The following is a 53453-nucleotide window of genomic DNA, read 5'->3' as shown; positions in this document are numbered from 1 at the left end:
GGCAGCCGACGTGGCCAAGCTCAAGCAGGAAGATGGCCCCAACCTCGTCACGCAAGGCTCCGGCGACCTCATCCAAACCCTGCTCGCCCACGATCTGATCGACGAGATTCATGCGATCACGTTCCCGATCGTGCTCGGCCGCGGCAAGAGACTCTTCGGCGGAGGCGCAAAGCCCCTTGGCTTCAGACTGCTCAGCCATGGCGTGACGCCGAAGGGCGTGACAATCGCGCGGTATGCGCGCACCGGCGCGGTCGAGACTGGCGATTACGCGCTCCCTGAACCCAGCGTCGCCGAACGCGCGCGCCAGGAGCGGATGAAGCGTGAAGGTTAGAGTGTGAAGCTCGCGAGCTTACGCGAGAAGTCGGTGGCGGCGGTGGACCAGCCCTCCGAGAAGCGGTTGACCTCCGGCGCAATCACTTCGTCGTACTGGATCGCGAACATCGCTAGCGCCATGAACACGAGGCCCGCGCACATGCGCCATTGCCTGTCGAAAGCGCTGCGGACGTTGTGCTTCAGCTCGGCGGTGTCGAACAGATGAGCAATCATGGTCGGCGCTCGTTGTGTTTAACGTGCGTCAATCATGACGCGCGAACAGTAAACAAGCGCTTGCCAAAAGGTTTACGCGAGCCCGAACTACACATGAACTACAGTCAATCGTAGCGTATGATGAAACGCTTCTTCATCGGCACGATGACACGCCACACGCCGACGAAGCCCGGCTCGATCACAAAGGAGTCGCCTGAGCTAAAGCGCTTCGTCTCACCGTCCTCATCGGAAACGATTTCGCATACGCCTTCCAGCATATGGCAGAACTCCCACTCGTCATAGCGCACCCGCCACGCTCCGACCGTGGCGCTCCACACGCCGACGAACACCTTGCCGTCGCGTTCGTATTCAAGCGCCGTCGTTTCGATCGGCGCACCTTCGACGAGCCGATCGGGCGAGATCGGACCAGATTCCGCTGGTGCGGTCTCATCGAGATGATAGAGCTTAGGCATCGAGGACTTAGCGTTGCACAGGCGCGACACTCGTCCAAGTCATCGGAGTCATTATGGGAGTGCGACAGGCAATCTTGGCGCTCATGGCGTCATGCGCGATGCTTGGTGTTTCACACGCCACGGAGACCGTAGACAGCACTGAGGCGGACCTATCCTGCCTCGTCGCCTCGCTGCACCTCATGAATTCGAGCGTGCCCGAGCAGTCGCAAGCGGGCATTGCCTCTTTCCTGTATTGGCTTGGCCGGGTGGATGGCGGGGCGCCGGACCTCGACCTTGAAACGCGGATCGCAAACCTTTCGCCCGCCTTCACAAACGAGCACCTCAACGCCGAGTTGGTGCGGTGCGGCACGGAGATGCAAACACGCGGCGCCGAAGTCCAAGCCATTGGCGACCGTCTTCAGGCGCGCGGCCTCTAGCTTCCAGCTGCGTCGTCCGGCTTGGGCTTTGCCTCGAAGCCCGCCCAACGGCCGAACATTTCCTCGGCGCGGCGAAGGTTCTTGTCGAGCGAGGCCATCGTCTTGGCGAAATCGCCGGCGCTGTCGCCGCGCCAAGCCGCCCGCGCCTGGCCGATAATCACACCGAGGCCCTGCGCGCGCGCTTGGCCGGTCATGCCGTCCGCCTCCATGCCTGCGATCGCCAGCACCCAGCGCGCGCAGCGGACGTGCCGCTGGTGCGCGGCGGCCATCAAAGTTGGATCGCGGTCGACACCGTGTTCCATCGCCAGCACCGCCGCACGATGTGGCTCCATGGCTTCGAAGCGGCGCATGATCAGTTCGAAGAGCCGGTCCCGCACACTTTGGTTGGGGTCAAGTTGGTTGAGATCGTCGGCAATCGCGCGGTCGAACGCCTCCTCCACACAATCCACCGCTTCCCAAAGCGTCGCCCCGTAAAAATCCGAGACCGGTCGCGCCGCCGCGTCGGCCAGACGGATGAGCGTCACCTCGCGCCACGGCACGCTGCCGGCCAGCGACAATGCGGCCCGCGCCAAGTCGCGGCGAATTGAGGAGTCGAGGTGCGCCATGAGGTCCTACGTGCGATGAAAACTCGCGCGATCAAGGCCAGCAGCGGAGCCTGCGTCAAGGGATTAAGGGACCGGGCGCGGCAAAGAGGTCTATCACGAGGCCAGGACGAATTAGCGCTTGCCCAAATCGCGCGACCGTTGTGCCGCCGCGCTCACGGCCCGGCGCAAAAGCGGCCCAAGTCCGTCTCCGGCGCCCAGCACGTCGAGCGCCGCTTCCGTGGTCCCGCCAGGCGAGGTCACTTGCTTGCGCAACGCTCCCGGCGGTTCGCCCGTCTCCAGCATTAGCGCACCGGCGCCCGCCACAGTCGCGCTCGCCAGCCGCATCGCCGTCTCACGATCCAGCCCCTCCTGCTCGGCCGCCGCCGCCAGCACTTCAGCGAGCAAGAATACATAGGCGGGCCCGGACCCTGACACTGCCGTGACCACGTCCATCAATCGTTCGGCCGCGATCGGCTCCACCGTCCCCAACGGCTCCAGCAATTGCTCGATGAGTTGACGATCTTCGGGCGCACAAGCGGGCGACGCGACATAGGCTGTCACCCCGCGTCCGATCTTGGCAGGCATGTTGGGCATGGCCCGGATCACCCGTTGCCCGCCCAATTCCCGCGCCAGCGCTTCCATCGGCACGCCCGCCATGACCGAGAGAATTCGAGTCTGCTCGCCGACAAAGCGCTTCGCTTCGGCGGCGACCGTGACGAAGGCCTGCGGCTTGACGGCCAGCACCAAGACGTCGACCGGCCCGCCCGCACTCGGATTTACGACCGCGCCGACCGCTTCAAGTTCGCGCTCAAGCGCAGGATCGAAGTTCGGCTCCACGACGGTGAGCGAAAGCCCTCCGCCTTTGCGCACAGCTTCGATCCAGCCCCGCACCAAAGCGCCCCCCATGGCGCCAGCGCCAACGAGGGCAATGGACGGGGCTTCGAGTGCGCTCACGCTTCTCCTAGCGTCTCAAACAATGACGCGGCGGACGCGTCTTCGGCGGACATACCGCCCATGATCAGAAAATGGAATGCCGGCTGAAACCGCTCGGCCGCATCCATCGCCGCGGCCAGCATGGCCTGCACTTCGCCGACCGAAATCTCTTCCCGACCGATCATCGGCATCGCGTGCCGGAAAATGATCGTGCCATCGTCCGACCAGACGTCGAAATGGCCGAGCCAGAGATTTTCGTTGATCAGGCCGGCGAGCCGCACCGCTTCCGCGCGGCGCGACACAGGCGCCTGAATGTCGAAACCCAGCGTGAACAGTAGCGCCGGAAGCTCATGGCGCATGCTGAAGTAGCCGACCGTTTCACCAGACGAACATTTAAAGGAGAAGTGGACGTCCCCGTCCTCCGCGCGCTCGCAAGAGAAGCGATCGTCGCAGCCAATGACGGCTTCCACCGTTTCCAACGGATCGCCGGTGCTTACGACTTCGTCGTCGAGATAGAGATCCATGAGCGTCCCCTTCGCGAGCTCAGAGCCGCCCCCGGCGGCACAAATGGTCTCTTCGCCTTGGCCGCGCGCCTTAAGCCGACGCGTCGAATCGAGCCCCGTACAACAAGGTAAGCGCTTGGGAAGTTACCTGGATATTACCGGGGCAGTTTTCTCACCGTCTGAGACAGTGAAGTGTTTATGAAGCCCGGTCTTTGAGCAGCGCTTCCAGGGCCGCAAGTCGGGTGCGGAGTTCGTCGGCTTCGGCGCGGGCGTCGGCGGCCATTTGCTTTACCGCCTCGAATTCGTCGCGGCTCACGAGGTCCATTTCGGCGACGAAGCGATCCGCCTGGGCGCGCATGAAGCTTTTGGCTTCCAGGCTGGCGCCTTGGGCTACGCCCATGGCCCCCGTCATCAAACGGGCCAGATCATCGAACACCGAGCTTGTCGTTTGCATGTGGACCGATCCTTTCGGCCTAATTAGAAGCCCGGCTTGAGCCGGGCAATGCGGCCAATCAGCTAAAACGAAGGGCGCCAGCCGGTGATCTTAGAGGCAATCCAATTCCCCAATATCGACCCCGCGGCGCTCACTCTGCCCGGCTTCGAGCTATTTGGGACGCAACTCGGCCCCTTCCCGCTGCGCTGGTACGCGCTGGCCTACATTGTCGGCCTGGTGCTGGGTTGGCGCTGGATGGTCTGGTTGATCCGGCGCGACAAGCTCTGGGCGCCGGGCAGACCCGCCCTCTCCGTACCGCAAGCCGATGACTTCTTATTCTGGGCGACGCTCGGCGTGATCCTTGGCGGCCGTATCGGCTACGTGCTCTTCTACAAGCCCGACATGATCTGGAAGGCGCCCGCCGAAATCCTGCAAATCTGGCAGGGCGGCATGAGCTTCCACGGCGGCCTGATCGGCGTGGCGCTGGCGGCCGTCTGGTTCACGCGCCAGCTGCATGTGAACGAAGAGCATTTCGCGTCGCTCGCAAAGAAGCATGCCGTTGCCGAGCCGCCCGCCGCAGAGCGCAAGAATTATGTGCGTCTCGGCGAACTGGGCTGGGTGAAGAAAAACGAAGTCGAAAGCGCGCGCGAGAAGTCGAAGACCGACAAGATCGATCTATTGCGCCTGGGCGATATCGCCGCCGCCGCCGCCCCGATCGGTCTCTTCTTTGGCCGCATCGCCAATTTCATAAACGGGGAACTCTGGGGCCGCGTGACCGACAGCCCGTTTGGTGTGATCTTCTGCAACGAACGCCTGATGGCGCAGAATGGCGGCTATTGCCCGGCCGGTCTCGATCCGCGCCACCCGAGTCAACTCTATGAGGCGGGCCTCGAAGGCTTGGCGCTGTTTGCGATCATCAATATCGCCACGCTCAAATTTGACAGCCTACGCCGCCCGGGTCTCAACGTAGGCATTTTCCTCGTCTGCTACGGCCTCTTCCGCGCGCTCCTCGAAACCGTGCGCGAACCGGACGCGCACATGCCAGAATCGCTGCGCGGCATCGTCACCATGGGCATGCTGCTCTCGATCCCGATGATCCTTGCCGGCATGTGGCTGATCAATCGCGCCTTCAAGCAACCCAAATTGGCGGCAGCGTGAGCCTGAAAGAAAAACTGATCGATTATATCCGCGACAACGGCCCGATGACGGTCGCGGACTATATGGGCGCTTGTCTATACGATCCGGAGGACGGCTATTACGCAACCCGTCCCGCCATCGGCGGCGCCAGCGCTGATTTCCTCACCGCGCCGGAAGCGAGCCAAATGTTTGGCGAGCTGATCGGCTTGTGGTGCGCGCATGAATGGGATGTGCTCGGTAAGCCTGCCTTCAATCTGATTGAACTCGGCCCCGGCCGCGGCGTGTTGATGCAAGATGCGTTGCGCGCCACGCAGCGCCTGCCCGGCTTCCGCGAGGCCTGCAACATCGTGCTGATCGAAACCAGCGCGCCACTGCGTGATGAGCAAGCACAACGCATCGATGAACCCGAATGGGCATTGCGCCTGGAAGACGCGCCACCCGGCCCGTCGCTCATCATCGGCAACGAGTTCTTGGATTGCATGCCGATCCGCCAATTCGTGCGCGGTGAAGATGGCTGGCACGAGAAGCTCGTCGGGCTAAACGAAGCTGAGCAACTCGTGTTTGGCCTGAGCGCCGCCATCCCCGGCCCCGAAACGGACGACGAACCTGGCATGGTGCGTGAAATCGCGCCCAGCCTGGAAAGCTTCATGTACGAAATCGAGCGCCGCCTGCATGATGCGCCGGCGCGCATGCTGCTGATCGATTACGGGTACGCGCGGCCCGAAGGCGCCGACACGCTGCAAGCGTTGAAGAACCACAAGAAGATCGATCCGATCGAGACGCCTGGTGAGGCTGATCTCACGGCGCACGTCGATTTCGCACGTGTGGCGCAACTCGCCTTGAACGCGGATCTGCAAGTTCACGGCCCCATCACGCAGGGCCAATTCTTACGCAACCTCGGCATCGAAGTGCGCGCCGAGACCCTAGCGAACGCCAACCCACAACACGCGCCGCGCGTGATGCGGGAGTTGAAGCGCCTCACGGACGCCGATCAAATGGGCGCGTTGTTCAAAGTCATATGTCTGTCGAGCCCCAACCTCCCGCCGCCGGCCGGATTCTGAGCGAACCGCCAGCAGTCCAAGCCGACGCGCTGGCGCACGTGCGCCACGGCTTCTTCGGCCGCGGGGGCGGCGTATCAGCAGGCATTTATGCCAGCCTTAATGCCGGCACGGGCTCAAGGGATGAACCAGAGTGCGTTCGCGAGAATCGCCGTCGCATCGCCGCGAGCTTTGGCGCCGCGCCGGACATGCTCGTGGGCGTTCACCAGGTGCATTCGCCGGACGCGGTGTTCATTGATGCGGCTTGGAGCGGCGAGCGCCCGCATGCGGACGCACTTGTCACCACCAATCCCGCCCTCGTGCTTTCCGTACTGACCGCCGATTGCGGCCCAGTGTTGCTGGCCGACAAAGAAGCTGGCGTTATAGCGGCGGCCCACGCCGGCTGGCGCGGCGCCTTCGGCGGCGTGCTGGCCTCAACGGTGAAGCTGATGATCGAACACGGTGCGCGCGCAGACCGCATCTGCGCTGCGGTCGGCCCCTGCATTCAGCAACAATCATACGAAGTCGGCGCCGATTTCCGCGACACCTTCAGCGCGGCTGATCCCGCCAACACCCGTTTCTTCAGCGATGAATTCGGCCCCAAGCCGCATTTCGATCTGCCCGCTTTTTGCGCGCATCAGCTCGCGCTGCTCGGCGTCGGCGACGTCGAGATCGTCGATATCGATACGTTCCGCGATGAGAGATATTTCAGCCATCGCCGCTCCCTCCGCGAGGCCGCACCCGATTATGGGCGCAATTGCGCTGCTATATCTCTCGGCTGAACCAGCACCGCCGCAGCGCGTTGAAGGAGAAGCATGCCATTTGCCTCGCTTACGCCGTATCGCGAAACGCCCATCCCGCCCCCCAAAACTGCGCGCGGCTATCGCGCGTTGCCGATCAAATTCGATGGCGCTGAGAATGGAGAGCCCCTCGTGCGGGCTGCCGATTACGGCGTCGCCGGGCGCAACTACTACGCCGCCTCACGCAACCCGCCCTATTACGCCGCTGTGCCAGGGGCGATCGATGACATCGTCGTCCGCGAGGGCGTGGCCCACAAGCTCGCGGGCGTCAACGCAAAACTGGCCCAAGCCGATCTCGAGCTCTTTCTGTTTGACGGCTGGCGACCGCAGGCTGTGCAGGCTTATTTCCACGATGTTTGGCTGCCCGCCGAGATCAGGCGCCGCAAGCCCGGTATCAGCGAGTCCGAACTGATCGCCGAAGTCGAGACCTATTGGTCCGCGCCGACGATCGACAAGAATGGCCCCTCGCCGCACGCCACGGGCGGCGCAGTCGACCTGACCATCCGCTGGCGCGACGGCGAGCAACTCTGGATGGGCTCGCTCTTCGACGACGCCTCGCCGCTGGCCCACACGCCGCGCTTTGAGTCGCAGGTGGCAGAGTTCAGCTTTTCCGACGACGAAGCCCGCGCCAATCGCCGCTTGCTCTATTGGCTCATGGTCGAGGCCGGCTTTGCCTCAAATCCCACCGAATGGTGGCATTTCTCCTATGGCGACCAGATGTGGGCCAAGCTGCTCGGCAAGCCGGAAGCGGTTTACGGCGGTGTCGACTATGCCGAAAGGCAGACCCCAAAGTCGTGACGTAGATGCAACGGCGCTCGCCCATGTCACGAAAATGCATCAAACCCTTTCCTCACCGCCGAGTCGGAGAGTAAGCAGCCCGCAATCGCGTGAGGGCTCGCATCCGATGAAACTGATCTCCGGCAACGCCAACCAAACACTGGCGAAGGCCATCGCCGAGCATCTCGACCTACCGCTTGCGGAAGCGGAGTTTCGGCGTTTCAAGGACAATGAGATTTTCGTCGAGATCAAGGAGAACGTTCGCGGCGAGGACGTCTTCATCATCCAGTCGACGTCGTATCCCGCTAACGACCATCTGATGGAATTGCTGATCGGCATCGATGCGCTGAAGCGCGCCTCGGCACGCCGCATCACGGCGGTGATCCCCTATTACGGCTATGGCCGCCAGGACCGCAAAGTCGGCGGCCGCACGCCGATCTCGGCCAAGCTCGTCGCCAACCTCGTGGTCACAGCCGGCGCCGATCGCGTGCTCACACTCGAACTGCACGCCGGCCAAATTCAGGGCTTCTTCGACATCCCTACCGACAACCTCTTCTCCACGCCGGTGCTTGAAAAGGACATCCGTGAGCACTGCAAGGACACCACCAAGCTGATGATCGTCTCGCCGGACGTCGGCGGCGTCGTCCGCGCACGCGCGCTTGCCAACAAGCTGGGCGCCGATCTCGCCATCGTCGACAAGCGCCGAGAGAAGGCTGGCGTATCCGAAGTGATGCACATCATCGGCGATGTCGAGGGACGCGACTGCATCCTGATCGACGACATCGTCGATAGCGGCGGCACCCTCTGCAACGCAGCCGACGCGCTGATTGCCAAAGGGGCGACCTCGGTTTCGGCCTACATCACGCACGGCGTACTCTCCAACGGCGCGGCCAAGCGAGTCGATGAATCCAAGCTCAAGGAAATGGTCGTCACCAATTCCATTGATGCGGCCACGCGTACGGAAAAATGCAAGAAGCTCCGCGTGGTTTCAGTGGCGGAGCTGATGGGCAACGCCATCTCGCGCATCGCCAACGAACAGAGCGTCAGCTCGCTGTTCGAGTGATTACGCTGCGCAAAGCCAGCGCCTCGGACATTCCCGCGCTGCACGCGCTGGTCGAGAGCGGTTATCGCGGCGAGAGCGCCAAGCGCGGCTGGACGCACGAGGCCGACCTGTTAGGCGGACAACGCACCGACCCGCAAGCGCTTGCCGACATCATCGCCGATCCAGCGCAGACGATCCTGCTTGCTGAGGACAATGGTGCGCTCGCCGGCTGCGTCCTCATCGCCGACGAGGGCGACCGAAACGGCAAGCCCATCGCCTATCTCGGCATGCTCACTGTGAGCCCGGAACGCCAGAGCGCCGGTCTCGGCCGTCAACTGATCGCCGCAGCCGAAACGCACGCGCGCAAGCTCGGCGCGGCCAGCATGGAAATGACGGTGATCAAGCAACGCCGCGAATTGATCGCGTGGTACCTCCGTCGCGGCTATGTCGATACCGGGCGCGAGGAGCCCTTCCCATTGGACGACGAACGCTTCGGCCTGCCAAAATCCCGCGACCTCGTCTTCATTGTGCTCGCCAAAACGCTGCAATAGCAACGCTTCATTCACTGTAACGCGCGCAAGCGCGTGAACGCTTTTGCAAACGCCATCAAGTAAATTGCCCCACAAAACATTCGGGTGGGCTCCGCGCGTTGACAGAGCGTAAACAAAAATGGGACCCCGCAGAGCGGCGGGCATGGATCAGCGCAGGCGCGCCGATCCTCGTGCTTCTGCTCGTCGTCGCGATGCTCTTCTTGGCGCTTACCGTGAACTTCACGCAGCGCCAGGACCGAAGTTTCGCCGAAGAATCCGCGCACGTGCTCGGAAGCGTCATGGACGCGCGCGCCCAAGCGCTCGCGAAGTTAACGCTCGATTACGCAATGTGGGACGAGGCCTACGAGAACGTTACACTGCGTTTCGATCCAGATTGGCTGGACAACAATTATTATTCCGCCGTCGCGGACGCGCTGATCGTGTTCGATGTCGACGGCGCTGTGCGGCACGAATGGGTCGCCGACGGCGTCGACGATGGCTCGCTCCTGATCGGCGCGGCGCTCGCCGCCGCTCGCGGCGATTTCGCCCTGCCGCAACCGGATGCTGTCGACAGCGCCAATCTCGCCGTTCACTCGGTGATCACCCAGAATGGTCGCTTAGCGCTTCTCTCCGTCGCCGCAATCACGCCGGAGACCGCCTATGATCGCCGGGCCCGCACTGACGCGCCGCCCGACTATCTCGCGATCATCGACGTTCTGACGCCGGAAGACATCGCCACTCTGGGCGCCACGCTCAACCTGGAGCAACTCGCCTTCGCCACCGCCGCGTCGCGCGACCGAGACCGGCTCGCCCTACCTCTCGTGACGCCCTCAGGCCGGCAGATCGGCGCGCTCACGTGGCGCCACGAACGCCCCGGCAGCGCGGCTTTCGCGCTGCAGTTCTGGCCAATCATGTTCTGCCTCGTGCTGATCGGCGTGCTAGCGATCCTGATCACGCGCACGCTCGTGGCCTCGCATGTGCGCATCGCTTCGAAAGCCGAGACCGCGCTTGAGGTCAGCCGCTTGCGTGCCGACTTTATCGCCACGATGAGTCATGAATTGCGCACGCCGCTTAACGCCATCATCGGCTACACTGAACTCATACAAGAGCAGTTGGGCAGTGCGCCCGATCATCAGGTTCTGCGCACGGACACCACCCGTATCCTCGCCGCCGCGAAGCATTTGCGCCAATTGGTCACCGATGTCCTCGACCACGCCCGCATTGACGCCGGGCGCCTCCAACTCAATCTCGAACCGGTCACCGTCGAAGGCATGCTGGAAGAGGTTGTCGAAATCGCCGAGCCGATGGCGGTTGCACAGAACAACGTGCTTTCCATCGTCGATCCGGGTCACGGTCTATACGCCATGGCCGACGACATGCGGCTGCGTCAAATTCTGCTTAATCTCGTTGGCAACGCCATAAAATTCACCAACGGCGGCGACGTCGAAATCAGCGCAGCTCTCCGGGGGGCGCATGTCGAGTTCACAGTACGCGACACCGGAATCGGCATCGCGGCCGACGACCTCGAACGATTGTTTGAGCCCTTTTCCCAGGCCAATACAGACATTCAAAGGAAATATGGCGGCACCGGACTCGGTCTCTCCATTTCACAGAAACTGGCGCACGCGATGGGCGGCTCGATCACAGCCGAAAGCACGCTAGGCAAGGGTTCGGCATTCACCTTGGCCCTCCCGCTCGCCAGCGTCGCGCAGCTCGCGGCTGCATAAAGAAACGGCGACACGGTCTCCCGTGCCGCCGGAGCTCGAAAAAGAGCTAGGGGAGAGCTTATTCGGCCGCGATCTTGGCGGCGGCCAGATTCTCCTTCGTCGGCAGCGGCTTTTCGAGCTGCGCCCAATCGATCAAGACGTCGCCCGCGAGGTCTTCGTACTTCAGCGCTCCAAGCGCCTCGTACTTTTCGCGCACCTTCTCGGTGAGCAGACCGACGCGCTTCAGGTTCGGCATGATGCGTTCGAACAGCAATTCACGGAATAGACCGATCACCATGGAATCCATGATGTGCTTCTTGGCGGCTTCGAGATCGAAGCCGTATTCGCGCATGACGTCGAGACCGAACAAACGATCGCGCATGATCGCGCAGGCTTGGTACGCAAATTCCGCACGGTCCTCGATTTCCTGTTCCGGCAACGCCTTGATCCAATCTTCGAGATAATTCACGCCGAAAGCCACGTGACGGCCTTCGTCGCGCATCACCAGTTCGACGACTTGCTTCAGCACCGGGTCACGCGTGGTGCGCACCGTCGTGCCAAACGCCGCCAGCGCCAGCCCTTCGATAATCAGCTGCATGCCGATGAATTTCAGGTCCCAACGCTCGTCGGCGAGCACCTTATCGATGAGCGCCTTGAGATTGTTGTTGATCGGATAGATGCGGCCGCAGCGTTGGCGCAGATAATGATTGAACACTTCGACATGGCGCGCTTCGTCAAACGTCTGAGAAGCCGCATAGAGCTTGGCGTCCGCCGTTGGGGCGCACGACACGAGTTGCGACGCCACCAACAAAGCGCCCTGCTCGCCGTGCAGGAACTGACTCATGGTCTGCGCGTGCGCCTTCCATGAGAACTCGATCTTCTCTTTCTCGCTCAGCGCCTCGTATTCTGGATAACCATTGAGCGCGCTGAGCGACGGCTCGGACGGATAATCGTCCATGTTACACGGCGCATCCCAATCAATGTCGTCGGTCGGGTTCCAGTTGAACTTCTTGCCAAGTTCGTAGAGCCGGCGAATTTTCGCGTTGGCGCTGTCGTAATCCCAGTTGAACGAGCCGGTCAGCGGCGTGTGGAATATCTCGCGGATCGTCTCCACGTCCTCCATCGTCAGCTTGTCGGCGAGATCGTCGTTCTCAAACGTACGCACCTCTTGTGGGGGCTTATCAACGATGGTGACGCGCATTGTGTTCTCCCTATAAAAATGACGCATGCGTCATTTTTAAGAAAACGCTAATGCGATGAGACGGCATTGATTTCGATCAATCCCCTCGCGCGATTGAGCGCGCGCGATTAGATTCCTCGCCATGCGAGCAACATTCTCGGTCCTGGCGGTGCTCCTTCTCGGCGCGTGCTCGATCGGGGCCGCCGACGAGGGCAGCGAGCGCTTTCCAACCTCGGGCTCATATCCTGCCGGCACAATGGAGCGCATCAGCTTCACCGCTGGGGTCCCCGAAGGCTGGCGCATATCGGCCCTTCAGACCCCGCCCCGCGCCGACGCTGGTTGGAAGGTGGTCATCATCACGGGAACGCCGTCCTGGAGTGAGTATTGGGCCCCCACCATTGCCGGCCTGCCTGAAACCCGGGAAATGATCGTCGCCGACCGTCCCGGCTTCCGCACCTCCGAGCCCGAGGACGCCGTTCGCGATCTGGCCAAACAGGCCGACGCCCTCGCCCCCATGCTGGAAGCGCGTGAAGGCCAGCGTATTCTCCTTGTTGGTCAAAGCTTTGGCGCACCTGTCGCCACTCTGATGGCCGCCCGCTATCCCGACCGCGTCGACGCCCTCGTGCTGGTGTCGGCCTATTTCGGCGACCGGGGCCCGACCGCTCGGCGCATGTTCGGCGCTGGTCAAATGCTACATGGCGTGCTGCCGCGCGACCTGCGCAATTCGATCTCGGAGGTCACGGCCCAGGCCGAACAATTGCCGGCGGTCTGGACTGCCTTCCAGGGCCTGAGCCAGCCCATCGTTTTCATCCATGGCGACGCCGACACGTTCGTGCCCCTGGAGGCCGACCAACGCATCGCCGCCACCTACGGTCATTCCCTGGTTACCGTCCCCGACGGCGACCATTTCCTGAACGCCTGTTGCGTCGCCGCACTGCTCGACACGTTCGAGCGCGCCATTGCCGAGGCCGAAGGCCGACAACCCGCCGCCCCGCCACAAGCGGCAAATGACCCTGATCCGGCTGGCGGACCTACCTTGCGGTGACCGCCGCCATCCGCTAGAAGCCCCGCTTCCATTTTTCCGACGATAGCGGATTTCGAAGGGGCACGGGCCCATGGCCGGCATTGTATTGAACGTTGAACAGCGCGAGCGCACCGGCACGGGCGGCGCGCGCGCCACCCGCAAGGCAGGCCTCATTCCCGGCGTGCTCTATGGCGGCCCGCGCGGCGCTGTGCCGATCGAAATCAACGCCAAGGACGTCGAAATGGCGCTCCGTTCGGGGAAGTTCATCTCGCACATGGTCGAGCTCGACCACAAAGGCGAGCGCCAGCCTGTGATCCCGCGCGCGATCCAGCTGCACCCGGTGACGGATCAGCCGATCCATCTCGACCTCTATCGCGTCGAAGAGAATTCCGCGATCACGGTCGATGTCGTCGTCCACTTCAAGAATCACGAAGCTTCGCCGGGCCTCAAGCGCGGCGGCGCGCTCAATATTGTGCGCCACACCGTCAAACTGAAGGTGAAGGCAAACGCCATCCCGGAAGAGATCGTTGTCGACCTCACCGGCAAGGACATCGGCGACTCAATCCACATCTCGTCGATCACGCTGCCGGCTGGCGCGCGCCCGGTGATCGCTGACCGTGACTTCACGATCGCGACGATCACAGGCCGTAAGGCTGAGAAGGAAGAGGCCCCGGCCGCGGAAGCCGCCCCGGCGGCCGCTGCTGCTCCGGCTGAAAAAGACAAGAAGTAAGGAAGGCAGTCACGCCTTCCTTTCCTGCTCGGGGAAAGACTAGAAGGCGTCCATGCTGCTCCTTGTCGGCCTCGGCAATCCTGGCCCGAAATACGCAGGCAATCGGCACAATATCGGCTTCATGGCCGTGGATGCGATCGCGCGCGCGCACGGCTTCGGACCTTGGAAGAAAAAATTCCAGGGCGAGCTTGCTGAGGGCCACATCGACGGCGTCCGCACGCTGCTTCTTAAGCCGCAAACCTTCATGAACGAGAGTGGGCGTTCCGTCGGCGAAGCCGCGAATTTCCATAAGCTCAACGCCACGGACATTGTTGTCTTCTATGACGAGATCGATCTGGCGCCCGGCCGCTTCCGCATGAAGACGGGTGGCGGCGCGGCGGGTCATAACGGCATCCGCTCGATCATCGCCTCACCCGTCGGCGAAGGCTTCCGCCGCGGGCGCATGGGCGTGGGGCATCCTGGCCAAAAAGAACTCGTGCACCACCACGTACTCAGCGACTTTCACAAAGCCGACGCCGATTGGTTGCAGAAGTTGCTCGACGCCTGCGCCAAGGCCGCGCCGTTGCTCGCGAAGGGCGAAGACGAGAAGTATCAGGGTGAAGTAATGCGATTGGCGCCGGCGGAGAAGGTCAATCCGCGCCAGCAGGCCAATGGGGGCGATGGCGCATGATCCTTCTGGTCCTTTCCTACTTGCCATCGCTGCTTTGCGGCGTGCACGTGGTCCGCACCGGGCGCGAAATGTATTGGCTTTGGCTCTTCGTCATCGCGCCCATGCTGGCGCCTGCTTTCTATTTCTTCGCCGTGCTCGTGCCGGAGATGATGGGCGGGCGCACCGCGCGCAACGTCGGCAAGGCGGCGCGCCAAGCCATCGATCCGGAGCGCGATTTTCGCAACGCCATGCGCGCGCTTGAAGATACGCCGACAGTCGGCAATCGCATGAAGATCGCGCAAGCTGCCGCAGCACTCGGACGCTGGAGCGATGCGGAAGCACAATGGGCGCTCGCAGCCGAGGGCCATTGGGCAGACGATCCTGCGGTGCTCAAAGGTCATGCGGAAGCCCTGCTCGAGCTTGGCCGCTATGACGACGCACTGAAGCGTCTCGAACAATTGCGCGCCCTAGGCAGTGAAGGCGCGACGCCGCAAGTCGCCCTCCTTTTCGCACGCGCCTACGAAGGCCTGGGCCGCAATGAGGAGGCGGACGACGCCTTCCGTTTCGCGGCCGACCGCGTGCCAGGCTTGGAATCCGGCGCGCGCTACGTCGCCTTCATGGCGAAGACCGGTCGCCGCGAAGACGCCGAGATCGGCTTCGGCGAAATCGAGCGCCGCTATTCCAAAATCTCACCGCAACTGCGCGGCGAAGCCCGCATCTGGCGTGACTTGGCGGCCAAGGCGCTTGGGCGTTAACGGATCGAACGAGGGAAGACTATGGGTTTCAAATGCGGCATCGTGGGCTTGCCGAATGTCGGCAAGTCCACGCTCTTTAATGCGCTGACCAAAACGGCCGCGGCGCAAGCAGCAAATTATCCGTTCTGCACCATCGAGCCGAATGTCGGCGAAGTGGCGATGCCAGAACCACGCCTGCAAAAGCTCGCCGCCATTGCTGGCTCGAAAGAGATCATTCCAACGCGCATGAATTTCGTCGATATCGCCGGCCTCGTGCGCGGCGCCTCGAAGGGCGAAGGCCTGGGCAACCAGTTCCTCGCCAACATCCGTGAGTGCGACGCCATCGCCTACGTGCTGCGCTGCTTCGAGAATGACGACATCACCCACGTCGAGGGCAAGATTGATCCGATCGCCGACCTCGAAACCGTCGAAACCGAATTGATGCTCGCCGATCTCGAAAGCCTTGATAAGCGCGTCACCAATCTCGAGAAGAAGGCCAAGGGCGGCGATAAGGACGCGAAACTCACCCTCGACCTCGTGCTGCGCGCCAAGGCGCTACTCGAAGATGGCAAGCCCGCGCGCCTTACCAAGCGCGCGCCGGAAGAAGAAAAAGCCTTCCAGATGCTGCAGCTGCTGACGGCGCTGCCCGTGCTCTACGTCTGCAACGTCAATGAAGACGACGCCGCCAAGGGCAATGCGCATACGGCGCGCGTTGAGGAACGCGCAAAGCAGGAGAACGCCGCGTGCGTGATCATCTGTGCGCAGCTCGAAGCCGAAATCGCCGCACTTTCCGATGACGAACAGGCTGAATTCCTCGCCACGGTCGGCCTTGAGGAGCCGGGTCTCTCCCGCCTGATCCACGCAGGCTATGACCTGCTCGGCCTCCAAACGTATTTCACGGTCGGCCCCAAGGAGGCCCGCGCCTGGACCATCCAGAAAGGCTGGACTGCGCCGCAAGCTGCCGGCGTCATCCACGGCGATTTTGAAAAAGGCTTCATCCGCGCCGAGACCATTTCCTTCGAAGATTTCGTCAAATTCAATGGCGAAACTGGCGCCAAGGAAGCCGGCAAGATGCGGCTTGAGGGCAAGGATTACGTCGTCAAGGAAGGTGACGTGATGCATTTCCGCTTCAATGCGTAACGAGGCCGCCCCTCGGCCAGCGCTGTCCACGTTCGAGCTCGTCGCCATGGTGGCCGCGCTTTCGGCGCTGAATGCGCTGGCGATTGACATCATGCTGCCCGCGCTCCCCGACATCGGTCGTGATTTTGCGCTGAGCAACGACAACGACCGTCAACTGGTCATTGTCATGTATGTGGCGCTGTTCGGCGTCTCCCAGCTCGCCTACGGCCCGCTCTCTGATTCGTTCGGGCGTCGCAGTATTCTGATTTGGGCGCTCGGCATCTTTATCATCGGCTCGGTATTGTGCGTCGTGGCGCCGAGCTACGAACTATTTCTCGCCGCGCGCGCGCTGCAAGGCCTGGGCGCGGCGGCGACCCGCGTGATCTCTGTCGCCGTCGTGCGCGATCTCACCGAGGGCCGACGCATGGCGCAAGTCATGTCGATGGCGATGACCGTCTTCATGATTGTTCCCATCATCGCGCCGGCCATCGGCCAAGCCATCCTCTTCGTTGCGCCTTGGCGCTGGATCTTCGGCGCGTTGCTGATCTACGCGCTCGCCGTCTTGGCGTGGGCGGTGTTGCGCCTGCCCGAAACTCTCCGGCCCGAGCACCGCCGCGCGCTGCAGCCGGCCGTGATTGCGCGCGGCTATCTCGATGTGCTGCGCGAACGGCAAACCGTGGGTTACATGCTGGCGAGCACCTGCCTCACCGCCTGCCTGTTCGCTTACATCACCAGTTCCGAGCAGCTCTACGTTGACGTGTACGAGCTCGGCGTAGCCTTCCCGCTCGCTTTCGCCGCTATCGCCATCGCCATTTCCGGCGGCACCTTCTTGAATTCGCGGATCGTCATGTTGCATGGCATGCGCCGCATCTCGCACACAATGATGCTATGGTTCGCCGCCGCCGCGGGCGTTCACGCGGCGCTTGCAGCATTTCATGCGCCGCCACTTTGGCTTTTCCTGTCGCTTCTGGCGCTCACCTTCAGCGTCTTCGGTCTCATCTCCAGCAACTTCAACACGCTGGCGATGACGCCTGTCGCGCACGTCGCCGGCTCCGCGTCAGCGCTCTTCGGCGCCGTCACCGGCACCGGCGGCGCCATCCTAGGCGCATTGATCGCGCGCGGTTTCGACGGCACGGCGACGCCCTTCCTCACTGGGCTTTTCCTCGCATCGTTAGGCACGATCGCCGCCGTGCTCTGGACCGAACGCGGCCGTCTCCTTTCGGATCCCGCGCCGAATTTTCAGAATGTCGAAACCCGCAACTGATCGCGTAGCCGGAAATAGACTTCGCCCGTCGCGTAGTCGATCGCGATCGCCCGCGATTGCGAGAGCAAATCCATGCCCACCAATAGGGTCGGCTCGTCCTGCATGCTCCACAGGCGGAAGATATGAAAATCACCCAGATAGGCGCGTACATTACGGATGTTGAGTTCGCCGATACGGATGCGTGGCAGCAACATCATGTCCGGGAGCAGCACTGGATCTCCCGCCGTATAAGCGACTGCCGCGCCCCCGCGCGCGCGTCGCTGAATGCGTAGACCGATCGCGTCGCGCAGCGCGAAGTTCGCCAGCGACGTATTCGAGCCGGTATCGATCAGCAGATTCGTGCGCACACCGTTGATAATCGCCCGTATCACAACCAGATGGCCAAAGCGGAGCTCTCCGTCAACGCGCACCCAATTACGTAGGCGTGGCGCCCCGCGCGATGGGATGATCTCGATACAATTGCGATCGAAATCCATGCGCAACCGTCGCCCCTGCATGCCATCGACACCGAGCAAACCCTGCTCACCGGCGAGCATTGGACCGCTGAGCACCGGCATCGTCGCGGGGCCAAGCGCGACGTCGCCATAATTCATAGAATCCACGCGCGTCAGAGGCGCGATGGAAACGCCGTGTACGCTGTGCACTTCACCAGACCCGTCAAGCGTAAGCCCAAGTCGCTCGGCCAAGCCTTGCGATACGGCTGAGCGATTTGCGCCGGTGTCGACGATGAAGCGAAAAGGCCCCGCTCCATTAATGTGCACAGGCGCAACCACCCGCCCAAGTCGGTCGGCCTCCGTTGGTCCATAGGCCGCGTTTGGCGTTGCTTGCGCCTCGTACGCAGCAAGATCGGGTGCATCAAGGCACTCCGCCGCCGCCGACGCGACCCAGGCGCACCACAAGGCGCTGAGCGCCACGAGGGAGACGAGACTCTTCATCTCGGCCCAGAGCATGAGCGTATGCGCTCTGCCACACCAGCGGCATCATGCTCAACTTCCTGCGATCAATGCGGGCACTCGACGAAGCGCTGCTTACATGCGACGGAAGCCGGCATGACCGACACGATCGAACTCATCAGCGGCATCGACGGCTTCACCTTCAGCGCCCTTTCCGCGCAGCCGAAGACGGCGCGCAGAGGCGGCGTCGTCATCATCCAGGAAATCTTTGGGCTCTCGGACCATATCAGCGAGATCACTGAGTTCTTCGCAGATGCGGGATACGCGGCGGTAGCGCCCGGCCTGTTCGATCGCATCGAGCGCGGCTTTCATGCTGGCCATGACCCCGATGGCGTTCAGAAGGGGATCAGCGCCGTCAAGGCATCGCCCTGGAAGCAAGTGATTTCCGACGTCCAAGCCGCCATCGATGCGCTGCCTAAACCAGTATATGTCACAGGCTTCTGCTACGGCGGGGCGGCGACCTGGATGGCCGCCGCCAAGTGCCGGGGCCTGAATGCAGCGGCGTGCTTCTACGGCCGCCTCATCGCCGATCTTCTCGACGCCAAGCCCGCGATACCGACCATGCTGCACTACGGCGCGCACGATACGTCGATCCCGCCAGAGAATTACGAAAGGGTCCGTCTAGCGGCGCCCGACTCTCCACTCTATCTCTACGACGCCGGCCACGGCTTCTGCCGCAAGGGTTCGTCCGATTTCGACGGCGTAGCGCGTGATCTGGCGCTCTCGCGCACATTGGATTGGTTCGCGCGCTGGCCGTGAGGAGATATGTGCATGGCAATTGATCACGTATCCGTCGGCGTCACAAACGTGCGCCGGGCGAAAGTCTTCTATGACGCAGCGCTCGCGCCGCTTGGCATGACGGCGATCTATCCCGTCGAGATAAACGGCCAACTCGTGGGCGTCGGCTATGGGGTGGGCGCCAAGCCAAGCTTCTGGATTCAATTGCCGATCAACGGCCAGCAAGCCACGATGGGAAACGGTGTACACATCGCCTTCCACGCCGACACACGTGCAGCTGTCGACTCCTTCTATCTCGCCGCGCTTGAACAAGGCGGCATAGAAGACGGCAAGCCCGGCCTGCGCACCGAGTATCATCCTGACTATTACGGCGCGTTCGTTCGCGATCCTGATGGCAACAAGATCGAAGCAGTCTGCCACGCACATGGGTGATGAGCCGCCGATCGCCATTATCGGCGCCGGCCCCGCTGGATTGATTGCCGCGGACATTCTGAGCGCCGCGGGTAAACGCGTTGTCATTTACGAACGCATGCCCAGCGTCGCGCGCAAATTTTTGATGGCCGGCCGAGGCGGGCTGAACCTCACACACTCCGAACCGCTCACCCAACTTCTGAAGCGCTACGGGGAGGCGCAGCCACACCTTCAGCCCATGCTTGATGGCTTCACACCCGACGATCTGATCGCCTGGGTCAACGGCCTGGGCCAGGACACCTTCATCGGCTCCAGCGGCAGGGTGTTTCCGAAGGCCATGAAAGCCTCGCCGCTGTTGCGCGCTCTGCTCCAGCGGCTCGCGATCCAAGGCGTCGCCTTCAAAACCAACGCCACTTGGATCGGCTGGACCGAGGACGGCGCGTTGCGCTTCGCTGCGCCCGAACCGCCGCTCAAACCGTCCGCCACACTCCTGGCCCTCGGCGGCGCCAGTTGGCCACGGCTGGGCTCCAACGGGTTCTGGCGCGAAGCCCTCGAAACGCGTGGCGTGGCGATCCGTCCGTTCGCTCCTGCCAATGTCGGATTCAATGTCGCCTGGACGCCCCATTTCCGCGCGCGCTTTGCCGGCCAGCCGCTGAAGACCATCGCGCTCCGCCACCACGACCGCGAAGTGCGCGGCGAAGCGATGATCACCGAATATGGCATCGAAGGCGGCGCGATCTATGCCCTTTCATCCGAACTCCGCGTCGCCGCGCCCACAACAATTCACATCGATCTGCGCCCCGCGCTCAGCCCGAACGACATCGCCGACAAGCTCGAACGCACCAAAAGCGGCGATACGCTCTCGTCCGCGCTGCGCAAGAGACTCGGGCTCACGCCCCTCGCCATCGCCTTGCTGCATGAGAACGGCGCGCCACCGCGCGGGCCGCGCGCGCTGGCGGCGTTGATCAAGGCCATGCCGATCCGCCTCATCGCCGCGCGCACCCTTGAACGCGCCATCTCTAGCGCGGGCGGCGTGCGTTGGGACGCGGTGGGCGAAGATCTTCAACTCCGCGCGATCCCTAACACCTATGTCGCCGGTGAAATGCTCGATTGGGAAGCGCCCACCGGCGGGTATCTTCTGCAAGCCAGCTTTGCCACCGGCGTTCACGCCGCCCGCGCAATTCTACGGTGCGGCTGCGCCGATCGGTAGTGCGGCTTCGCGCAGGCGCGTCACATCCTGCACCGGGGGCGCGCCAAACAAGCGCCGATACTCGCGGCTGAATTGCGAGGGGCTATCGTAACCTACTTCATGCGCCGCACGCGCTGCGTCCATCGCCTCAGCGAAGATCAAGCGTCGCGCTTCCTGCAAGCGCATCTGTTTTTGGTATTGCAGCGGCGACAGCGACGTGACTTGTTTGAAATGCAGATGCAGCGCCGACGTACTCATGCGCGCTTCTGCCGCCAGCGTCTCGACCGAAAATGCTTCGCGGAAGTTCTGCTTGATCCAACCTATCGCTCGGTTGACCTGGCTGAGTTTGGAATCCGCATACGCGAGTTGTCGCAGGCGTGCGCCGAACTCACCCGCGAGCAAGCGATAGAGCAGTTCGCGTTCCGCCAGCGGCGCAAGCATAGGAATATCACGCGGCGTTTCGGCCAGGCGCAGCAAACGCAAGGCGGCATCGAGCAGTTCCGGCGTCGTTTCGCTCAGCGCCAACCCAAGGGACGCGTCGCCGCTCTGAACAGCTGGTCCCATCTCCAACGCCAAAGCCGCGAGCGCCGCGCGGTCGATCTCCAACTTGAAGCAGAGATACGGCGCATCCTTCGACGCCTCGATCACCTGGCCCACCACAGGCACATCGACGGAAGCCGCCAAGAACCGACCCGCATCGTAGTCCAGCACCTGATCCCCAATCAGCACCCGCTTCTTGCCCTGCGCAACCAGGCAGATTGAGGGTTCGTGCAAGGCGTGGAGCGGCTCGGTCGGCGTCGAAAAGCGAAAAAGTCTGACGCGCGGGATTGCCGTTTCATGCGCGCCGTCCACGCCGCCTGTATATTTTTCAATTAATTCAATCATATCAAACAAACGCGGCATGGCGATCGCTCTTCAATCTGCGCTTTATCGCTAGCACATCTGGGAGCGCCTCCAACCGCCGGCAAGTCAGGTTTGGAGTTTTAGGCAATCATCGCGGAGCCCTGTTCTACCGCCCGAAGCCCACTCTGCCCGATCTTCTCCTCATCGCCGGACGCACCCCGCCGGCCCCCAAACTCAACGGAGAAGCCAAATGTCTATCCAAGGCAAAATCGTACTCGTCACTGGCGCCTCGAGCGGCATCGGCGAAGCTACCGTACGCGAACTGGCTGCACGCGGCGCGACTGTTGTGCTCGGCGCGCGCCGCACCGATCGCCTCGAAAAGCTCGTCGCCGAACTCCGCGCCCAAGGCGCGACGGCCGAATTCCAAGCGCTCGACGTCACCAAGCGCGACAGTGTCGCCGATATCGTCCGCTTCGCCCGCGAGCGCTTTGGCAGGCTCGACGTCATCGTCAACAATGCGGGCGTGATGCCGCTTTCGCCGCTCGAAGCCCTCAAGGTGAACGAGTGGGAGCAGATGATCGACGTGAACATCAAAGGCGTGCTCTATGGCATCGCCGCCGTCCTCCCAGTGTTCGCGCAGCAGGGCCACGGTCATGTGATCAACACCTCATCGATCGCCGCTTATCGCAGCATCCCGACCGGCGCGGTGTATTGCGCCACTAAGGCTGCGGTAAACTTCATCACCGAAGGTCTGCGCCAAGAAAACGCTTACGTCCGCACCACGATCATCTCGCCGGGCGTGACGGAATCCGAACTGGCGCACACGATTACACATGAAGCGACCGCCAAATTCATCGACGATTACCGCAAGATCATCATCCCGGCTGACGCCATCGCCCGCGCGGTCGCGTTCGCCATCGACCAGCCCGACGGCGTGGACGTCAACGAGATCGTGGTCCGCCCCACCGCAGCAAACTAAAGACCGATCATGGACATTATCTTCGTCACCAAGCGCACTTTCACGAAGGTGCGGGAAGACGCCCCGCAGACTTATGTCGGGGTCTGGAAGAGCGCGGGCGGCTTTATCCGCCACGAACTTCTCCCCGATGGGCGGTATCTCAAACAGCGTGGCCGCCGCCCAGCCGTCTCCGGCCGCTACAATGTCGAAGGCGACCGCATCGCCTATGAAAGCGACGAAGGCCGCACTTACGAGGGCGTGTTCGCCGAAGGCGCTCTGCGCCAGGCCGATATGCTCTTCTACAAGGTCGATTAACCCAGGAATGGGCGGGCGCTGACACACCAGGGACAGCGCCCGCCCTTGCCGCTCCAGCCCCCCACTGCTAGCTACCGCGCCTTCCCTATAGGACCGCGATGCCGCAGACCTCCGCCACCCTGAACGTGATGCTCGCCGCCGCTCGCAAGGCTGCGCGCGCGTTGGCGCGCGACTTCGGCGAAGTGGAAAACCTACAAGTCTCGCGGAAGGGCCCTAGCGACTTCGTCTCCTCGGCCGACATCAAGGCCGAGAAGACAATCTTCGAAGAGCTCTCCAAAGCTCGCCCCGGCTACGGCTTCGTCATGGAGGAGCGGGGCGAGGTTGAAGGCACCGACAAGTCGCACCGCTGGTTGGTCGATCCACTCGACGGCACCACGAACTTCCTGCACGGGATCCCGCACTTCGCCATCTCCATCGGCCTTGAGCGCGAGGGCGTGCTGGTCGCTGGCGTTGTCTATAACGTGATCCGCGATGAGCTGTTCTGGGCCGAGAAGGGCGCGGGGGCTTATCTGAATGACAGGCGTCTACGTGTCGCCGCGCGCACCGACATACGCGAAGCCGTATTCGCTACCGGCACGCCTTTCCATGGCAAACCCGGTCACCAGAAGGCGCTTGGTGAAATTGAACGGGTGATCGCGCGCAGCGCCGGAATTCGTCGCTTCGGCGCCGCCGCCCTTGACCTCGCCTATGTCGCGGCCGGGCGGTACGATGGCTATTGGGAGCGCGGCCTGAATGCATGGGACATCGGCGCCGGCGCGGTCATTGTGCGCGAGGCGGGCGGGATCGTCACCGAAATAGATGGCGGCGATTTCATGAAAACCGGCGCCATCGTCGCCGCGAACGAGCGCTTGTTGCCGCACCTCCAACAGGCGTTGCGCGGTTGATCGCACGCCATCTCTCGTGAACATTAGCGCCCAATAACAACCCGCCCTCTGAGGCCGGGGCGGGAGGCCAGCGCGCGTGTCACGATCCACAGGCAAAGTCTCAACCCTTGAGCTCATCGCGTTCGCCGCGCCCGCCGCGCCGCTTCTGGCGCTCTCGCTTCCCGTCATCATCTTCCTGCCGCCGCACTTCGCCGAACATCTGGGCCTGCCGCTCTGGGCGGTCAGCGCCATATTCCTGGGCGCGCGCGTGTTCGACCTGCTGATCGATCCCGCCATCGGCGGCCTGCAGGACCGCACGATGCATCCGCTCGGTCGCCGCAAGATTTGGCTCATCGCCAGTGCGCCCGTGCTGATGGCGCTGCTTTGGCTCGTTTTCCTCGGCTTGCCGCCCGGCATCGACCCATGGCTTGCGGGCTTCGCCGTCTTCGCCATGTACCTCGCCTACGCCAGCATGATGATCGCGCATTTGGGTTGGGCGGGCGAATTGCAGCCCACCTATCACGGCCGCACCCAAGTGCTCGGCGCCGTTCAACTTGCGAGCGCTGTCGGCCAGGCGCTCATGCTCATCATCGCGGGCGTCGTGGTCCAGGGCTTTCACGGCTCGAACGCCGACGCGGTCTCAACCATGGGCTGGATCATCTTCGCGCTGATCCCGATCACCACATTGCTTGCCGTCACCTTTGTCAAAGACCCCCAGACGCCGCCGCAACCTCACCTTGGTTTCCGCGAAACGGTCAAGACGCTCGCCGGCAACAAGCTCGCTTTGCGCGTGCTTGCGCCCGACCTGCTGCTCGGCATCGCTCAAGGCGTCTCCGGCGGTCTCTTTCTCTTCTATTTCCAATTCGTACTTGGCTTCGAAAATGAAGCGCAGACGCTGCTCGCCATCTATTTCATGGCCGGCCTGCTCGGCGTGCCAATCTGGTGGTGGCTGGCGCGCGCGCGCGGCAAACACGTCGCGCTGCAGATCGCGCTGGTATTCGCCTCGCTCACCACTGGCGGCATTCTCATCCTGCCGGCGCACGAATTCTGGTTCGCCGCGCCGGCCATGCTTGCGGCCGGCCTCACCAATGGCGGCGGCGTCTTGCTGACGCGCGCCTTAATGGCGGACGTTGTCGATGAGGACGAATTGCGCACCGGCGCGCGCCGCTCCGGTCTGTTCTTCGGGGTGCTGCTCACGACCTCGAAGCTTGGAGTCGCCGCCGGCCCCATCACCTACGCCATCCTCGGCGCTGTTGGGTTCGTCCCAGCGCTCGGCAGCGAAAACTCCGAGCAAGCGCTGCTAACGTTGAGCGTGCTTTTTATCGCCGTGCCGATCGTACTCTATGCCCTTGCGGCGTTGTCCTTGCGCAAGTACCCGCTTGACGAGAAAGCCCAGGCCGAACTCCACGCCGCCATCGCCGCACGCCACGCCGCTTTGGCAGATGTGAAAGAGGAGCCCAGCGCAATCGCCGCGCCAAGCCCCACCACGACCTAACGCCGCTTCAACGCACGGTGCAGAAAGCGCGCGGGATGCAATGCGTCCAGCGTGCGGGCTGACAGCAATTGCGGTTCGCCGCACATTTCCGACGCCAAGCGCTCGCCAAGCAACGGCGCTGACGTCAGCCCACGCGCGCCCAGGCCGCCAAACACATAGATGCCGCGATGTGCGGGCGGCGGAGCATGGCTCGTCACCAGCCGCCCATGCGCCAGGTCGGCATATTGCGCGAGCCATGCTTCGGCATCCGGCAGCGCGCCTGCGACCGGCGCACGATCCGGCGTCGTCGCCCGATACGACACGCGCGAGCTCAGAGCGGCCGAGTCCACGCTCGCGGCAATCTCCGGAGCAATCGCCTGCAGCATTTCGATGTTTTGGATACGGCTTTCCGACGACGGCGCCGCGAGTTCTTCTTGCTCGGCTTTGTCGAACGTCGCGCCAAACAACACGCCGCTATCGAACGGCGCGACGTACGATCCACGCGTGATCGCGCGCTCCGGCGCAGCGCCAGCGCCCCACTCGATCTGCCCGCGCGAAAGCGCGATCGGAATGAAGCGCGCCGGCGCAAAGCGCGTTAGCGCTGCGCCACACGCAAGCACGACCGCGTCCACCTTCAGCATCGCGCGGTTGTCCGGCGCGCGCAGCACCCAGCCGTCCTCTGCTTGATCGATCGACGCCACCGGCGCCTCGAACATCATGTGCGCGCCGCGCAGCATCCTCTCGATCGCTACCCCCGGCCGCACGAGGCCGGCGCGCCTGTACAAAGCGCCATCGCCAAACGCTGCGAACCAATCCTCAGGCAGCGGCGGATCGTTCAACAAATCCGCCAACGCGTCAGCGTCACGCGCACCTGCGCGCTCCTCGACGCCGCACGCTTCAAGCACACCCAATGCCTCATATGCCGCGATCGCCGAGAGGTACGACGCCAGGAAAAATTCCGTCAGCGGCCCGTCGCCACGATCCAAACGCGGCATCACCAGCCCAGCGGGATTGCCGCTCGCGCCAGCGCCCAGCGCCAGCGCCTCATCCAGCACCACCACCTCAATGCCACGCCGCGCCAACGCCTGCGCTGTCGCCGCGCCCGCAATGCCCGCGCCGACGATCGCGACGCGCCTGGGATGCGCCGAGATGTAGGGATAAATTTCATCTCCCCCTCTCCCGTGCGGAGAGGGGGCCAGGGGGTGAGGGGGGTTCAATCGTGCCGACGCCTGGGCGTCGGCACGCCCCTCACCCGCCTCGCTGTGCGAGGCGCCCTCTCCGCAAGAGAGAGAGCTTAAGAGCGTCGCCTCCAGCCGCTCCCGCTTCGCACCGAAGCCCGGCTTCTTCTCAACACTAAAGCCTGCAGCCTCCAGCGCGCGCCGCACGCCGCCAGCCACCGTGAAGCTGGCCACGCGCGCGCCGGGCTTGGAGAGCCGCGCAATCTCACGCGCGATGCCCTCGCCCCACATCGCCTCGTTGCGCGCCGGCGCGAAGCCATCCCAAAACCAGGCGTCAAAGCCATCGCCACGCATGCCGCCCAGCACGCGCTCGGCATCGCCGATCCAAAGCGTCAACGAGAACCCGTCATCTGGAAACCAGAGCCGTTGCGGCCCGCACGCGCGCACTGGCCAGCGTGCGAGCAATTGCTCCGCGAGATCGCCGATGTCGGGAAACTGCGCCAGCGCGCGTGCTGCATCGCACCTTGCGAGCGGGAATGCCTCAACGCTTGAGATATGCAATTTTGCATGAGGTAGCCGCGTCTTTTTCCAGGCAGACCATGCCGCCAAAACGTTCAAACCCGTGCCGAAACCGAGTTCGCAAAGGGCGAAATGATCCCTGCTTCGCCATGTTTCCGGTAATCCAGTTCCAGCAAGGAACACGGCCGCCGCCTCGGCCAAACCACCTTCGCGCGAAAAGTACACGTCACCGAAGGCGGCCGCGCGAGGCACGCCGTCGGTGCTCCATTCAAGCTCGGGCGAAGGCGGCAAGCGCGGCATGACGAAGCCCCAATAGCAAACGAGCCGCCCTTGCGGGCGGCTCGTCGCGAATAAAACGACCTGCGTCGTTAAATTATGGCGTGGTCGCCGGAGCGGCGGCCGGATCGGCCGGAGCGGCAGCCGGGTCAGCCGGAGCGGCGGCCGGGTCGGCCGGAGCTTCAGCCGGAGCTTCGACAGCAGCCGGAGCCGCTTCTTCGACAGCCGGCGCCTCTTCCGTCGTCGTCGACGTTTGGCCGCAGGCCGCGACGCCGAAGGCGAGAACGGCAGCGGCGGCAGCCGCCATGCCCAACTTGAACTTCGTCATAGGTTCTACCCCTCGTCTCAGCACCGGGGTTGAACCCCCGACGCAGGAGCTGACTCTGTGCCTTGGATTAACCCAATTGGCAAGCAGCCGGCCCAGACAGGGGTATGCGTATCTGCATAGCGCCGACAGTCGAGATCATGCCTCGGTGGCGGCGGTCAGCGCTTCTTCGAGCTGGGCGAAGGACGGCTGCATCACCGTCGGCACCGAGCCGCGGCCGATCTCGACCGAAACCTGCGCCGCGTTGCCGTGCAGGTGCGCCACCAGCACGTCGCGAATGATTTTGTAGAATTGACCGTCTTGTTCCGTCACCGCGTTCAGGCGCGACGCCATCGGGCCGACGATGCCGTACGCGAGGAACACGCCCAAGAATGTTCCGACGAGCGCCTTACCGATCATCAGGCCCAGCACTTCAGGCGGCTCATTGATCGCGCCCATCGTCTTCACGATGCCCAGCACGGCCGCGACAATGCCCAGCGCCGGCAAGCCGTCCGCCATCGTCTGCAGCGCGTGCGCGGGATGCAGCGCTTCGTGGTGATGCTTTTCGAGCTGCTTTTCCATCGCGTCCTCGACCTGGTGCGGGTCGTCGAGGTTCATGGTCATCATCCGCAGGGTGTCGCAGATGAAATCGACCACAAAGTGGTCCTTCAACAGCTTCGGATATTTCTGGAAGATCGGGCTTTCGTCGGGCTTCTCGATGTGCGCTTCCAGCGCCACGACGCCCTTCGTCTTCATCAGCTTGGTTAGCTGGAACAGCAGCGCCAGCAGGTCCTGGTAATCCTTCTTGCCCCATTTGGGGCCGGACATGACTTTGGCGAAACCACCGACCACGCCCTTCAGGCCGTGCATGTCGTTGGAGATGATCGTCGCGCCTACGGCTGCGCCAAAGATCATCATGAATTCCATCGGCGCGGCTTCGATGATGACTTCGAAATGGCCGCCGGCGAGCATGAAGCCGCCGAACACCATGCCGAACACAACAACGAGGCCGATAATGGGAAACATAGCTAACGCGTCTTTACCGATGGCGTTCTGCCAACACCGCCTTATGCCCGACCGCGCTTAACGCGCCGTTTCGGTTGATGGATTGAAAGCCAAATCGAGCAGGTCTATCGCTGCTCCTGCAGCCTATGACCGAAGCTTCCCTAGCGTCGCCCCCGCCGCGCCGCCGCCAATTCTTTCTGCTCTTCGCCTGCTTGCTCGTCATCGGCGCCGGCAATTCCATGCTGTTGGCGGTTGCGCCACCGCTGGTGCGCCAATTGGGCCTCTCCGATTCAAGCGTGGGCTGGATTTTCTCGCTCTCAGCGCTGCTCTGGGTGTTTACCAGTCCTTATTGGGGCCGCCTCTCCGACCGCACCGGCCGCAAGCCGATCGCCGCCCTCGGTCTGGCTGCCTATGCCGTGTCTATGGGGTTGTTCGGCGTCGTCGTGATGCTGGGGCTAAGCGGCGTGCTGAGCGGCATGGTGCTGTTCTTCGCGCTCATGTTCGCACGCGCCATCTTCGGCTCGTTCGGCTCCGCCTCATCCCCGGCCGCGCAGGCCTACATCGCCGACCGCACCTCCCGCCTGGAACGGACTGAACAACTCGCCGGCCTCACTGCGGCATTCGCCATGGGCCAAGCCTTTGGCCCCGCCATCTGCGCGGCGCTTGCCGCCTGGGTTGGCCTTGTGTTTCCGATCTGGCTGGTCGCCGCCCTCGCCGCCTGCGCCGCGTTCGCGATCTGGCGCTTCCTGCCGGAGAACACCCCGCCAAAGTCCGAGCGGCCCCGCGGCGGCGACTTCCGCGAGCAGCTCGCGCTCGCGCGCGACCCGCGCCTCTCTGCCTATTTGATCTACGGCTTCGCCCTCTCGGTCGTTTCTGGCGTCACGGTGCAAGTGTTCGGACTCTTCACCATGGACCGCCTCGGCGTCTCGGGCGAAAGCGGCGCCGAACTCACCGCTGCCGGCTTCATGGTCAACGCACTTGCGCTGCTCGCCACGCAAATGGCGATCCTGCCGCGCATCAAACTCACGCCGCGCGGCCTGATGATATGGGGCGCCGGGCTCTACGCGTCCGGCGTCGCCTTCCAGATTGTCGCGCCAAGCCTCGGCGCATTGCTCGTCTCGCAAGCCATCCAAGGTCTCGGCGCAGGCCTGTGCCGGCCCGGCTTCAGCGGCGGCGCATCGGTCGCGGTGCGTCCCGATGAACAAGGCTCCGCCGCCGGCCTCGTCGTCGCCGTCAACGGCGCGGGCTTCGTGTTTTCGCCGATCGTCGGCGGCGTCGCCTACGAAACGTTCGGCATGAATGTACCGCTGATCATCACGGTGATCCTGCTCGTCGCCATGCTGATCTTCGCGCTCCGCAGCCGCCGCCTGCGCAACGTCATGGCCGTCGACCCGCCCCCCAGCGAACCGACGACGCCGTAACGTTCATCCCGCCGCGTCCCGCGCCCGCTCCAGCACAACATCCGTCGCTCGCCCGCGCACCTCCATGCCCTGCGCGCGTTCGAACGCGCGGATCGCATCGCGTGTGCGCGAGCCGATCACGCCATCTGCGCGGCCAGCGCTGTAGCCCAAGCGATTGAGCAGACGCTGCAGCTGGCGAATGCCGGCGCGATCCAGCCCGCGCGGTTCGCGCGCCGGCTCAGCGTCCGCAACACCGGCTTTGACGCGGACTTGCTGCAACAACGCCAAAGTGGGGAAGCCATCGGCCGGCAATTGCTCCGCGGTTTGAAACGCCCGCACCGCGCGTCGCGTGCCCGAGCCGAACAAGCCGTCGACGGCGCCCGCTTCATAGCCGAGCGCATTCAGCAGCGTCTGCAGCTCAAGCGTCTGCTCGCGGTTGAGCGAACCGATTTGGCGGGGCCAGCTTTGCACGAGGCCGCTGCGCCCATCGAACGAGCGGGCCAGCAATGCCACAACAAGCGCATAGCGATCAGAATTGTTGTAACGGCGGATCACACTGAAATTGTGGTGCAGCAACAGCGCCGGCCCTTGCGCGCCCGCCGGCAAGAAGAGCTGCGCCGAGAGATCGCGATGCGCGGCCGGCCATTCGCCGCCTTCGATCGGGCGGACGCCGCGCTCGTTCCAATCGGCAATTGTGCGCTGCGTGCCGTCTGCGTGTGCGTAATCGAAGCCGTTCGGCAAACGCACTTCTTCGAACACCGGCTCGCCGCGACGCCAGCCGCGATCCTGCAAATAATGCGCGATCGACGCCGCCACGTCGCCGCGATTGGTCCAGATGTCGCGATGGCCGTCGCCGTCCCAATCCACGGCGGTCGTCAGATACACGTCCGGCATGAATTGCGGTTGGCCAAGCGCGCCCGCCCAGGACGAGCGCAGCTGTGCTTGATCCGCCAATCCACGCTCGACCATTTCAACGAGCGCCAACAGATATGTCTCGAATTGCTGTCGCCGACGGCCTTCATAGGCGAGCGTCGCCAGCGCCGTTTGCGCGTTCCAATTGAGCGCCGCCTCGCCGTAATTGCTCTCCAGCCCCCAGATGCCGAGGATGATGCCGCTGGGCACGCCATAGCGCTGCTCGACGGCTTCCAATGTGCCGCCAATCTCCGCCTTCAGCGCGCGACCGCCCGCGATCCGGTTCTCGGTGACGCGGTTGGTCACGTAATCCCAGACCGGCGACACAAATTCAGGCTGGCGCTGGTCCAGCTCGATCACCCGGTCGTCAGGACTAATCCCGCTCAGCAATCGGCCCAGCACGGCGGGATCCCGGCCCCGCTGCACGGCCCGGCGCGCAAAATCATCGCGCCACTCGTCGAAGGCCCGGTTCCCTGACGAAGCGAACGTCGGCGGTTCCGGCGCGGGCTGCGCCACCACCGAGGCGGGCCCACAGGCTACCGCCAAGCCGATCGCAGCCGCCAGAATCAAAGCACGCGCCATGAATATCCCCTTCCTCCAGCCCCGCAGGGCTCTAGGGTGCGCCGGTAAACGGTTCAACGCCCCCAATTGACTTCCCCTAAACGGCCCCTTATTGACCCCGCTTCCATTTTCGCCCCGGAAATCTCGGCCATGAAAGTCAAGTCGTCGCTCAAGTCTCTCAAGACCCGTCACCGGGCCTGCCGGGTCGTGCGCCGCAAGGGCCGGGTCTACGTGATCAACAAAGAAGATCCGCGCTATAAGGCGAAACAGGGCTGAATTAGGCCCGATTCTGAGTGCAAAGGCGCCGCCTGCCCTCGCGGGCATGGTGAAACTCGGATAAACTGACGCGATTGAATCGCGATGCGCCAATTCGTTCTGACCCTTGTGATGCTTGTTTCGCTCGCCGCCTGCGGCGTGAGTGAACGCGCTGAGCCGCGCGTCGATCCCGAGCTCGACGGGCTCTTTGCGCAATTGGAGCACGCCGAGGACGCTCAAGCGGCGCAGCCGATCGAGCAAGCGATCTGGAACCGCTGGGCCGATTCAGGCTCGCCGACGGTGAATGTGCTGCTCGAACGCGCCGCCGCCGCCGAAAACGCGGGCGACCCTGACCTCGCCGGCCGCTTCCTCGACCAAGCCAGCGATCTCGCCCCCAACTACGCCGAAACCTGGAACCGTCGCGCCGGCATTGCCTATCAGGCCGAGGATTACCCCGCCGCGATCTCAGCAATTCAGGAAACGCTGAAGCGCGAGCCGCGCCATTTCGCGGCGCTCACGGCGTTGGGCATCATCTACGAAGAGCTCGGGCAGCAACGCGCAGCACTTGAAGCCTATCGCGCGGCGCTCGTGATCCATCCGAATTACGAAGCAGCGATCCAAGGCGTGCGCCGTCTCGAACCGCGCGTGGACGGCCGCGACGCATGATCTTGTGGCTCGCGGCCATCGCGGTCGCGCTTGTGGTCGCGGCGTTTGCGCTGGCCGCGCATGCGCGGGCCTACACGCGTAAGGTCGAAGCGCAATTTCCACCCACAGGCCGCTTTGTCGACGCTGAAGGCGCGCGACTGCACGTGCGCGAAGCCGGCTTGCCCGGATCGCCGCGCATGTTGCTCATCCACGGCGCAAGCTCGAACCTGCTGGAGCTCTGGGGCCCGCTCGCGGACGAGTTTTCGCCGCTGCATCGCGTCATCGCCTACGATCGCCCCGGCATGGGGCATTCCACGCGCATGAAACGCGACGCGCACACGCTGAAGGTTCAGGCGCGTTGCGCCGCACGTGTGCTGGAGCAAAGCGGCGAAGGCAAAGCGCTGATCGTGGCGCATTCGCTGGGCTCCGCGGTCGCACTACGCCTCGCGCTCGATCACCCGCATCTCGTCAGCGGCCTCGTGCTGATCGCGCCCGCCGCGTGCCCGTATCCTGGCAAGAATGCGTGGTGGGCGCGGCTTTCGGCGACGCCCGTGCTCGGCGACATTTTCTGTGGATTGCTGATCCCGTGGCTGGCGCCGCCGATGAGCCCCGCGAGCGTCGCCAATAATTTTTGGCCTGCGCCCACGCCTGTGAATTATCTTAACGAAGCTGGCGTGCCCCTGATCTTCCGCCCGCGCGCATTTCGCGCCAGCGCGCTTGATGTCGTCGCCACCAATCGCGAATTCGCCGCGCAACAGCCGCGCTATGGTGACTTACTCACACCCGCGATCATCATCACGGCGGAGAAAGACCGCATCGTCTCGCCCAAGCGCCACGCCCGCGCGCTTGCATCACAACTCCCCGCGGCGGAACTCGTGATCGCACCTGACACAGGTCATATGCCGCATCGCCTGAGGACAGACCTAGTCGTCGCCGCGATTCGCCGTGTCAACGAGATGGCGGCGCCCGCCCCCCAAAGCTAACCTTTCTCAACGATTCGATTCTCGAAACGATATGGGTGGGCACATGCCGGATTTTGGTGGAACGGAAACGGTCGCTGCGCCGCAATCGCTGACGCAAGCAACGCAAGAGAAGCTGCGCCAGCTGGTCGCGCGCATCGAAAAGCTTGAGGAAGAAAAGAAGTCGATCGCCGACGACGTGAAAGAGACCTACGCCGAAGCCAAGGCCCTCGGCTTCGACACCAAAGTGCTTCGCCAAGTGATCCGCTTCCGCAAGCAGGACCGCCAAGAGCGCGAAGAACAAGAGATGGTCCGCGATCTCTATCTCCACGCGCTGGGCGAGATTTAGGGATTGGGTTTTGGGGATTAGGGATTGGGGATGACATTGCGGCGGAAACGTCGATCATAAGGCGCGACGTTCCCCAATCCCCAATCCCGATCACCCAATCCCGTGCCAAGAGACGTCGATCCCAAGCAAACGCGCAAGGCGCTGCGGATCATCCGCAAGCTCGCCGCCAAAGGCAGCGCGCCGGAGACGATCGATCCCGAAACTGGCGAAGTGAAGCCCGGCGAAGGCGCGGTTGATTATTCGGAGTGGGAAAGCGAATTTCTGACCGACGTCGACAAGCGCCTCGAAAAATACGGCAGCGCCTTCAACGATCTCAGCAAGGGCCGCCGCGACGACGCCCTCTCCAATTTGCAAACCGTCAAGCTCAAAGAGATCGCCGCCAAGGCCCGCGGCAAGAAACGCAAAGGCCTGACGACGAAGAAGCCGTTGGGTTGGAAAAACCGCCCGCCGCCCAGGCAGCGCGATGAGGATTAAAACCCGAGCTGCGCGCGCATTTCAGGCGACAGCCAAATCACCAACGCCGCCACATTAATCACCATAGCGCACCAGAGCAGCGCCGCGAACGGTTGTTTGCGGGTTTTGTGGCGGAAGAGCCGCTGGCCGAGCAACGCGCCGGCCGCTCCGCCAAAAAGCGCTAAGCCTAGAAGCGTGTTTTCAGGGATGCGCCGCATGCGCCGCTCGGCGCGGCGCTTATCCCAACCAAATGCGAAGAACGCGACGACGTTGATGCCGAGGATCGCCAGCATCAACGCCATCACACACTCCCTTAGCCTTCAGCAGCGGCCTTCTCTTCGAGGCCGTATTCGCGCAACTTGCGGTACAAGGTCGAGCGGCCGATGCCGAGGCGGCGCGCCACCTCCGACATATGACCGGCATAATGATCGATCGCCAATTCGATCAAATCGCGCTCGATCTGTTCGAGCTGACGCAGATGGCCTTCGGCATCGAACACCGTAACTGGATTGTTCGATACATCGGACGCCGCTTGCATGACCGCGTTGAAGGTCGCCGTCGCTTGCGAGACATGATGATCGTTCGCCGGCACAGGCACGTCAGCCGGCAGCACGTCATTAGCGGCGGCGAGCGGCTTCAGGCCCGAGATTTGTGGGAAATCCTCCGGCTGCAACAACTCGCCTTCGCAAAGGATCACGGCGCGGAAGATGCTGTTCTCGAGCTGGCGGACGTTGCCCGGCCAATCGAAATTGGTCAGCATCTGCATCGTCGCGGGCGAGGCGCCGCGCACATTGCGGCCCTCTTCGGCGTTGAAGCGCGCAATGAAGCGCTGCACCAATGCCGGCAAATCTTCCTTGCGCTCACGCAGCGGCGGCGCTTCGATGGGGAAGACGTTCAAGCGATAATAGAGGTCTTCGCGAAATGCGCCGTCGGCGACGAGCTTCGCCAAATCCTTATTGGTCGCGCTGATGATCCGCACGTCAACCTTGGTCGGCCGCTTGCCGCCGACGGGATCGACTTCGCCTTCTTGCAGCACGCGCAGCAATTTCACCTGCATGTCGAGCGGCAATTCGCCGACTTCGTCCAAGAACAGTGTGCCGCCGTTCGCTTCGACAAACTTGCCGGCATGATTGTCGGTCGCGCCCGTGAAGCTGCCCTTCACGTGACCGAACAGAATGGACTCAACCAGGTTTTCCGGGATCGCGCCGCAATTCACCGTCACGAACGGACGGCCGGCGCGCTCGGACGCGCCCTGGATCGCACGCGCCAGCAATTCCTTGCCGACTCCACTTTCGCCGGTGATCAACACCGGAATGTTCGAAGCCGCCGCGCGTTTGCCCATACGCACCACCGGCGCCATCACCGGCGCGTTGGCGACCATATCGTCAAAACCCATCTGACCATTGGCGCGCTTCTTCAAGCGCACGACTTCGGTCTTCAAGTTCGACATTTCGAGCGCGTTGCGGATCGAGACCATGATCCGTTCTGGCGACGCCGGCTTCACGAAGAAATCAGAAGCGCCCGCTTGCATCGCTTGCACGACCGTATCGATGCCGCCCGACGCGGTCAGCACGATGCACGGCAGATCGCCGCGCCGCTGACGAATTTCTTTCAGCGCCTCCTGCCCGCTCATGCCTGGCATGATCAGATCGAGAAGCACGATATCGATGTCCGCGTGCGTTTCGACGGCTTCAACCGCTTGGGCGCCGTTCTCAGCCGCACGTGTTAGAAAGCCATTGCGCTCCACGGCCGCCTGCAAAAGACGACGCTGCGCCGGATCGTCATCGACGATCAGGATAGTCTTGCCCATGTCACCACCAACCAAATACGTCGCGTTTCTCTGTTGGAAACGCTGATCGTTGGCGGGACCGTAACCAAAGGAGGTTCAGGTCGCGTTAAAATGGCACACTGAAATGCATTTTCCTAAGCGCTTTCAGGCACTATCTAAACAGCGTGTTTACTATGATCGCCCGCGCATGACCGACAAAATAGACCCAGAACGTAACCGCATCACTGCGCGCATTGGCCGTGTGGCGAGCGTGGGCGCGAATATTTCTGGCGCCGTTGGCGCGCGCATGATGGGCGCCGATCAGCAAGCGCTGGCGCGCGCGGTGCGCCAAGCTTTGGGTCGCTCCAAAGGCCCGCTCATGAAAGTGGCGCAGTTGCTTTCCACCATCCCCGATCTATTACCGCAAGCCTACGCGGAAGAATTCCGCAAACTTCAGGCGCAAGCGCCGGCGATGGGCTGGCCATTCGTGCAGCGTCGTATGCGCGCCGAGCTTGGCGAGAATTGGGAAAGCAAGTTTGCCAGCTTCGAGCGCGAAGCCGCCGCCGCCGCCTCGCTCGGCCAAGTGCACCGCGCCACGGCCCACGACGGCCGCGCGCTTGCCTGCAAGCTGCAATACCCAGACATGGCCAGCGCCGTCGAAGCCGACCTCGGCCAACTCAAGACGCTGCTTGGCCTCTTCAAGAGCATGGATGGCTCAATTGATTCATCGGAGGCCATTCTCGAAGTCGGCGACCGCCTGCGTGAAGAGCTCGATTATGCGCGCGAGCTAAAGCACATGCGTCTGTTCGCGGACATCTTCGCTGACGAGCCGCGCATCAAGACGCCCGAACCTTTGGAAGAGCTCTCCAGCAAGCGCCTGCTCACCATGACCTGGCTCGAAGGCCGCGGCCTGATGCATTGGCTCGACGCGCCGCAGGACACCCGCAACCGTATCGCCGAGCTCCTCTTCAAAGCCTGGTGGGGGCCGATGACGCATTATGGCGTCATCCACGGCGATCCGCACCTCGGCAATTATGCACTCACCGAAAACGCCGAGCGCCTGCATCTGCTGGATTTCGGCTGTGTCCGCATCTTCCCGCCACGCTTCCTCGACGGCGTTGTAGGCCTCTATCGTGGGCTTCGCGCCGGCGACATGGATCAAGTCGCGCACGCTTACGAGGTCTGGGGCTTCAAGAACCTCAACGCCGAACTGATCGAAGCCCTGACAATGTGGGCGCGCTTCATCTATGGCCCGATGCTCGACGACCGCGTCCGCACCATCGCCGACAACGTGCCGCCCGCCGAATACGGCCGCCGCGAAGCCATGGAGGTCCGTAAGCGCCTGAAGACGCTTGGCCCGGTGCTGATCCCACGCGAATTTGTGTTTATGGACCGCGCCGCCATCGGCCTGGGCGCCGCGTTTCTCCACCTGCGCGCGGAAATGAACTTCGCGCAAATGTTTAGCGAGAGCATTGAAGGCTTTACGACGGAAGCGCTCGCGCAGCGCCAGGCGGAAGCTGTGAAGCGCGTCGGCCTCGCGGACGCGATCAGCCAGCCATGATCAGCAGCGCACCTTGGTGCGCCGCCAAAGCCGCCACCAGCGCGCCTTGCGCGGTCGTGCGAACCACCGCCCGCGTCGAGCCGCCCCAGCACGAGGCGAATAGAACCAGACTCGAAATCGCGGCCGCCGGCGCGATCCAATAGATCGCCTCGCTCAGCGGCGTCAGCAGACTGGTCATCGGCCAGGAGAGCAGCGCCGCGCCATGCAGCGCCGCCGCCGTCGCACATCCCCGTGCGTCGCGGCGCAGCGCGTCCACCAGCGTCAGCGACGTGAGATATAGCGCGAAGGTGATCGCCACAGCCGCCGTCCCGATCACCACCCACGCCGAGGTTCGGCCCGTCATGATCGCCGCGGCAAAGCCTATCAGCGCCCCGATCGCCACTGCCCCGGTCAGCAACACAAGCCGCTCGGAGCGGAGAAAATGATCGCGCGTCCCGGGGACCGAAACATTTGTCCGCCCGGCCGAAAGCATTGCATCGTACGCCATGAGGGTTAGCCCCGCGTGTCAGTCCATCCACCCGGCGCATCAACAATCGCGGCGGACTCTTGTTCCGGAGAATTTTGCGCAAGGCTCCCCAGCGCTCACGCCACTTGCGAAGCACCTACGCCGTATGCGTTATGGAACCGACGCGCGGAGTATCTGATGGAAGACAAATACGCACTGATTACGACCCTCGTGGCCGCGATCGTGCTCGCCTTCATGCTCGGCTTTGTCGCACAGCGCCTGCGACTCTCGCCCATCGTCGGCTATCTGCTTGCCGGCGTCGCCGTCGGGCCCTACTCGCCGGGTTTTACCGCCGACGTTGAACTCGCGCTTCAGCTCTCCGAGATCGGCGTCATTCTCTTGATGTTTGGCGTCGGCCTCAAAATCTCGATCGACGACATCTGGTCGGTGCGCTGGGTCGCGGCGCCCGGCTCGGTCTTCCATACACTGCTGTCGGCCGGTCTGGGCTGCGTCGTCGGCCTCGTGCTCGGCCTGCCATTTCTCGAAAGCGCCATTCTCGGCGCGTCCGTGTCGGTGGCCAGCACCATTGTCTTCCTGCGCGCGCTTGAAGATCGCAAGCTGCTAAAAACCGAAGCTGGCCGCATCGGCGTCTCCTGGCTCTTGATCGAAGATCTTCTAATTGTGCTCAGCATCGTTGTGCTGCCGGCGTTGGTATGGAGCCTGTCCGCCGAAGACGCCAACGTCTCTCCCTGGCGCATCGCCGGCGCCCTCGGCATCACCATGGCCAAGATCGTCGGCTTCATCGCGCTCATCATGGTGGTCGGCGCGCGCGTCTTTCCTTGGCTCATCATCCAGATTGCCCACACCAAATCACGCGAGCTCTTGTCGCTCGGCACGTTGGCGCTGGCGCTGGGCGTCGCCTGGGCCGCCTATTATTGGTTCGACGCCAGCTTCGCGCTTGGCGCCTTTCTCGGTGGGCTTGCGCTCAACGGCTCCAAGTTCAGCCACAAGGTGGCCGAGGATTCGCTGCCGTTGCGCGATACGTTCGCGGTGCTTTTCTTCGTCGCCGTGGGCATGTTGTTCGACCCGGGCGTGCTGCTGCGCCATCCCTTGATGGTGGCGACCATCGTGTCCGTCGTCATCTTGGGCAAAGCCGGCCTCGCCTACCTGCTCATGCGGGCGATGAACCAGCCGCCGCACGCCAGCGTCATCCTTGCGCTGGGCCTCGCGCAGATCGGCGAATTCTCGTTCGTATTGGCGGGCCTCGGCATGCAGCTCGGGGTGATGTCGGCGGAGACCAACAATCTCATCCTAGCGGCGGCGCTCATCTCGATTGCGCTCAACCCATTCCTGCTGCGCCTCGCGCCCGAGCCGCCCTTGGTGAGAGCCCCGCCGCAACCAGCGCCAGGCGAGAGCGTCGCCTAGCGCTCGGTCCTCCGGATCACCAGCTTCAGCCCCGACCAGACCTCATCGACCGCGCAGACCTTCACGTCCACATAGCCCATCGGCAGCGCCAGCTTACGGATCACATCCTCGGTGATGTCGGTCTTCACCTTCGCCGCCTTCTTGGGCCACGACACCCAAACCATCCCATCCGAAGCCAACAGCGGCCTGAGCTTGGTCAGGTCATCGGTCAGCTTGGCCGCGCTCGTATGAAAGAGGTGCGCCGCCGGGAGCGCTTTCACCGGCCTGGCGAGGTAGCGTGGGCAGGCTGTGGCCTCGATCTCGGCCTGGACGCTCTCCGGCATCCCCTTGGACCAGACCGGGGCGCCCTCGGTAAACCCAAGTTTCTTCGCCAAGGGCGTCCCTGAATACCCCGCTGGCATATGAGCCCCCTATCGCTTGCGCCGCCGGCCGCTTTCCGCTATCAGCCCCGCTTCCAATTTTCCGCGCATCGCGAACCAGGAATCCGGGCCATGAAAGCCGAAGGTCACCCCAAGTACCACTTCATCACTGTCCAAATGACGGACGGCACGACCTTCAAGACCCGTTCGACCTACGGTCAAGAGGGCGCGACGCTGGCGCTCGACATCGACCCCAAATCGCACCCGGCCTGGACCGGCGGCAACCAGACCATGCTGGACCGCGCCGGCCGCGTCTCGCGCTTCAACGACAAGTTCGGCGGCTTCATCAAGAAGAAATAAGCCCCCAGGGGACGCACGCTGCAACGATTAAGGGCGTCGGTGAGAACCGACGCCCTTTGTGTTTCTGTTCAACTGCTCCCCGTTTACGGGGGAGGTGTCGCGAAGCGACTGAGGGGCGAGAAGCGCGCTCGTTGTTCGCGGACTTTCCCCCTCCGCTTCGCTGCGCTCAGCACCCGTGGGAGGATGAATTACCGCCCGAACGCCTGTTGCAGCTTCGCCATTTGGTCCGACACTGGGTTCGCGACCTCGGCGTTTCCGCCCTCGTACATCGTCTCATCGAGACGCCGCACGCGTTCGAAGATCGCCGCGCCCCGCGCAATCAGCGTACGCAGCGCTTCCGGCAATTCATCACTGCCCGCGAACGGCGCGCTTGGCTGCGCATCGCGTGAGATCAGGCGGTATTTCTCGCTCGCGGCTTCCGCCAGCTGAATTTCACCATCACGCACCGCACGCTGCACCAGGAGCCATGAGGCCACCTGCATGAGACGCGTCGTCAGACGCATGCTCTCGCCGGCATAAGCCAAGGCGGCCGCACGCGATAAACGCTTGGAGGCGGCGCGACCTGGGCCGTCCAAATAGGCCGCGGTTTCCTCAACGAGGGCCATGCCTTCTTTGAAGGTGCGCTCGAAAAGTTCTGATCGGGCGAAATCGACGACACGTTGGGCGTCGAAATGTCCCTTCGATGGGGAAGGCTGGTTCGTTTCAGTCATAGCCCTGCTGGTTTCGCAAGGCGCGGGCCGTGGCGGCGCCATTAATCACGACGGCCGTCCGCCAAACACAGAATCCGCAGCTTCGCGCTGCGCGCGCTTTGCCTTGATCGCCTGCTCGCATGCCGCGATTTCCTGTTTCAGCTTCTCGATGCGCAGCTCCAATTCCCCGATCGAGGCAGTCTCAAGCTGTGCTTCCAGCGAGAGCGCCTTTTTGGGCGCCGGGGCGAAGGGATCGTCGTCGAGCATGGCCAAACCTCCTCGGCTCGTACTTACCCTATATTGCTGGGAGGTTTAAGCATGCCCGGAGGCGGAGAAAGCCCGGGATCGGAGTGAGGCCATGCGCAAGATCGTCCACGGTTCGGATCAACCGCTTCATATTGCCGTCGTGGCGCGACCCGAGCCTGGACCGCATGAAGTGCTGATCCGGGTCGCGGGCGCCGGCGTGAACCGGCCGGACCTCGTCCAGCGCGCCGGCCTCTACCCGCCGCCGCCCGGCGCGCCTGAAACCCTCGGCCTGGAAGTCTCTGGCACGATCGAAGCCGTGGGCGCGAACGTCGCCCGCTGGCGCGAGGGCGACCATGTCGTGGCTCTTCTGCCCGGCGGCGGCTACGCTACCTTCGCCATCGCGCACGAAGGCTCCGTCCTACCCGCGCCCAAAGGCGTCTCCCTGGTCGAAGCCGCGGGCCTGCCCGAGACCGTCTTCACCGTGTGGGCCAATGTATTTGAAAGCGGCGCGCTGAAGCCAGGCGAGACCTTGCTCGTGCATGGCGGCGCCTCCGGCATCGGCACCACCGCGATCCAAATGGCGAAAGCATTCGGCGCACGCGTGTTCGCAACGGCGGGCGACGCTGAGAAGGTGGCGCTCTGCGAACAGCTCGGCGCCGAGCGAGGCATCAATTATCGCGCCGAGGATTTCGAAGAGATCGTTCGCGAAGCTGGCGGCGCTGATGTCGTGCTCGACATGGTCGGCGGCCCCTACGTGCAAAAGAACATCAACATCATGAAGGATGGCGGCCGCATCATCATGATCGCCTTCCTGAAAGGGCCAACAGCGGAGGTGAATCTGATGCGGCTCATGCTGAAGCGCATCACGCTCACGGGCTCGACGCTACGTTCGCGCAGCAACGAAGAAAAAGCGCGCATCGCCGCCAACGTGCACAATTGCGTCTGGCCCTGGATCGAAGCCGGCAAAGTGAAGCCGATCATCGACAGCACCTTCCCGCTCGACCAAGCCGAACAAGCCCACGAACGGCTGCAAAGCGGCGCGCATGCGGGGAAGGTGATTTTGGTGGCTGAGTGAAGAATGGAGTGAGCGCCGCGCCCCTAACCTTAAGGCTTAGCCTTTTCCGACGTCACATCTTCATTATGCGTGCGCTCGGCGCCGCCGAAGACATCTTCCTCCTCCACAGGCCGCTGGCCGACGCCCTTGTGCGGCGGCGGCGCCCCATCGCCCGGCTTCAAGCCTGATTTTGCGCCCTTAGCGGGTTGGGGTTGGTTTGACGTAGCCATGCAAATCTCCGGAATGAGAAATGCACCGCCGCACTGTTCTGTTCCGCACCTCGGTCACTTCGGTAGATCAAACGCCAGCTCGCGGGTTGTCACCTTTAATCGCCGGTCATAGCCTGCCGCAGGGAATCGCAATGAAAATTTGGCGCACAGCCGTATTTGGCATGCTCGCGGTCGTTGCGTTGAGCGCATGCACCGGCACTGGGCCCACCGAGGCAGAAGACCGTCAAATAAGTTTGGCGTTCGATCAAGCGCGCCACGGCGATGGCGCTCTACTCGAACAACTGGCGCCCCAAATCCGCACTGCGGAAACTCCACAAGCACTCTTACAGGTGCGCGATATCATTCAAAATGCGGGCACGCCTTGCGAGCGCACACGCACTTATTTCTCAGCGACGAACATCACAGGCACGAGCGGCGCAAGTCGCACTGTAACAACGCGTCACCAATATGCCTGCCCAAACCACTATCTCGTGGTCGACACAGAAATACACTCGACTGATGGCGCGCCCCCTCTCATTAGCAGACTCATTGTAACGCCGGTCGACAGCGAAGCGGCGAGGGCGGCGCAAATCTTCACCCTTGAGGGGAAGAGCACGCGGCAGATTGCATTTTTCATAATGGCTGCGTCTTCGCCCGTGCTGATGCTCATTGCCTTCTTGGGCGTGCTATTTACACGAAATTTCAAACGCAAATGGCTTTGGGCAATCGCCTCATTCGTAGGCCTCGCGAAGTTCTCCATGATCTGGCCTACCGGCGAAATTCAATCGCAACTGGCGTCGATCAATCTGCTCGGCTTTGGCTTGACGCGATACATTGATGCTCTCTCGCCATGGGTCGTGAGCTTTACGCCCCCGGTTGGCGCGCTTGTTGTGCTTTCGCTGCTCTGGCCGCGTTGGGCAGGGCTCAATGGGGCCGAAGAGCCGGAGTCGACTTCGAGCAAGGTTGAATCCTAACAATGGTCCTTAAAAGCCGCCCCGGCGCTGGTTAAGTGTGATTTCCCCAGCCCATCACCCGGTACCGCCTTCCCTTCCTCCAAACCGGGCGCTATATCGCCCTCAACTGACTTCGTCCGCGCCCGGATGCGTCAGCCCGTTGCACCAGATGGCTAGCGCCTGGCGACGACGCCGGGCGCTTTTGCATATCTGGAGCCCCGCTCATGACCTCGAACGTCCTGATGCCGAAAGCCACCGCCGTGTGGCTGATCGAAAACACCTCACTCGCCTTCAAGCAGATCGCCGATTTCTGCGGCCTGCACCCACTTGAAGTGCAAGGCATCGCCAACGAAGACGTCGCCAAAGGTATCCGCGGCGTGGACCCAATCGCCGGCGGCTTCCTGTCGCGCGAAGAGATCGCCAAGGGCGAGGCCGACGAAACTTACGTGCTGAAGCCGCTTGAGCAAAAGCGCATCGACCTGCCGCAAACCAAGAAGCGCGGCGCCCGCTATACGCCGATCGCCCGGCGTCAAGATCGCCCCGACGCCATCGCCTGGTTCATCAAGAACCACCCGGAAGTGCCGGACGCGAAAGTTGTGAAGCTGATCGGCACGACCAAGGCGACGATCGAACAGGTGCGCAATCGCACGCACTGGAACAGCTCGCAAATCAAGCCAGTCGATCCCGTCACGATCGGCCTCTGTAGCCAGATTGAACTCGACGCCGTGGTCGCCGAATCCGCTGCCGCCAAGGCCCGCGCTGACGCGCGCGCAGCGAAGGCCGAAGCCAAGACGCTGAAGGCCGCGCAAGAGACCGTGCCTGCCGAAATCTACGAGCAGGGCGAAGAGAACTAGAACGCCCGCTACACTTCGGCGCGATCTGTGACGCCCGCGCCGCAAGCGCGGGCGTTTGCATATTCTGCGACATTCGCGATCTTGCGAATAAATCGCAGTGTCATTAGCATCTAGCCAAAGGCGGCGCGCGGACGCGCCGCGGGGGTGCTTTCATGGCGAACGATCGGAATGCGTGCTGGGCCCTGGCGCCGGCTCTTTTGGCGCTGCTCAGCGCGGCCCCCGGCTCCGCCCAGGAAGGCGACCAGACCGTTCGAATGGCGGAGGCCGATATCGTCGTCATCGGCGAGCGCGCCAACCTGCTGCACATTCCCGGCTCTGGCGCGACCATTGAAGCCGAGGATTTGGAACGCGCGCGCGTGTTCAGCGTGAACGAAGCGTTGCGGCAAACACCAGGCGTTTATCCGCGCGACGAAGAAGGCTTGGGTCTGCGTCCCAATATCGGCATTCGCGGCCTGTCACCGACGCGCTCGAGCGAAGTGCTGCTGCTCGAAGACGGGCTGCCGCTCACCTACGGCCCCTACGGCGACAACGCCACCTATTCGCACCCGCCACTCCGTCGTTTCGAACGCATCGAAATCCTCAAAGGCGCGAGCCAAGTGCGCTTCGGTCCGCACACAGTCGGCGGCGTCGTCAATTACATCTCGCCCGACGCACCGACAGAATTTGGCGGCAGTCTTTTCGTCGCCGGCGGCGACCATGGCTATGGCGAAGCCGCGGCGTCGCTCGGCGGCGAGATCGCCGATTTCCGTTTGCTTGGCCACGCCAGCACGACCGTGTTCGACGGCGTGCGCGACAATCATGGGCTCGAGTTCGCCGATTATAGCTTGCGCGCCGAGCGCACCTTGGCGCCGGGTCACGAATTGATCGCCCGCGTCGCCATCAACCGCGAGAACAGCCAGGTTTCCTATTCAGGCCTCACTCAAGCCGAGTTCGACGCGGATCCGTACGGCAATCCCTTCCAGAACGATCGCTTCGAGACCCAGCGTTACACTGGCGCGATCACGCACGCTTGGGAGATCTCGCCGTCGCTCACGCTGCGCACCAGCGCCTATTCGCTCTATTTCAATCGCGATTGGTGGCGCCAATCCTCGAACTCGGGCCAACGCCCGAACGATTCCACCGATCCCGCCTGCGGCGGCATGGCCAATCTCGACACGACGTGCGGCACGGAAGGTCGGCTGCGCGAGTATCATCAATACGGCGTCGAAAGCCGCCTCAGCTGGGAGACGGAATTCCTCGGCGCTGACGCGAGCATCGAGACGGGCGCACGTTGGCACACCGAACGCCAGAGCCGCCTGCAAGTGAACGCTGATACGCCGACGGGCCGTACGCCCGGCGTCATCGCCGAAAACAATCTGCGCAATGCTGATGCGCTCTCCGCCTTCGTGCTCGCCGATCTCGATTTCGGCCGCTTCAGCATCAGCCCCGGCGTGCGTGTGGAATCGATTGAATACGAACGCACCAATCGCCTCACGGCCGCCACCGCTTCGACCGACCTCACGGAAGTCATTCCAGGGCTGGGTCTCACCTTCGACCTCAACGACGACTTGGTTGTCTATGCCGGCGTGCATCGCGGCTTCTCGCCGCCGCGCATCGAAGACATCGTCACCAATGCAGGCGGGACGGTCGATCTCGACGCCGAAGAGAGCATCAATTGGGAGCTCGGTCTGCGCGGTTCGCCCAGGGCCGGTCTCGACATCGATGTCGGCGCCTTCGTCATGGACTTCGAGAACCAGATCGTGCCGGCGTCCGTCGCCGGCGGCGTGGGCGCCACCCTCACCAGCGCTGGCGAGACGCGCCATTCCGGCGTCGAGGCGGATGTACGCTATTCACTGCGAGACGCCGGCCTGATGCAGACGGACGACATCTATTTCCGCACCGCGCTCACCTGGGTGGGCGAGGCGGAATTCGTCGGCACGCGCTTCTCCAACATTTCGGGCTTCGGCGGCGTGTCGGTCAGCGGCAATCGCCTGCCCTACGCGCCGGAATGGATTGCCTCCGCTGCCATAGGATATGCACGCGGCGAATGGCTGAACCTGCAAGCCGAGGTGCAATACACCGGCGAGATGTTCACCGATGATCTCAACACCGTAGCACCCATCGCCAACGGTCAGCGCGGTCTGATCGAGGATTCCACCATCCTCAACCTCGCCGCCAATTTCACGCCGGGCGGCGGCGACACGACCTTCTTCGTCACAGTGAAGAACGCGACCGACGAACTCTATATCGTCGATCGCGCGCGCGGCATCCTCCCCGGCGCGCCGCGCCTGTGGCAAGCGGGCGTCAGCCTCGACTTCTAACGCCGCCAAACCTGACGCAGAATCCTGTCGCGTCCGCATCCCGCGCGATACATGGCGTAGCGCGCCGGATTTCGCCGCGCGTAGTCGCGATGGTATTCTTCGGCTTCGGTGAAGCGGCCGAGATTGAGGATCGGCGTCACCACTTGGCCATTCACACGGCCGCTGGCGATGATCGCCGCTTTGCTCGCTTCCGCTTCAGCGCGCTGCGCTGGCGTCACGAAGATCGCGGTGCGATAGCTTGAGCCGCGATCGCAAAATTGCCCGCCATCATCGGTCGGATCGACCAAAGGCCAATAACGCTCCAGCAATTGCGCGTAGGTGATCACGCTCGGATCGAACCGCACGCGCACGGCTTCGTAATGGCCGGGATGGTTCTCATAGGTCGGGTTCGCGTTGCGCCCGCCGGTGTAGCCGCTCATCACTTCGACCACGCCTGGGATCGCGCCCATGTCGTGCTCCATGCACCAGAAGCAGCCGCCGGCGAACACGGCCTCCTGCAGGCCCGCGGGCGGCGGCGTGGGCGGCGTTTGCGCCGGCGCGCTATCCGGCGCGCAGGCGATCAGAAACAAAAGGCTGGCGAAAAACGAGCGGCGGATCATGCTCTCTCTTACGTGGCGCAGCGCCCGCTGGTTTCACCCGCAACCACGTACGGTTTTGGGACGTATCAGCTCAGGACACTCGCCAGGAGCCCAAAATGAAGCTCATCACCGCCTTCGCCGCCGCCGCCCTCGTCCTCAGCGGCGCCGGCGTCTACGCCTACGCCCAGACCCGCGCCAACGAAGCCGCCGAACAACAAGTCCGGCGCGACCCCAACGCGTTCGAGCGCCTCCGCGCTTGGGTGATGGAACGCGGCGGCACCGAGCGCGCCTTCGCCAACGAATATTGGGACCACCACGAAACCGGCCTCTATGTCGAAGCCCGCACCGGCGAGGCGCTGTTCGCCTCCACCTCCAAATTCGACAGCGGCTCCGGGTGGCCGAGTTTCACCCGTCCGATCAATCCGGACGCCATTACGCTGCATGAAGACAATGCTTTCGGCATGCGCCGCATCGAAGTGCGTTCGCGCGAAGGCAACCACCATCTCGGCCACGTCTTCGACGACGGCCCACGCGACAGCGGGGGTCAACGCTTCTGTATCAATTCATGCGCAATCCGCTTCATTCCGCGCGACCGCATGGAAGCAGAAGGATACGGCCGCTACCTCCCGATCGTGGACGGCGAAACGCCGAGCCTCGCGTCGCGCTAAATGCGCGCGTGGAACAGTGTGCGAGGGGGAGGTCTGACGCGCCGAAGTAAGCGATGCGCGCTTCGGCGCGCGGGACGCGGTTAATGATGGTGACTTAGTCGCTGTCGGATATCTTCGATTTCTTCCTTGATCTTCAGTTTTTGGCGCTTCATCGCCGAGAGCCGCGTGAGATCCGCGGAAGGCCTTTTTGCCTCATTCTCAATGATTAGATCCAAATCCCGATGCCGGGCGTCGAGTTCGCGTAGCCGCTGCTCGATAGCCATCGAAGGCGCCTCCTTTGGTTAGGGCCTAGGAAGAATGGCGCCAAATTTGGCTGTTGTCTCCCCGCCTCGCACTAGAAATTTCGTCATTCACAGGTTGCCCGAATCGCGGGCGGAACCGCCATTACGCTGCGCAGCTTTACAGCGCCGTTGCGGCGTGGCTTAGCTCGCGCTCCAAGCGGCCGTGGGGGGCCGCGCCAGCGGAAGCGAGCGCATGGACGCCGAGGACGGCAACGGCTTCGACATTACAGCCACGCCAGAGGTGCGTGCGCTGAAAACGCGGCTGGTTGAGTTGCGCGAGGAACATCGCGCGCTCGATTCCGCCATCTTTGCTCTGCAAACCGGCGGTGCGAGCGACCCATTGCAATTGGCGCGGCTGAAGAAACGCAAATTGGTGTTGAAGGACCAAATTCAATGGATCGAGGACAGGCTGACGCCCGACATCATCGCCTGAAATGTCTCGCGGGCGCCGCACTGCTCAGTGCGTTTCCAAGTCTCGCGTTTGCTGAGGATCGCCCAACCGAGGAGAAAGGCGTTCTCTCCATTGTCGTTGAGAATGACTCGCTCTCCTCAGGCGCCGATCGCAATTACACTTCTGGTGTCAAGATCGCCTACGTGTCGCCGTCAGAAGGCGTGCCCGATTGGCTGCAAGGCACGGGCGGCTTCACGCGCGCGCTGTCTGGCTCCAATCCGGACTATTGGGGTATTGCCTTCGGTCAATCGATCTTCACGCCGGAAGATATCAATGCCGTGCCAGCACCGGCGGACCAGCATCCCTACGCGGGCTGGCTCTACATGCAGATCTTGGTCGGCGCCGTTGAAGATCGCAGCGACGGCCGCGCGCCGCGTTACATGGACACCTACGAGCTCGAACTCGGCATCGTTGGCCCATCCGCGTTGGGCGAGGAAGCCCAACGCGGCATCCACGAATTTCTGGGCGCTCCTGACCCGCAAGGCTGGGACTATCAGCTCGAAGATGAGGTCGCGTTCGCGGTCTCCTACGAACGCCGCTGGCGCGCGCTGCGCGCCTTCGTTGATGTGCCCGGCGGTCTCGAATTCGATCTGACCCCAAATGCCGGCGTCACGCTCGGCACGCTCCGCACGGAAGCGCGCGTGGGCGCCACTGCGCGGATTGGCTGGCGCATCGACAACGATTTCGGCCCGCCGCGCGTGCGCCCGTCGCTCTCCGGCGTCGAGCATTTCAGCGGCGGTCCCTTGTCCTGGCAAATTTTCGCTGGCGTCCAAGGCCGCGCCGTTGCCCGCAATCTATTCCTCGACGGCAATACCTGGCGCGACGACGGCCCATCCGTCGACCGCAATCCGTACGTGGCCGATTTCCAGACCGGGTTCAGCGTCAGCGCCGGCGATTGGCGCCTCGCCTACACCTATGTGTGGCGCACGGAAGAGTTTGAGACCCAGCCCACCCGCCAGGATTTCGGCGCACTTGCGTTGAGCTGGCGACTTTAGAACGCGGCGAACGCCTGCGCTTGTTCGCGGCGCGCGTATTTCTCCGCGTACATCGCCTCGTCCGCGCGCGCGATTGCCGCCTCGGGATCCTCGCTCATCGCGATCGCGTGCACGCCAAAGGAGCCGCGCACGCGATGGCTCACGCCGGCGAACACGACAGGCGTCGCATTGAGCTTGTGATTGAGTGCGGCGGCCTTCGCCGTCGCTTCTTCCGCGCTCGCGCGGTTCAGGATCACGCCAAATTCGTCGCCGCCCAGGCGGCCGACGACGTCGCTCTCGCGCACTGAATCCAGCAGCAGACGGCCCACCGCGCTTAGCACTGCGTCGCCTGCGGCATGGCCATAACAATCATTCAGCGCCTTGAAGCCGTCGAGATCAATGAAAATCACCGCCGCTGGCGTCTTGTAACGCTCGACTTCGGACATGGTCCGATGCAATTCGCGCAGGAAGCCGCGACGGTTGAGCACCGGCGTGAGCGTATCGCGGTCTGCCAAAGCCTCCGCCGCCGCCAGGCGTTCGGCCAAGGCATCCCGCTCGGCGGCGAGTCGCTGCAATGCCGCTAGCCCTGCATCGGAAACGTCACGACGCGACAGGCCCAGCCCTTGCAGGAGCCGGGTCGTTTCGCTGGCGACCTTGTTCAATCCGAAAGCCATGGGACGGGCCTCTCCCCCTAGCCATGACTCTGGCTGGTAAAGGACGCCTTAACCGCCCTTGGGGCGTTGAGACTGGACGAAAACGCCGGCTTCCATTAGCAGGCCGTTTTTTAGGAGCAGCCCGCAATGGCTTCCCCCCACCCGCTGGTCGGGCTGATTATGGGTTCCAAGTCCGATTGGGACACGATGAAGGGCGCCGCAGAAATTCTGGAGGCGCTGGGTGTTGCGTACGAGGCCAAGGTCGTCTCCGCGCACCGTACGCCAAAACGCCTCTATGATTACGCGGAGACCGCTAAAGCGCGCGGCCTCAAAGTGATCATCGCCGGCGCTGGCGGCGCTGCGCACCTGCCGGGCATGACCGCCGCGATGACGCCGCTGCCGGTGTTAGGCGTGCCGGTGAAGAGCAAGGACTTGAAGGGCCTCGATAGCCTGCTCTCGATCGTGCAAATGCCGAAGGGCATTCCGGTCGGCACGCTGGCGATCGGCGAAGCCGGCGCGGTGAATGCGGGCCTCATGGCCGCCGCGATTCTGGCGCTCAGCGACGACGCGCTCGCTGCACGCCTCGAAGCCTATCGCGCCGCGCAAACCGAAGCCGTCGGCGAAAGCCCGACATGAGCCCGCTTCCGCCAGGACGCACGATCGGCATCCTCGGCGGCGGGCAATTGGGCCGCATGCTTGCGCACGCCGCCGAACAGCTCGGCTTCGACGTCGCCATCTACACCGACGAAGAAGACAGCCCCGCCGCGCGCGTTTCTGCCAAGACCACGATCGGCGACTACCTCGACGTCGCCAAGCTCACGGCGTTCGCGCAGAGCGTCGATGTCATCACCACCGAATTCGAAAACGTTCCGGCGCAAACCGCGGAGGCCTTGATCGCCGCTGGCGCGCGTGTCGCCCCCAATCCGCACGCGCTGGCGGTGGCGCAAGATCGCTTCGACGAAAAGTCCTATTTCCAAAGCGCCGGCATCGACACGCCCGCGTTCGCCGCTGTGTCTTCACAAGAAGAACTCGAAGCCGCAATCGCCCAGATCGGCCTTCCCGCGATCTTGAAGACGCGCCGCCTCGGCTATGATGGCCGCGGTCAAATCCGATTGCTGACCGACGACGACGTTGCTGGCGCCTACGACAAGCTCGCGGCGCCTGGCATTCTTGAAGGCTTCTGCAATTTCGTGTGCGAAGTCTCGATCATCGCCGCGCGCAGTGCGACCGGCGAGATCGCCTATTTCGACCTGTGCGAAAACGAGCATACGGGCGGCATCCTCTCGCGCACCCAAATTCCGGCGCGCGTCAGCGAATTGGTCGAGATCAACGCACGCGACGCGATCAAGCGCGTGCTCGAAGCGTTCGATTATGTCGGCGTACTGACGATCGAATTTTTCGTCATGGATGACGGCTCATTGGTCGCGAATGAAATGGCCCCGCGCGTGCACAATTCCGGTCATTGGACCATCGAAGGCGCGCTGACTTCGCAGTTCGAGCAGCACATCCGCGCCATCGCGGGCTGGCCGCTGGGCGCCACGCAACGCGTCGCCGATTGCGAGATGTTCAATCTGATCGGAGAGCAAGCGCTCGATTGGCAAAAACTCGCGGCAGACCCGGCAACGCGGCTCCATCTCTACGGCAAGCGCGACGCCCGCACCGGCCGCAAAATGGGCCACGTCACCAAGCTGAAGCTGCCGCGATAAGCTCCAACCCTTGCGCGCCATTAGCGCGGGTAGGCCTCATCGCGGGCCGTGAAGAGCCACAGGCCGAATGCGTAAATCACCGGCGTAAACACCTGCAATACGCCTACGATCGGGCCTGCCGAGCGGCGCACCACCGCGACCGCTTCGCTGCCATCCTCAAATATCCCGCCCACTGACACCGTCGCGGGGTTGGAGAAGATGATCAGGGCGGCCAGGCAGAGCCAAAACGCAATCGCGCTGGCGACAATGGGAGATGTCCGCTCGACGTAATCGTCAGCGGGATGTTCTTCGAGATGCGTCAGACTTGACCAAATTGTCAGCGGCCAGAGCGCCGCATTGAAGAACCGTACCGGAGCTGCACGCATGCATAAGCCTCCATCACGGGAACGTGAGAAGACCAACATAAGGGACGTTGCGGCTGTCCGGGTTCTGTTGCTGCGATTTTAGTGAAACCAAAATTACCCGCGCGACTACCGCCCGTAGCGCAGACGCGCGGCGATGCCGAGCGCGCTCTGCGCTGCTTCGCCGACGGGCTTTAGCTGCGCTTTGAATTTCTCGAACTGCATCACGTTCTCGATGCGCGCATCCAGAAACGCCCAGGTTGCTTCGTGATCCTCACTGTCGTCGGCAAACCAGCGCGCATAGGTGCTGGCCAGAACGCCGGAGAGGATCGCGCGCTTGGAGTAGAAATTGCCGTCCGTGCTCTTGTCGCCCAGCGCACGCCAGATGCGGTCCGCCGTGCGCCACAAGAGCCGGCTCGCCTCCGGGGTCCGTAGCGGGTTACTCAGCGCCCGCGTCATGGCCCGCGCAGCCTCCTTGTAGGGCGCTTGCGCCTCCAGGCGCACCTGCACTGCGGCGCGGACCTTCTGACGGATCTTCATGGCGCCAATGTCCAGCTCGTCCAGCCGGTCCAGCATGGCCTGGTCTGCCCGGTCGGCGAAGGCGTCGAAGAGGTCCGCAGCCCCCCGCGGACAGGCCAGGGCCGCCTCGCCCTCGGAGAGCCCCGCCTCGGCGACTGCGGCCTTAAAGGCCGCGTCCGTCCAGCCATGCAGGGCGGCATGGGTCGGGAAAACATCCAAAATCCGCGCCCGGAACCGGGCGGAAGGGGTGTCGGTCATGGGGGGAGACTAGGCCCGACCTCCGGCGCCGTCGAGCCGTTCCGGCATGGACACAGGCGCGGCGTTTTGCTATCAGCCCGCCTTCACATTAACGCAGCCCCCGGCGCATCCGCCCTGGCGGCTGGTTTGGTATTGGTTTCGCAAGCTCGCGGGAGACGGTCCTGGTACAGATTTTCGTACGCGATAACAACGTCGATCAGGCGTTGAAGGCGCTCAAAAAGAAGATGCAGCGGGAAGGCACTTTCCGCGAAATGAAGCGTCGCAATCACTTCGAAAAGCCGTCCGAGAAGCGTGCGCGTGAACGCGCTGAAGCTGTGCGTCGCGCCCGTAAGCTGGCCCGCAAGCGCGCCCAACGCGAAGGCCTGCTGCCGCGTCCAGCGCCGAAGCGCTAAACGAAATTATCCTCGCCCGAGGTTTGAACGCCGCCTAGCTCCCGCTGGGCGGCGTATTCGTTTGGGCGCATGATGCTGACGTGGAGGCGCCCATGAGCAGCGAACCCTTGTTGACCGGCATCACCCAAATCGCACTGGGCAGCGCCAATCCAGCCGCTCTCGTCGCTTTTTATCGCGACACGCTCGGCGTGCCGGTGCTGTTCGAAACCAACGGCATGACCTTTTTCCAGTCCGGCGCCACACGCCTGATGAT

67 protein-coding genes (2 of these 67 running past the window's edge) are annotated in these 53453 nt (G+C 63.2%); 42 read left to right on the top strand and 25 right to left on the bottom strand.

What is annotated here, in order from left to right; translation table 11 throughout:
* Positions 1–331 carry the 3' portion of a dihydrofolate reductase family protein gene (locus VF769_RS05260; RefSeq protein WP_331007323.1) on the top strand. It extends 341 nt beyond the left edge of the window, so only the last 331 of its 672 coding nucleotides appear in the window; its start codon lies beyond the left edge, outside the window; its stop codon occupies positions 329–331.
* Here VF769_RS05260 and VF769_RS05255 read toward each other — a convergent pair.
* Both VF769_RS05255 and VF769_RS05250 read right to left on the bottom strand, forming a co-directional pair.
* On the bottom strand, positions 328–546 hold the full coding sequence (locus VF769_RS05255) for a hypothetical protein (RefSeq protein WP_331007322.1): 219 nt from the start codon (positions 544–546) through the stop codon (positions 328–330). The genes VF769_RS05260 and VF769_RS05255 overlap by 4 nt on opposite strands.
* A gap of 104 nt (positions 547–650) precedes the next feature.
* On the bottom strand, positions 651–998 hold the full coding sequence (locus VF769_RS05250) for a cupin domain-containing protein (protein WP_331007321.1): 348 nt from the start codon (positions 996–998) through the stop codon (positions 651–653).
* 98 nt (positions 999–1096) lie between these two features.
* Here VF769_RS05250 and VF769_RS05245 point away from each other — a divergent pair, with 98 nt between their 5' ends.
* Positions 1097–1414: a hypothetical protein gene (locus VF769_RS05245; protein ID WP_331007320.1), complete on the top strand. Its 318-nt coding sequence runs from the start codon at positions 1097–1099 to the stop codon at positions 1412–1414.
* Here the strand turns inward: VF769_RS05245 and VF769_RS05240 are convergent.
* From VF769_RS05240 to VF769_RS05225, 4 genes are all read right to left on the bottom strand, one after another.
* On the bottom strand, positions 1411–2019 hold the full coding sequence (locus tag VF769_RS05240) for a hypothetical protein (RefSeq protein WP_331007319.1): 609 nt from the start codon (positions 2017–2019) through the stop codon (positions 1411–1413). The two genes, VF769_RS05245 and VF769_RS05240, sit on opposite strands and share 4 nt — an antisense overlap.
* A 111-nt stretch (positions 2020–2130) precedes the next feature.
* Complete coding sequence (gene proC, locus VF769_RS05235) at positions 2131–2952, bottom strand: pyrroline-5-carboxylate reductase (protein WP_331007318.1); 822 nt, start codon at positions 2950–2952, stop codon at positions 2131–2133.
* A complete protein-coding gene (locus tag VF769_RS05230) occupies positions 2949–3455 on the bottom strand; it encodes a YbjN domain-containing protein (protein WP_331007317.1) in 507 nt (168 codons plus the stop codon). Before VF769_RS05230 ends, proC begins: the two co-directional genes overlap by 4 nt.
* Before the next feature lie 175 nt (positions 3456–3630).
* Complete coding sequence (locus VF769_RS05225; protein ID WP_331007316.1) at positions 3631–3888, bottom strand: accessory factor UbiK family protein; 258 nt, start codon at positions 3886–3888, stop codon at positions 3631–3633.
* An 84-nt stretch (positions 3889–3972) separates the two neighbouring features.
* Here VF769_RS05225 and lgt point away from each other — a divergent pair, with 84 nt between their 5' ends.
* The 7 genes from lgt (at position 3973) to VF769_RS05190 (ending at position 10917) form a co-directional block, all read left to right on the top strand.
* Positions 3973–5025, top strand: a complete 1053-nt coding sequence (gene lgt, locus VF769_RS05220) for a prolipoprotein diacylglyceryl transferase (protein ID WP_331007315.1) — start codon at positions 3973–3975, stop codon at positions 5023–5025.
* A complete protein-coding gene (locus tag VF769_RS05215) occupies positions 5022–6065 on the top strand; it encodes a class I SAM-dependent methyltransferase (RefSeq protein ID WP_331007314.1) in 1044 nt (347 codons plus the stop codon). The genes lgt and VF769_RS05215 overlap by 4 nt, the downstream gene beginning before the upstream one ends.
* Positions 6023–6823 (top strand): peptidoglycan editing factor PgeF, encoded by an 801-nt coding sequence (gene pgeF / locus VF769_RS05210; protein WP_331007313.1) that lies wholly within the window; start codon positions 6023–6025, stop codon positions 6821–6823. Before VF769_RS05215 ends, pgeF begins: the two co-directional genes overlap by 43 nt.
* A gap of 33 nt (positions 6824–6856) precedes the next feature.
* Positions 6857–7639: a M15 family metallopeptidase gene (locus tag VF769_RS05205; protein WP_331007312.1), complete on the top strand. Its 783-nt coding sequence runs from the start codon at positions 6857–6859 to the stop codon at positions 7637–7639.
* Positions 7640–7745: 106 nt separating this feature from the next.
* Entirely contained in the window at positions 7746–8681 is a 936-nt protein-coding gene (locus VF769_RS05200) for a ribose-phosphate pyrophosphokinase (RefSeq protein WP_331007311.1), read from the top strand.
* Complete coding sequence (locus tag VF769_RS05195; RefSeq protein WP_331007310.1) at positions 8678–9211, top strand: GNAT family N-acetyltransferase; 534 nt, start codon at positions 8678–8680, stop codon at positions 9209–9211. Before VF769_RS05200 ends, VF769_RS05195 begins: the two co-directional genes overlap by 4 nt.
* 98 nt (positions 9212–9309) lie before the next feature.
* The gene (locus VF769_RS05190; protein WP_331007309.1) at positions 9310–10917 is read left to right on the top strand and encodes an ATP-binding protein; all 1608 of its coding nucleotides are present in this window, start codon (positions 9310–9312) and stop codon (positions 10915–10917) included.
* Between the two features lie 58 nt (positions 10918–10975).
* Here the strand turns inward: VF769_RS05190 and VF769_RS05185 are convergent, their stop codons facing one another.
* Complete coding sequence (locus tag VF769_RS05185; protein WP_331007308.1) at positions 10976–12097, bottom strand: ferritin-like domain-containing protein; 1122 nt, start codon at positions 12095–12097, stop codon at positions 10976–10978.
* Between the two features lie 121 nt (positions 12098–12218).
* Between VF769_RS05185 and VF769_RS05180 the strand changes: the two genes are divergently transcribed.
* The 6 genes from VF769_RS05180 (at position 12219) to VF769_RS05155 (ending at position 17596) form a co-directional block, all read left to right on the top strand.
* On the top strand, positions 12219–13121 hold the full coding sequence (locus VF769_RS05180) for an alpha/beta fold hydrolase (RefSeq protein WP_331007307.1): 903 nt from the start codon (positions 12219–12221) through the stop codon (positions 13119–13121).
* A 70-nt stretch (positions 13122–13191) separates the two neighbouring features.
* The gene (locus VF769_RS05175; RefSeq protein WP_331007306.1) at positions 13192–13830 is read left to right on the top strand and encodes a 50S ribosomal protein L25/general stress protein Ctc; all 639 of its coding nucleotides are present in this window, start codon (positions 13192–13194) and stop codon (positions 13828–13830) included.
* Between the two features lie 52 nt (positions 13831–13882).
* Positions 13883–14500, top strand: coding sequence for an aminoacyl-tRNA hydrolase (pth, locus tag VF769_RS05170; protein ID WP_331007305.1), 618 nt, complete (start codon positions 13883–13885; stop codon positions 14498–14500).
* Positions 14497–15234: a hypothetical protein gene (locus VF769_RS05165; RefSeq protein ID WP_331007304.1), complete on the top strand. Its 738-nt coding sequence runs from the start codon at positions 14497–14499 to the stop codon at positions 15232–15234. Before pth ends, VF769_RS05165 begins: the two co-directional genes overlap by 4 nt.
* Positions 15235–15255: 21 nt before the next feature.
* Positions 15256–16353, top strand: a complete 1098-nt coding sequence (gene ychF, locus VF769_RS05160; protein WP_331007303.1) for a redox-regulated ATPase YchF — start codon at positions 15256–15258, stop codon at positions 16351–16353.
* Positions 16346–17596, top strand: a complete 1251-nt coding sequence (locus VF769_RS05155) for a multidrug effflux MFS transporter (protein ID WP_331007302.1) — start codon at positions 16346–16348, stop codon at positions 17594–17596. The genes ychF and VF769_RS05155 overlap by 8 nt, the downstream gene beginning before the upstream one ends.
* Here the strand turns inward: VF769_RS05155 and VF769_RS05150 are convergent.
* Positions 17572–18546 (bottom strand): retroviral-like aspartic protease family protein, encoded by a 975-nt coding sequence (locus VF769_RS05150; RefSeq protein WP_331007301.1) that lies wholly within the window; start codon positions 18544–18546, stop codon positions 17572–17574. The genes VF769_RS05155 and VF769_RS05150 overlap by 25 nt on opposite strands.
* A gap of 99 nt (positions 18547–18645) precedes the next feature.
* On the opposite strand from VF769_RS05150, the gene VF769_RS05145 reads away from it, so the two are divergent.
* The 3 genes from VF769_RS05145 to VF769_RS05135 are packed head-to-tail and all read left to right on the top strand — an operon-like array spanning position 18646 to position 20908.
* Entirely contained in the window at positions 18646–19308 is a 663-nt protein-coding gene (locus tag VF769_RS05145) for a dienelactone hydrolase family protein (protein ID WP_331007300.1), read from the top strand.
* 12 nt (positions 19309–19320) lie between these two features.
* Positions 19321–19719 carry a VOC family protein gene (locus VF769_RS05140; protein WP_331007299.1) on the top strand — a complete coding sequence of 133 codons (399 nt, stop codon included), beginning with the start codon at positions 19321–19323 and terminating at the stop codon, positions 19717–19719.
* Positions 19712–20908, top strand: coding sequence for a TIGR03862 family flavoprotein (locus tag VF769_RS05135; protein ID WP_331007298.1), 1197 nt, complete (start codon positions 19712–19714; stop codon positions 20906–20908). Before VF769_RS05140 ends, VF769_RS05135 begins: the two co-directional genes overlap by 8 nt.
* Here the strand turns inward: VF769_RS05135 and VF769_RS05130 are convergent.
* A complete protein-coding gene (locus VF769_RS05130; RefSeq protein WP_331007297.1) occupies positions 20882–21790 on the bottom strand; it encodes an AraC family transcriptional regulator in 909 nt (302 codons plus the stop codon). The genes VF769_RS05135 and VF769_RS05130 overlap by 27 nt on opposite strands.
* Before the next feature lie 190 nt (positions 21791–21980).
* On the opposite strand from VF769_RS05130, the gene VF769_RS05125 reads away from it, so the two are divergent.
* The 4 genes from VF769_RS05125 to VF769_RS05110 all read left to right on the top strand — a co-directional run bounded on the left by VF769_RS05125 (position 21981) and on the right by VF769_RS05110 (position 25361).
* On the top strand, positions 21981–22709 hold the full coding sequence (locus VF769_RS05125) for an SDR family oxidoreductase (RefSeq protein WP_331007296.1): 729 nt from the start codon (positions 21981–21983) through the stop codon (positions 22707–22709).
* A gap of 9 nt (positions 22710–22718) precedes the next feature.
* Entirely contained in the window at positions 22719–23003 is a 285-nt protein-coding gene (locus VF769_RS05120; RefSeq protein ID WP_331007295.1) for an Atu4866 domain-containing protein, read from the top strand.
* A gap of 98 nt (positions 23004–23101) precedes the next feature.
* Positions 23102–23887 (top strand): inositol monophosphatase family protein, encoded by a 786-nt coding sequence (locus VF769_RS05115; protein WP_331007294.1) that lies wholly within the window; start codon positions 23102–23104, stop codon positions 23885–23887.
* A gap of 76 nt (positions 23888–23963) precedes the next feature.
* Positions 23964–25361, top strand: coding sequence for an MFS transporter (locus VF769_RS05110; RefSeq protein WP_331007293.1), 1398 nt, complete (start codon positions 23964–23966; stop codon positions 25359–25361).
* Here VF769_RS05110 and mnmC read toward each other — a convergent pair.
* From mnmC to motA, 3 genes are all read right to left on the bottom strand, one after another.
* The gene (gene mnmC / locus VF769_RS05105) at positions 25358–27337 is read right to left on the bottom strand and encodes an FAD-dependent 5-carboxymethylaminomethyl-2-thiouridine(34) oxidoreductase MnmC (RefSeq protein WP_331007292.1); all 1980 of its coding nucleotides are present in this window, start codon (positions 27335–27337) and stop codon (positions 25358–25360) included. The genes VF769_RS05110 and mnmC overlap by 4 nt on opposite strands.
* A gap of 73 nt (positions 27338–27410) precedes the next feature.
* Positions 27411–27641, bottom strand: coding sequence for a hypothetical protein (locus tag VF769_RS05100; RefSeq protein ID WP_331007291.1), 231 nt, complete (start codon positions 27639–27641; stop codon positions 27411–27413).
* Between the two features lie 135 nt (positions 27642–27776).
* Positions 27777–28643: a flagellar motor stator protein MotA gene (gene motA / locus VF769_RS05095; protein ID WP_331007290.1), complete on the bottom strand. Its 867-nt coding sequence runs from the start codon at positions 28641–28643 to the stop codon at positions 27777–27779.
* Positions 28644–28768: 125 nt separating this feature from the next.
* On the opposite strand from motA, the gene VF769_RS05090 reads away from it, so the two are divergent.
* Positions 28769–30043, top strand: a complete 1275-nt coding sequence (locus VF769_RS05090; RefSeq protein WP_331007289.1) for an MFS transporter — start codon at positions 28769–28771, stop codon at positions 30041–30043.
* Positions 30044–30046: 3 nt separating this feature from the next.
* Here the strand turns inward: VF769_RS05090 and VF769_RS05085 are convergent, their stop codons facing one another.
* A complete protein-coding gene (locus VF769_RS05085) occupies positions 30047–31516 on the bottom strand; it encodes a lytic murein transglycosylase (RefSeq protein ID WP_331007288.1) in 1470 nt (489 codons plus the stop codon).
* Between the two features lie 129 nt (positions 31517–31645).
* Here VF769_RS05085 and ykgO point away from each other — a divergent pair, with 129 nt between their 5' ends.
* From ykgO to VF769_RS05060, 5 genes are all read left to right on the top strand, one after another.
* Positions 31646–31771 carry a type B 50S ribosomal protein L36 gene (ykgO, locus tag VF769_RS05080; protein ID WP_331007287.1) on the top strand — a complete coding sequence of 42 codons (126 nt, stop codon included), beginning with the start codon at positions 31646–31648 and terminating at the stop codon, positions 31769–31771.
* A gap of 84 nt (positions 31772–31855) precedes the next feature.
* The gene (locus VF769_RS05075; RefSeq protein ID WP_331007286.1) at positions 31856–32416 is read left to right on the top strand and encodes a tetratricopeptide repeat protein; all 561 of its coding nucleotides are present in this window, start codon (positions 31856–31858) and stop codon (positions 32414–32416) included.
* Complete coding sequence (locus VF769_RS05070) at positions 32413–33378, top strand: alpha/beta hydrolase (RefSeq protein WP_331007285.1); 966 nt, start codon at positions 32413–32415, stop codon at positions 33376–33378. Before VF769_RS05075 ends, VF769_RS05070 begins: the two co-directional genes overlap by 4 nt.
* Positions 33379–33421: 43 nt before the next feature.
* Positions 33422–33703: a DUF2312 domain-containing protein gene (locus VF769_RS05065; RefSeq protein WP_331007284.1), complete on the top strand. Its 282-nt coding sequence runs from the start codon at positions 33422–33424 to the stop codon at positions 33701–33703.
* A gap of 102 nt (positions 33704–33805) precedes the next feature.
* Positions 33806–34177 carry a hypothetical protein gene (locus tag VF769_RS05060; protein ID WP_331007283.1) on the top strand — a complete coding sequence of 124 codons (372 nt, stop codon included), beginning with the start codon at positions 33806–33808 and terminating at the stop codon, positions 34175–34177.
* Here the strand turns inward: VF769_RS05060 and VF769_RS05055 are convergent.
* Positions 34174–34458 carry a DUF1294 domain-containing protein gene (locus VF769_RS05055; protein WP_331007282.1) on the bottom strand — a complete coding sequence of 95 codons (285 nt, stop codon included), beginning with the start codon at positions 34456–34458 and terminating at the stop codon, positions 34174–34176. The two genes, VF769_RS05060 and VF769_RS05055, sit on opposite strands and share 4 nt — an antisense overlap.
* 11 nt (positions 34459–34469) lie before the next feature.
* On the bottom strand, positions 34470–35966 hold the full coding sequence (locus tag VF769_RS05050; RefSeq protein ID WP_331007281.1) for a sigma-54 dependent transcriptional regulator: 1497 nt from the start codon (positions 35964–35966) through the stop codon (positions 34470–34472).
* Between the two features lie 166 nt (positions 35967–36132).
* On the opposite strand from VF769_RS05050, the gene VF769_RS05045 reads away from it, so the two are divergent.
* Positions 36133–37485 carry an AarF/ABC1/UbiB kinase family protein gene (locus VF769_RS05045; protein ID WP_331007280.1) on the top strand — a complete coding sequence of 451 codons (1353 nt, stop codon included), beginning with the start codon at positions 36133–36135 and terminating at the stop codon, positions 37483–37485.
* Here the strand turns inward: VF769_RS05045 and VF769_RS05040 are convergent.
* Positions 37472–37972, bottom strand: a complete 501-nt coding sequence (locus tag VF769_RS05040) for a hypothetical protein (protein WP_331007279.1) — start codon at positions 37970–37972, stop codon at positions 37472–37474. The two genes, VF769_RS05045 and VF769_RS05040, sit on opposite strands and share 14 nt — an antisense overlap.
* Positions 37973–38128: 156 nt before the next feature.
* Here VF769_RS05040 and VF769_RS05035 point away from each other — a divergent pair, with 156 nt between their 5' ends.
* Positions 38129–39355, top strand: a complete 1227-nt coding sequence (locus tag VF769_RS05035; protein ID WP_331007278.1) for a cation:proton antiporter — start codon at positions 38129–38131, stop codon at positions 39353–39355.
* Here VF769_RS05035 and VF769_RS05030 read toward each other — a convergent pair.
* Positions 39352–39756 carry a hypothetical protein gene (locus VF769_RS05030; protein ID WP_331007277.1) on the bottom strand — a complete coding sequence of 135 codons (405 nt, stop codon included), beginning with the start codon at positions 39754–39756 and terminating at the stop codon, positions 39352–39354. The genes VF769_RS05035 and VF769_RS05030 overlap by 4 nt on opposite strands.
* Before the next feature lie 90 nt (positions 39757–39846).
* Here VF769_RS05030 and rpmE point away from each other — a divergent pair, with 90 nt between their 5' ends.
* The gene (rpmE, locus tag VF769_RS05025; RefSeq protein ID WP_331007276.1) at positions 39847–40074 is read left to right on the top strand and encodes a 50S ribosomal protein L31; all 228 of its coding nucleotides are present in this window, start codon (positions 39847–39849) and stop codon (positions 40072–40074) included.
* Between the two features lie 188 nt (positions 40075–40262).
* Here the strand turns inward: rpmE and VF769_RS05020 are convergent, their stop codons facing one another.
* Together VF769_RS05020 and VF769_RS05015 are read right to left on the bottom strand one after the other, a co-directional pair.
* Positions 40263–40784: a DUF1465 family protein gene (locus VF769_RS05020; RefSeq protein ID WP_331007275.1), complete on the bottom strand. Its 522-nt coding sequence runs from the start codon at positions 40782–40784 to the stop codon at positions 40263–40265.
* A gap of 45 nt (positions 40785–40829) precedes the next feature.
* On the bottom strand, positions 40830–41030 hold the full coding sequence (locus VF769_RS05015; protein ID WP_331007274.1) for a DUF1192 domain-containing protein: 201 nt from the start codon (positions 41028–41030) through the stop codon (positions 40830–40832).
* 91 nt (positions 41031–41121) lie between these two features.
* Here VF769_RS05015 and VF769_RS05010 point away from each other — a divergent pair, with 91 nt between their 5' ends.
* On the top strand, positions 41122–42084 hold the full coding sequence (locus VF769_RS05010; protein WP_331007273.1) for an NAD(P)H-quinone oxidoreductase: 963 nt from the start codon (positions 41122–41124) through the stop codon (positions 42082–42084).
* A gap of 29 nt (positions 42085–42113) precedes the next feature.
* On the opposite strand, the gene VF769_RS05005 is transcribed toward VF769_RS05010, so the two are convergent.
* Positions 42114–42293, bottom strand: a complete 180-nt coding sequence (locus VF769_RS05005; RefSeq protein ID WP_331007272.1) for a hypothetical protein — start codon at positions 42291–42293, stop codon at positions 42114–42116.
* 131 nt (positions 42294–42424) lie between these two features.
* On the opposite strand from VF769_RS05005, the gene VF769_RS05000 reads away from it, so the two are divergent.
* The 3 genes from VF769_RS05000 (at position 42425) to VF769_RS04990 (ending at position 46379) form a co-directional block, all read left to right on the top strand.
* Complete coding sequence (locus VF769_RS05000; protein WP_331007271.1) at positions 42425–43246, top strand: hypothetical protein; 822 nt, start codon at positions 42425–42427, stop codon at positions 43244–43246.
* A 203-nt stretch (positions 43247–43449) separates the two neighbouring features.
* On the top strand, positions 43450–44079 hold the full coding sequence (locus VF769_RS04995) for a cell cycle transcriptional regulator TrcR (protein ID WP_331007270.1): 630 nt from the start codon (positions 43450–43452) through the stop codon (positions 44077–44079).
* A gap of 152 nt (positions 44080–44231) precedes the next feature.
* Positions 44232–46379, top strand: a complete 2148-nt coding sequence (locus VF769_RS04990; protein WP_331007269.1) for a TonB-dependent receptor family protein — start codon at positions 44232–44234, stop codon at positions 46377–46379.
* Here the strand turns inward: VF769_RS04990 and msrA are convergent.
* Complete coding sequence (msrA, locus tag VF769_RS04985) at positions 46376–46978, bottom strand: peptide-methionine (S)-S-oxide reductase MsrA (RefSeq protein WP_331007268.1); 603 nt, start codon at positions 46976–46978, stop codon at positions 46376–46378. The genes VF769_RS04990 and msrA overlap by 4 nt on opposite strands.
* Positions 46979–47073: 95 nt before the next feature.
* Here msrA and msrB point away from each other — a divergent pair, with 95 nt between their 5' ends.
* Positions 47074–47625 carry a peptide-methionine (R)-S-oxide reductase MsrB gene (msrB, locus tag VF769_RS04980; protein ID WP_331007267.1) on the top strand — a complete coding sequence of 184 codons (552 nt, stop codon included), beginning with the start codon at positions 47074–47076 and terminating at the stop codon, positions 47623–47625.
* Positions 47626–47705: 80 nt separating this feature from the next.
* Here the strand turns inward: msrB and VF769_RS04975 are convergent, their stop codons facing one another.
* Positions 47706–47888, bottom strand: coding sequence for a YdcH family protein (locus VF769_RS04975; protein WP_331007266.1), 183 nt, complete (start codon positions 47886–47888; stop codon positions 47706–47708).
* 211 nt (positions 47889–48099) lie between these two features.
* Here VF769_RS04975 and VF769_RS04970 point away from each other — a divergent pair, with 211 nt between their 5' ends.
* Together VF769_RS04970 and VF769_RS04965 are read left to right on the top strand one after the other, a co-directional pair.
* A complete protein-coding gene (locus tag VF769_RS04970; protein ID WP_331007265.1) occupies positions 48100–48339 on the top strand; it encodes a YdcH family protein in 240 nt (79 codons plus the stop codon).
* Positions 48300–49352: a lipid A deacylase LpxR family protein gene (locus tag VF769_RS04965; protein WP_331007264.1), complete on the top strand. Its 1053-nt coding sequence runs from the start codon at positions 48300–48302 to the stop codon at positions 49350–49352. Before VF769_RS04970 ends, VF769_RS04965 begins: the two co-directional genes overlap by 40 nt.
* Here VF769_RS04965 and VF769_RS04960 read toward each other — a convergent pair.
* Complete coding sequence (locus tag VF769_RS04960; protein ID WP_331007263.1) at positions 49349–50005, bottom strand: GGDEF domain-containing protein; 657 nt, start codon at positions 50003–50005, stop codon at positions 49349–49351. The genes VF769_RS04965 and VF769_RS04960 overlap by 4 nt on opposite strands.
* 126 nt (positions 50006–50131) lie before the next feature.
* Here VF769_RS04960 and purE point away from each other — a divergent pair, with 126 nt between their 5' ends.
* The gene (purE, locus tag VF769_RS04955) at positions 50132–50620 is read left to right on the top strand and encodes a 5-(carboxyamino)imidazole ribonucleotide mutase (protein WP_331007262.1); all 489 of its coding nucleotides are present in this window, start codon (positions 50132–50134) and stop codon (positions 50618–50620) included.
* A complete protein-coding gene (locus VF769_RS04950; RefSeq protein ID WP_331007261.1) occupies positions 50617–51690 on the top strand; it encodes a 5-(carboxyamino)imidazole ribonucleotide synthase in 1074 nt (357 codons plus the stop codon). Before purE ends, VF769_RS04950 begins: the two co-directional genes overlap by 4 nt.
* Before the next feature lie 20 nt (positions 51691–51710).
* Here VF769_RS04950 and VF769_RS04945 read toward each other — a convergent pair whose 3' ends face one another.
* A complete protein-coding gene (locus VF769_RS04945) occupies positions 51711–52055 on the bottom strand; it encodes a hypothetical protein (protein ID WP_331007260.1) in 345 nt (114 codons plus the stop codon).
* Between the two features lie 105 nt (positions 52056–52160).
* Positions 52161–52808 carry a COQ9 family protein gene (locus VF769_RS04940; protein WP_331007259.1) on the bottom strand — a complete coding sequence of 216 codons (648 nt, stop codon included), beginning with the start codon at positions 52806–52808 and terminating at the stop codon, positions 52161–52163.
* A gap of 161 nt (positions 52809–52969) precedes the next feature.
* Here VF769_RS04940 and rpsU point away from each other — a divergent pair, with 161 nt between their 5' ends.
* Complete coding sequence (gene rpsU, locus VF769_RS04935; protein WP_331007343.1) at positions 52970–53200, top strand: 30S ribosomal protein S21; 231 nt, start codon at positions 52970–52972, stop codon at positions 53198–53200.
* Positions 53201–53292: 92 nt separating this feature from the next.
* A protein-coding gene (locus VF769_RS04930) for a VOC family protein (protein WP_331007258.1) crosses the window boundary here: on the top strand, positions 53293–53453 show its 5' end (the start). 220 nt of this gene lie beyond the right edge of the window; the window shows 161 of its 381 coding nt (coding positions 1–161); the start codon lies at positions 53293–53295; its stop codon lies beyond the right edge, outside the window.

Origin of the sequence: Vitreimonas sp., from assembly GCF_036392335.1 — a bacterium.
GTDB lineage: Bacteria > Pseudomonadota > Alphaproteobacteria > Caulobacterales > Aquidulcibacteraceae > Vitreimonas.
This window is presented reverse-complemented; position numbering and strand designations above follow the sequence as displayed.

Coding starts and splice junctions, on each gene's coding strand:
- VF769_RS05230 (WP_331007317.1), bottom strand. CDS start 3,455: ATGGATCTCTATCTCGACGACGAAGTCGTAAGCACCGGCGATCCGTTG.
- VF769_RS05090 (WP_331007289.1), top strand. CDS start 28,769: ATGACCGAAGCTTCCCTAGCGTCGCCCCCGCCGCGCCGCCGCCAATTC.
- VF769_RS04990 (WP_331007269.1), top strand. CDS start 44,232: ATGGCGAACGATCGGAATGCGTGCTGGGCCCTGGCGCCGGCTCTTTTG.
- VF769_RS05130 (WP_331007297.1), bottom strand. CDS start 21,790: ATGCCGCGTTTGTTTGATATGATTGAATTAATTGAAAAATATACAGGC.
- VF769_RS05150 (WP_331007301.1), bottom strand. CDS start 18,546: ATGCTCTGGGCCGAGATGAAGAGTCTCGTCTCCCTCGTGGCGCTCAGC.
- VF769_RS05040 (WP_331007279.1), bottom strand. CDS start 37,972: ATGGCGTACGATGCAATGCTTTCGGCCGGGCGGACAAATGTTTCGGTC.
- VF769_RS05125 (WP_331007296.1), top strand. CDS start 21,981: ATGTCTATCCAAGGCAAAATCGTACTCGTCACTGGCGCCTCGAGCGGC.
- VF769_RS04975 (WP_331007266.1), bottom strand. CDS start 47,888: ATGGCTATCGAGCAGCGGCTACGCGAACTCGACGCCCGGCATCGGGAT.
- VF769_RS05015 (WP_331007274.1), bottom strand. CDS start 41,030: ATGCTCGACGACGATCCCTTCGCCCCGGCGCCCAAAAAGGCGCTCTCG.
- VF769_RS05185 (WP_331007308.1), bottom strand. CDS start 12,097: ATGCGCGTCACCATCGTTGATAAGCCCCCACAAGAGGTGCGTACGTTT.
- VF769_RS05045 (WP_331007280.1), top strand. CDS start 36,133: ATGACCGACAAAATAGACCCAGAACGTAACCGCATCACTGCGCGCATT.
- VF769_RS04970 (WP_331007265.1), top strand. CDS start 48,100: ATGGACGCCGAGGACGGCAACGGCTTCGACATTACAGCCACGCCAGAG.
- VF769_RS05100 (WP_331007291.1), bottom strand. CDS start 27,641: ATGACGAAGTTCAAGTTGGGCATGGCGGCTGCCGCCGCTGCCGTTCTC.
- msrA (WP_331007268.1), bottom strand. CDS start 46,978: ATGATCCGCCGCTCGTTTTTCGCCAGCCTTTTGTTTCTGATCGCCTGC.
- VF769_RS04965 (WP_331007264.1), top strand. CDS start 48,300: ATGGATCGAGGACAGGCTGACGCCCGACATCATCGCCTGAAATGTCTC.
- VF769_RS05200 (WP_331007311.1), top strand. CDS start 7,746: ATGAAACTGATCTCCGGCAACGCCAACCAAACACTGGCGAAGGCCATC.
- VF769_RS04960 (WP_331007263.1), bottom strand. CDS start 50,005: ATGGCTTTCGGATTGAACAAGGTCGCCAGCGAAACGACCCGGCTCCTG.
- VF769_RS05115 (WP_331007294.1), top strand. CDS start 23,102: ATGCCGCAGACCTCCGCCACCCTGAACGTGATGCTCGCCGCCGCTCGC.
- pgeF (WP_331007313.1), top strand. CDS start 6,023: ATGTCTGTCGAGCCCCAACCTCCCGCCGCCGGCCGGATTCTGAGCGAA.
- VF769_RS05070 (WP_331007285.1), top strand. CDS start 32,413: ATGATCTTGTGGCTCGCGGCCATCGCGGTCGCGCTTGTGGTCGCGGCG.
- VF769_RS05245 (WP_331007320.1), top strand. CDS start 1,097: ATGCTTGGTGTTTCACACGCCACGGAGACCGTAGACAGCACTGAGGCG.
- VF769_RS05145 (WP_331007300.1), top strand. CDS start 18,646: ATGACCGACACGATCGAACTCATCAGCGGCATCGACGGCTTCACCTTC.
- VF769_RS04940 (WP_331007259.1), bottom strand. CDS start 52,808: ATGACCGACACCCCTTCCGCCCGGTTCCGGGCGCGGATTTTGGATGTT.
- purE (WP_331007262.1), top strand. CDS start 50,132: ATGGCTTCCCCCCACCCGCTGGTCGGGCTGATTATGGGTTCCAAGTCC.
- VF769_RS05250 (WP_331007321.1), bottom strand. CDS start 998: ATGCCTAAGCTCTATCATCTCGATGAGACCGCACCAGCGGAATCTGGT.
- VF769_RS05055 (WP_331007282.1), bottom strand. CDS start 34,458: ATGGCGTTGATGCTGGCGATCCTCGGCATCAACGTCGTCGCGTTCTTC.
- VF769_RS05180 (WP_331007307.1), top strand. CDS start 12,219: ATGCGAGCAACATTCTCGGTCCTGGCGGTGCTCCTTCTCGGCGCGTGC.
- VF769_RS05085 (WP_331007288.1), bottom strand. CDS start 31,516: ATGGCGCGTGCTTTGATTCTGGCGGCTGCGATCGGCTTGGCGGTAGCC.
- VF769_RS05135 (WP_331007298.1), top strand. CDS start 19,712: ATGGGTGATGAGCCGCCGATCGCCATTATCGGCGCCGGCCCCGCTGGA.
- pth (WP_331007305.1), top strand. CDS start 13,883: ATGCTGCTCCTTGTCGGCCTCGGCAATCCTGGCCCGAAATACGCAGGC.
- VF769_RS05120 (WP_331007295.1), top strand. CDS start 22,719: ATGGACATTATCTTCGTCACCAAGCGCACTTTCACGAAGGTGCGGGAA.
- VF769_RS05000 (WP_331007271.1), top strand. CDS start 42,425: ATGAAAATTTGGCGCACAGCCGTATTTGGCATGCTCGCGGTCGTTGCG.
- VF769_RS05140 (WP_331007299.1), top strand. CDS start 19,321: ATGGCAATTGATCACGTATCCGTCGGCGTCACAAACGTGCGCCGGGCG.
- VF769_RS05065 (WP_331007284.1), top strand. CDS start 33,422: ATGCCGGATTTTGGTGGAACGGAAACGGTCGCTGCGCCGCAATCGCTG.
- VF769_RS05010 (WP_331007273.1), top strand. CDS start 41,122: ATGCGCAAGATCGTCCACGGTTCGGATCAACCGCTTCATATTGCCGTC.
- VF769_RS05165 (WP_331007304.1), top strand. CDS start 14,497: ATGATCCTTCTGGTCCTTTCCTACTTGCCATCGCTGCTTTGCGGCGTG.
- VF769_RS05005 (WP_331007272.1), bottom strand. CDS start 42,293: ATGGCTACGTCAAACCAACCCCAACCCGCTAAGGGCGCAAAATCAGGC.
- rpmE (WP_331007276.1), top strand. CDS start 39,847: ATGAAAGCCGAAGGTCACCCCAAGTACCACTTCATCACTGTCCAAATG.
- ykgO (WP_331007287.1), top strand. CDS start 31,646: ATGAAAGTCAAGTCGTCGCTCAAGTCTCTCAAGACCCGTCACCGGGCC.
- motA (WP_331007290.1), bottom strand. CDS start 28,643: ATGTTTCCCATTATCGGCCTCGTTGTTGTGTTCGGCATGGTGTTCGGC.
- VF769_RS05205 (WP_331007312.1), top strand. CDS start 6,857: ATGCCATTTGCCTCGCTTACGCCGTATCGCGAAACGCCCATCCCGCCC.
- mnmC (WP_331007292.1), bottom strand. CDS start 27,337: ATGCCGCGCTTGCCGCCTTCGCCCGAGCTTGAATGGAGCACCGACGGC.
- VF769_RS05030 (WP_331007277.1), bottom strand. CDS start 39,756: ATGCCAGCGGGGTATTCAGGGACGCCCTTGGCGAAGAAACTTGGGTTT.
- VF769_RS05020 (WP_331007275.1), bottom strand. CDS start 40,784: ATGACTGAAACGAACCAGCCTTCCCCATCGAAGGGACATTTCGACGCC.
- VF769_RS05255 (WP_331007322.1), bottom strand. CDS start 546: ATGATTGCTCATCTGTTCGACACCGCCGAGCTGAAGCACAACGTCCGC.
- VF769_RS05035 (WP_331007278.1), top strand. CDS start 38,129: ATGGAAGACAAATACGCACTGATTACGACCCTCGTGGCCGCGATCGTG.
- VF769_RS04950 (WP_331007261.1), top strand. CDS start 50,617: ATGAGCCCGCTTCCGCCAGGACGCACGATCGGCATCCTCGGCGGCGGG.
- VF769_RS05075 (WP_331007286.1), top strand. CDS start 31,856: ATGCGCCAATTCGTTCTGACCCTTGTGATGCTTGTTTCGCTCGCCGCC.
- VF769_RS04945 (WP_331007260.1), bottom strand. CDS start 52,055: ATGCGTGCAGCTCCGGTACGGTTCTTCAATGCGGCGCTCTGGCCGCTG.
- VF769_RS05225 (WP_331007316.1), bottom strand. CDS start 3,888: ATGCAAACGACAAGCTCGGTGTTCGATGATCTGGCCCGTTTGATGACG.
- VF769_RS05240 (WP_331007319.1), bottom strand. CDS start 2,019: ATGGCGCACCTCGACTCCTCAATTCGCCGCGACTTGGCGCGGGCCGCA.
- VF769_RS05050 (WP_331007281.1), bottom strand. CDS start 35,966: ATGGGCAAGACTATCCTGATCGTCGATGACGATCCGGCGCAGCGTCGT.
- msrB (WP_331007267.1), top strand. CDS start 47,074: ATGAAGCTCATCACCGCCTTCGCCGCCGCCGCCCTCGTCCTCAGCGGC.
- ychF (WP_331007303.1), top strand. CDS start 15,256: ATGGGTTTCAAATGCGGCATCGTGGGCTTGCCGAATGTCGGCAAGTCC.
- VF769_RS05175 (WP_331007306.1), top strand. CDS start 13,192: ATGGCCGGCATTGTATTGAACGTTGAACAGCGCGAGCGCACCGGCACG.
- VF769_RS05155 (WP_331007302.1), top strand. CDS start 16,346: ATGCGTAACGAGGCCGCCCCTCGGCCAGCGCTGTCCACGTTCGAGCTC.
- VF769_RS04995 (WP_331007270.1), top strand. CDS start 43,450: ATGACCTCGAACGTCCTGATGCCGAAAGCCACCGCCGTGTGGCTGATC.